Here is a 57277-nt window from a genome sequence, read left to right as displayed (position 1 = left end):
CGCGTTGTACCCGTAGGTGGTCGCCGAGATCGGGTTGGCCGTGTTGCTCTGCAGCGTGACCCGGTTGGTGGCCAGCCGGCCGGTGGCCTGGTCCCAGGTCTGCGCGGTCCGCAGCTGCTTGCTCGGTGTCCCGAGGGTGGTCTGCAGGACCTGGCCCTGCGGGCTGTAGGCGACGGTGGCGATGTACGGCCGGCTGGGCGTGCCCATCGCGACCAGCTTGCCCTGGAGGTTGTAGCCGTAGCCGACCGTCTCCGCGGGAAGGCCCGCCTCGGTGCCGAAGGTGGTCGACGCCAGCAGGCTGACCGTCTCGGTGTAGGAGGCCGTCGTGCTGTAGCTCCCGGCGAGGTTGCCCTCGACCGCGGGGATCACCGTGGTGGTGCCGGTCGGCTGGCCGACCGCGTTGTAGCCGTTGACCTTCTTGACGTAGGCGCTGCCGCTCTTGCCGCCCACGTAGCGGGTGGACGAGACCGGCATGCCCTTGCCGAGCGAGTCGTACGTCCACTCGGCGAGCGCCTTCGCCGGGTCGCCCGGCGTGTCACCGGTGTACTCCGCCGTCTTGCGGCCGAGTTCGTCGTAGCTGTACGACAGCACCTGGCCGCGGCCGTCCTTGACGGTCAGCACCCGGCCGAGCGGGTCGTAGGTGCTGCTGGAGCTGCCGCTGTCGGGGTCGGTCTGGGCCACCACCCGGCCCTGCACGTCGTAGGTGTAGGACCAGGTGTTGCCCACCGTGTCCTTGACCGTCTCGACCTGGCCGCGGGGGGTGTAGCCGAAGGTGGTGGTGATGTCTGCGGCCGCGGTACCCACCGGGCCGGCCGACCAGAGCTGGGTGTTGGCGCCGTCGTACATGACGGCCCGGCCGTCGCCCTGCACCTTGAGGTAGCCGCCGGTGTGCCCGCCGCTCGCGCTGGTCCAGAGCGTGGTCTTCCCGGTGGTGTCCAGCACCACGAGGCTGCCGTCGGCGAGCACGCTCGCGTACGCGCCGGGGTGGCCGGCGGTCCCGGAGGACCACAGGGACTTCCCGTCGACCAGCGCGGTCAGCACCAGGTTGCCGTCGGCCTGCATGGCCAGGCGGACACTGCGGGAGACCACCGAGGTCCCGGAGGCGATCACGCTGCCGCCGGCGAGCTTGCGGTCCGGCGTGGTGTCGCGCACCACGGTCGAGCTCCGCCGGCCGAGCGCGTCGGTGTACGCCGTGGTCGCCTTGCCGCCGGGCGGCGGCGTGACGTCCACCCGGTCCACGCCCCGGTAGGTCGTGGCGGTCTGCCAGAGCGTGCTCGCGAAGGACACCTGCTGGACCGTGACCGGCCGGCCCTGGCCGTCGTACGACGTCCGGGTCACCGCCGGGCCGGTCTTGTTGGTCTCCGCCCACATCGAGGTGCCCGGCGCGTTGGCCGCGTCGTAGTAGCTCGCGATGGCGGAGACGGTCCACCCGTGGGAGTCGTAGAAGGTCGAGGAGACCAGCCGGCCCACCGAGTTGTCCGCGGTGGTCGTCTGGGTCTGCCGCGCCTGCAGCGTCCCGTCGTAGAAGGTGACCTCGGTGCTGTAGGTGCCGTCCTCGCGCAGCGTCCTGGAGGTGACGGTGGACGGGTCCGGGCTGTCCCCGGCGCCGTGGACCGCGTACGCGAAGGTGCGGTCGGGCGACTGGGTCGCCTTGTTCCGCCCCGGCATCCACACCTTCACCCGGCGCCCGAGGGCGTCGTAGGCCGAGTCGGTGACCCGGCCGTTGACGTCGGCCGCGTGGGTGATCGAGCCGCGGCCCGGCGAGACGGTGCTGGTCGCCTTCCACTTCAGCGGGTTCTCGGTCGACACCGCGGTCGGCAGGAGCCCGGTGGCCGGCGTGTACGTGGTCGTGGTGGTCCGGCCGGCCGCGTCGGTGCTGTCGCTGACGCGCCCGTAGCGGTCGTACGCCATCGCGCCGAGCACCTGGAACTGCGGGTTGCCGGCCTTGTCGTAGCCGGTGACCGACTCGGTGGCGGTCACCAGGCCGAGCGAACCGGAGCGCTGGCCGAGCCGGCCCAGGGTGCCGGGGTTCGTGACCGTCCCGTCGCCGTCGTAGTAGACCCGCTTGTGGCTGAGCGTGGTGCCCTGCCCCGGCTTCGTGTCGCACGAGCCGGCGAGGCTGAGCGTCTCCTTCGGGTAGACCAGCATCATCGGGTTGGCCGACGGCGCGTCGGCGTAGGTCGTGACCGTACAGGTCCGCTGGGAGGGCACGGACAGGTCGCCCTGCTCGTCGGCCTTCCAGATCCGGCCGAGGTCGTCGAAGGTGGTGCCGCTGCGGGAGGTCCGCCAGGTGCGGTCGTCACTGAGCAGGCCGAGCGAACGGCTGCCGCTGGAGCGCACCCGGCGCGACGTCAGGTCGGGCAGCGTCGAGAGCTTGTCCGGCTTCGGGTCCTCCGAGGTCCACGCGGTGCGCCCGGCGGTCGCCACGACCACCGAGTCCGGCACGTCGGTCAGCGTCTTGGTGACGACAGTGCCGCCGGCCTTGGTGAAGCCCTGGCTCTCGAACGGGGTGCCGGCCAGCCAGGCGCTGTCGGTGATCTCCTCGCCGAGCGAGTTCGTCACCTTCGCGCTGCGCCGGGTGCCGTCCTTGCGGTAGTCGCCGTCCATGCCCTGGAGGTAGGAGACGGTGCTCTGGGTGGTCGCGTCCGGGGCGGCGCCCGTGGTGGTGATGACGGTCCGGTAGCCGCGGAACTCGTTCCACGTCCGGTGCTTGTCGTCGGTCAACTCGGAGTCGTCGCGGTGCCAGGCGGCACCGCCCGAGTAGCTGTAGTCGGTCACCTTGGCGGGCGAGCCGGCCTTGGTCCGGTCGCTGGAGGTGACCTTGGAGACCAGGGTCTTGTGGAACCAGTCCTCGATCGGCTCCACACCGCCCGGGGTGTTCCAGAACACCGGGTAGCAGGCCATGGTGTTGGAGTCGGCCGAGGCCGGCATGGTGTTCTTCTCGCGCGAGCACTCCGGCGCCCGGTAGGTGACCGCGACGGACTCGCCGGTCTCGGTCTGCACGCTGGAGATCCGCGGGTGGAACAGCGGCGGGGCGGCCGGGGTGAGGCCGTCGACCCGGTTGTCCGTCTCGATGCCGACGAACGTGACCGGGTCGAGGGAGATCGGGTCGTCGCCCCCGGCGGAGGTGTCCTTGCCCGTGTGGACGATCTCCGAGAGCCACATCACCGACTGCAGTGAGCCGCTGGACTTCGGGTCCTGGGTCTTGCCGGTGACCGGGTCGTAGGTGCCGCCGGCGTCCGAGAAGACCTGCTTCAGCTCGTAGCTGTCGACGTCCTGCCAGCCCGAGGAGGTCCGGACCTTGGTGTCGATGCCCTTCAGCCGGTACGTCTGCCAGAAGGTGGGACCGCTCTGCAGGCAGACGCCGTCGGTGTCGCCCTCCTCCCCGATCTTGGTCTTCCAGTCGGAGGGGCAGTTCAGGTCGTACGGGGTGTCCGGCCAGTTGGCGGCGGTGTCCGAGGAGAGGTTGCCGTCCTTGCAGACGCTGTCCGAGGTGGTGCAGCGCTGCGCCGTGCGGAAGACCACCTTGGCGGCCGGCTCACGGCCCGCCCGGGCGTCCGCCAGCTGGTAGCCGTAGGAGATCTGGGTGAGGTGGCCGCCCCGGGTGTACTGGGTGAGGGTGCCGCCCTTGTCGTCCTTGTCCTCGTCCGGGATCTGGCCGAAGCCCATGTTGTAGTAGTTCGACTCGGTCGACCAGTCGTAGCGCTGCACGTTGCCGTGCGGGTCGACCACGAAGTCCAGGTTGAACCGGTAGCCGACCGGCTTGTCGCACTGCGAGTCGTCGCCCTTGTCCGAACTGTGGCAGGGATCGTCCGACTTGGGGTGGTAGACCGGGATGCCCCAGGCGCTGCCGGTGGCGTCGTCCGTGCTGCCGCCGGGAGCGTGGTTGAGGCCGAGGTAGTAGGCGGTGCCGTCGGTCGTGGTGACCTTGAAGTACTCGCCCTGCCAGAGGCCGTTGGTGGCTCCGGTCAGCCGCTCGATCCTGGTGCCGTCGTCGGTCTGGAGGTGGTACGTCCCGTCCGAGTCCCGCAGCAGCTGGCCGTTGTGGGTGCCGAGCGAGATCGTGGCGTTCCAGCCGGCCCAGCAGGAGTCGCCCGAGTCCTCGATCCCCTGGTCCTTGCAGGTCTTGTACGAGCGCTCGATGAAGCCGGGGCTGTAGGACCAGCCGTCACCGACCCAGGACGACTGCGAGTTGCGCGCGGAGGTCTCGCCGTCCACCGACTGCGAGTCGTAGGCGAGTCCGACAGTCGGCGCCGCGCCACCCAGCGACGGGGGCGCGGTGATCGGGTACCGGTACGTGAACGCGCCCGAGGCGGACGCGGACCAGGCACCCGAGGCGGACAGCGACGTCGCGCCGTAGTCGCCCTGGGACCCGCCGCTGCTCGCCACGGCGGCCACCGCGACCCCGCCGGACCGGGCGGCCGCCAGCGCCGCCGGGGCGGCGAAGGCGCTGCCCGGCTTCGCCGCCCCGGCGGTGCCACCGGCCGCCGCGAGCACGACCGTACCGCTCAGCTTCCGGCCGACCGGGTCGTTGACCGCCTCGATCGGCGTGCGGGTGCGGCAGGCGGCGAGCTGCGGCGTGGTGAGCGCGCACGCGGGCATCGCCACCAGCTGCAGCCGGGAGGCCCAACCACCGCCGTACGCCTGCTCGATGCCGCCGTAGTCGAGGGAGACCGCGACGCTGCCGCTCTCCGCGCGGGCGTCGGCCCGGTCCAGGCCGACCAGCAGGCCGTCCACGCCGGCCCGCTTGGCCCGGCCCCGGTCGGCGAGGTCCACCCGGACCGAGGAGACGGCGCTGAGCGGGGCGACCGACGGCGCCAGGGACTTGGCCCGGGCACCGAGCGCGGCGGGGGCGGCGGGCGAGACCGAGACCGGCAGGCTGCCGGCCTTCGCCTTCCCGGCGGGCGCCGCCAGGCTGCGCACCTCGGGGGTGTTCCCCAGGTCGACGGTGGCGGTCGCGGCCGCCGGCCACTGCACGGGCTTCACCACGTGCGGGACCAACTCACGGGCACCGGGCGGGATCGCGGGGGCCGGGACGACCGCCCCCCGGCCGCTCACCGGGCTGCCCGGGACCTTCGCCTGGTCGGGGAGCGGGTCCGCGCCCCAGAGCTTGTCCGTGTACTGATAGCCGCCGACGACGTCGGCGACGGCGAGCGGGGTCGCCAACGAGAAGACGGCGGCCGCCGCTATCGCGACGGTCGCCCGTTCCATCCAGGCCCGTTTCCGGGCACCTCGAACTCCGCGCGGTCCTGCGCGCATGCGTATTCCCCCTGAAGGCACATCAGAGAGCCGGTGAACTGACGAATCACCAGCTGACGGCACGTTCGGCCGACGGGAACCGTATTGCCATGGCAGGGTCAGAGCAATACCCTTCCCCAGCAGTCACTCTGTCCCCTTCCGTCACACAGACCCCAAAGAGTCTTCACAGGCGGCGCCAGGGGTGAGTAAAGACCGCAATTCCGACACGTGGCGGGGGGCCACGGGGGTCCGTTCTGTGATGAGGAACACAACGGCGCCCGGGTTCGTCCGCCTCCGGTCCCTGAAAGGGCGATCCATGGGGGAGCACCTCCGCGTCCGGAGAAATCCGGCGCGCACACTGACACGCCGTCTGGCGCTGTCGGCGGCCGTCACCGGCCTGCTGCTCGGCAGTGCCGGACCGGCGCTCGCGGACGATCCGGCCACCGGATCCGCGAGCACGACGACGGGCCCGGCCGCCGACTCGCCGCTGGCGGCCGCCAAGGCCGAGGCCGCGCGCACCGGCCGGCCGGTGACCGTCGACAGCCTCACCACCGAGACGTCGCGGACCGTCGCCAACGCCGACGGCACCTTCACCGCCACCACCCACCTGCAGCCCGCCCGGGTGCGCGAGGACGGCCACTGGAGGGACGTCGACGCCACGCTGACCAGGAACGGCGACGGGACCCTCTCCCCCGCGGCCACCCCCTCCGCGCTGGCCCTCTCCGGCGGGGGCGACGGGCCACTGGCCACCCTCACCGACCCGGACGGGCGACGGCTCTCCTACACCCTCCCGTTCCCGCTCCCCGCTCCCGTGGTGAACGGCAGCACCGCGCGCTACGACGGCGTCCTGCCGGGCGTCGACCTCAAGGTCACCAGCACCGACCAGGGCGGTTTCCACGAGGTCCTGATCGTGCGCGACGCCGCCGCGGCCGCCAACCCCGCGCTCGCCTCGCTCAAGCTGACCACCTCCGTCGGCGGAGGCCTGTCGCTGACGGCCGACCAGGACGGCAGGGTCGCGGTCACCGCGCCCGACGGCAGCGCGGTCTTCCGTTCGCCGACCCCGCTGATGTGGGACTCGGCGACGACCGCCCCGGCCGGGGCCGCCGCGGACCCGGCCCCGGCCGCGAAGGCGGCGCCGAAGACCGCATCGCAAGCCGCGCCGCAAGCCGCACCGCAGGCGGAGGCCCCCGCGGACGGCGCCCCCGCCACGGCATCGACTCCCGAGGAACCGGGCAGCTCCGCCCAGGTCAAGCGGATCGCGGTGACCCATGCGGCCGACACCCTGACGCTGGTCCCCGACGCCGGCCTGCTCCGCGGCGCCGACACCGTCTGGCCGCTGTACATCGACCCGTACACCAGCCCGATCACCAGCAAGAAGAGCCACTTCGTCACCGTCAAGGAGGGCTGCGCGAGCCAGAGCCCGTACGACGACGCGCAGGACAACGGCGAGGGCGTCGGCTACCAGCGCTGGCAGGACTGCTTCGGCCTGAACCGCGCCTACTACGAGCTGAACATCGCCGGCCTCGACAAGAGGATGGTGATCTCCAAGTCGGTGGTCCACCTGACCTCGACCTACGGCGCCTCCTTCGACTGCGACAACGAGACCGGCGTCCGGCTCGCGACGGTGACCCCGATCAGCGGCTCCACCAGCTGGAACAACCAGCCGGACATCACCGGCGACGGCTACATCGGCGGCACCCAGCAGGTCAAGAGCTCCAACATCAGCCAGAAGTGCGGCAACCACGACGTCAACTTCGACGTGACCGGCCAGATCAGGAAGCTCTCCGGGGTCAAGGACAGCTGGACCTTCGGGCTCTGGGGCAACGAGTCCAAGTCGACGAGCAACAACGACTTCGTCCGCTTCGCCAACAACCCCTACCTGACCACGGTGTTCGACATCGCCCCGGAGACGCCGGACACCCTGGGCACCACCCCGGCCACCCGCGCCCCCGCGAGCAACGGCTGCGCCGGCGCGGCCGACGGCTGGATCGGGCAGTCCGGCCTGGCCGGGGACGCCTCCGACATCACCCTCAACGCCCACCTCACCACCGACATGAGCGGGGTCAACCTGCGCGCCCGGTACGAGGTCTGGGACACCAAGACGGCGGCCGCCGACGGCGGCTCGACCGACAAGGGCGCCCCGGTCAGCAGCTGGGTCAGCAACGGCGGCACCACCCGGGTCAACATCGGCTTCAAGGTCGCGGACGGCCACCAGTACGGGTGGCACGTCAAGGCCGAGGACGGCACCCTGGCGAGCGGCTGGACCGCCAACTGCTACTTCAAGACCGACCTGAGCGCGCCGAGCATCCCGTCCTTCACCGACTCCCCGGTCTTCCCGCCGCTCGGCGGCGACAAGGCGCCCACCGGCCACGCCGGTGACACCGGCGTCAAGATCACGGTGACCTCCAACGACCCGACGCCCACCGGCTGCACCCGCGGCAGCTGCGTCAGCAGCGGCATCGACCGCTTCGAGTACTCGCTGGACGCCAACATCCCGGCCAACGGCGCCGCGGCGGTCAACGCCGTTCCCACCACCGGCGGCAGCGCCACCGGCGACGTCCCGATCGTGCTGAGCGCCGCCCAGTGGGGCGCCCACACCCTGTTCGTCCGGGCCGTCGACAACGCCGGCAACACCCAGGGCACCGTCGGCCAGTACAGCTTCTTCGCGCCCTGGAACCCGGCCACCAAGGTGACCGCCGGCGACGCCGACGGCGACGCGGTGCCCGACCTGCTCGCCCCGACCACCGACGGCGACCTCGTCCTGGTCCGCGGCAACGCCGACCCGGCCGGACCGCCCGTCAGCGCCTCCGCCAAGGCCCAGAGCCCGGACGGCACGGGGTGGGACAACTACCTGGTCGCCCACCGGGGCACCGCCACCGGCACCAACGTCGACGACCTGTTCGCCTACTCCAGGGCGACCCACGAGCTGTACCTCTACCAGAACGACGCCGTGACCCCCGGCGGCGTCACCGGGCACTTCACGCTCACCCAGAACGTGATCCCGATCCGCAACTCCTCCTCCTGCCCGGCCAAGGGCTCGGACGGCACCTGGAAGAACGTCACCCAGCTGCTCGCCCCCGGCAAGCTCGCCCAGTTCGCCGACGCCCCCGACCTGGTCACCGTCGACAAGGGCGAACTCTGGTACTACCCGGGGACGTTCCAGGCCGGCTGCAACCTCGGGGCCGGCGTCCGGATCGGCACCGGCGACTGGTCCGGCACCACGCTGCTCGCCCCCGGCACCGTGGGCGGCGTGCCGACCCTGTGGGCCCGGGACAACGCCACCGGCGCGGTCAGCAGCTTCCCCCTGACCTTCGACGCCGGCCTGCCGACCACGAAGATCGCCGCGCCGACCCACGCCCCGCTGGTCTCCGGCGTGCTGGACACCGCCAACAAGAACCTCTGCCTGGACATCGCCGGCGGCAAGACCGTCAACGGCACCGCGGCCCAGATGTACACCTGCAACGGCACCGACGCGCAGCAGTTCGCGCTCGGCGCCGACGGCAGCATCCACGCGCTCGGCAAGTGCCTGGACGTGCAGAAGGGCGAGACCGCCAACAACACCCTCGTGCAGCTCTACCAGTGCAACAACACCGGCGCCCAGCAGTGGGCCCCCGGACCGTACCCCGGCACGCTGAAGAACCCGCAGTCCGGCCGCTGCCTGGCCGACCCGGCGAGCAACCGCAACCCGCGCACCCAGGTGATCATCTACGACTGCATGAACATCGCCGACCAGAAGTGGGCCGCCACCACCGGCAACGTGCTGCCCGCCGCGCAGAAGGTGCTGCCGCTCGGCGTCGGCGACCGCGACGCCCCGACCGTCGCCTCCCCGGGTGACGTGCAGGGCACCGGGTACCCGGCGCTCTACGCCGGCTCCCGTTCCGGCCGGCTGACCGAGTACCCCGGCGCGGCACCGGCCGGCGGCCTGGCCCAGTTCGGGAACCCGGTCGGCATCGGCAACGTCCGCCAGCCCTCGGCCTGGTGGAAGCTGGACGGCACCGCCGACAGCATCCGCCCGACCGGTGCGCTCACCCTCAACGGCGGCGCCGCCCTCGGCACCGACCCGGCCCGCGGCGGCGTCCTGAACCTGAACGGCTCCACCGCGTACGCGGCGGCCGCCGGTCCGGCGGTGGACACCAGCCGCAGCTACACGGTGTCCGCCTGGGTGCGGCTCACCAGCCTCACCGCCAACTCCACCTTCGTCTCGCAGTCCGGTACCAGCGCCAACGCCCTCCAGCTCTACTACTCCAGCGGCGCCCACGCGTTCGCCTTCGGCCACGCCCACGCCGACGACACCGCCGGCGCCTTCACCAGCGCCTACGGGCCCACCACCGGCGCCCTCGCCCCGAAGACCAACACCTGGTACCACCTGGTGGGCGTCTACGACGCGGACTCCGCCGACCTGCGCCTCTACGTCGACGGCTCGCTCGCGGGCACCGCCGAGTACGCGGGCACGGTCTGGAACGCGACCGGTCCGCTGCAGCTCGGCCGCCGCCTCTACATGGGCGCCTACGGCGAGTACGCCGCCGGCCAGATCGCCGACGTCCAGCTCTTCCCCGAGGCCCTCACCCCGATCGGCGTCTCCTCCCTCGACGGCAGGCGCCCCGTCCCCACCCAGCTGAGCTGAGGCATCCGCCCCTCCGGCGCCCGCGGCCCGTCCACCCCACCCGGGTGGACGGGCCGCGGGCTTCCGGGGCGTCTGGGGTGTCGGGGGTGTCGGGTATCGGGGTGCGGACCACCGGCGCCGACACCGACCGCGGCCGGTCAGCTCGCGCCGGCCGCCGCGCGCAGCGCCGCCAGGACGCGGTCGGTGTCGGTCGCGGTGGTGCGCCAGTTGCTGAAGGCGGCGCGGACCGCGGGCACCCCGTCGTACACCGTCGGAGTCAGGAACGCCTCCCCGGAGGCCGCGACGCGGCGCAGCAGGGCGTCGACGTCCTGCTGCGCGGGCCGCCCGGCGAGGGTGAAGCAGACCACGTTGAGGCGCACCGGCGCGAGCAGCCGGAAGGCCGGATCCCCGGCGAGGGACGCGCCCAGCCGGGCCGCCTCGGCGCAGTTGCGCTCCACGATCTCCTGGTGGCCCGCCCGGCCGTAGGCGGTGAGCGCGAACCAGGCCGGCAGGGCCCGCAGCCGCCTGGAGTTCTCCGGGGCCAGGTGCACCGGGTCCGGGTCGCCGGTCGGGGCGCCGAGGTACGGCGAGGCGTTGTGGAAGGCGGCCACCTGGAGGTCCCGGCGGCGGGTGAACTGCACGGCCGCGTCGTACGGGACGTTCAGCCACTTGTGCAGGTCCACGCAGACCGAGTCGGCCGCGTCCAGACCGTCGACCAGGTGCGCGTGGGCCGGCGAGAGCGCCGCGAAGGCGCCGAACGCGGCGTCGACGTGCAGCCAGAACGGGTACCGCTCGCGCAGCGCGGCGATCGCCCGCAGGTCGTCGAAGTCGACGGTGTTGACCGTGCCGGCGTTGGCGACCACCACGGCCGGACGCCCGTCCAGTGCCGCGAGTTCGTCGGCGAGCGCGGCCACGTCGACCGCCTCCCGCCCGTCCAGCGTCCGCACCTGCCGCAGGGCGCTCCGGCCGAGTCCGAGCACGGACAGCGCCTTCCCGATGCTCGAATGCGCGGCGCCGGACAGGACGTCGACCGGCCCGAGGGCGGCGAGGCCGTCCTGGGTGACGCTGACGCCGCGCCGCTCGCCCACCCACTCACGGGCGACGGCGAGGCCGACGAGGTTCGAGGTCGTCGCGCCGCTGACGAAGACGCCCGCGTGGGCCTCGCCGAGGCCGAAGAGGCCGCGGAGCCAGCCGATGGTCTCCTGTTCCAGGTCGGCCGCGGCCGAGCCGGTCCGGTTGCTGACGTTCTGGTCGAAGGCGGCCGTCAGCCAGTCGCCGGCGAGCGCGGCCGGGGTCGCCCCGCCCGTCACGAAGCCGAGGTAACGGGGGCCGGCGCTGCCGCTGAACCCCGGCTCCCAGCGCTGGACGAACAGCTTCAGCGCGCCGTCGGTGCCGCTCCCCTCGTCGGGCAGCGGCTCCACGGGCCCGGGCGCGCCGGGCGTCACCACCGGCCGGTCCGCGAGGCCCGCGAGCACGTGCGCGGCGCGATCGCCGACCGCGTCGAGGAGTTCGGGCAGTCGGGCGAGGTCTTCACCGAGGCGAGGATGCATGCGGACAGCCTAGGCTCGGGCCCGGCCGGGGCCAACGGCCCCCGGGGCGGGACGCGGCCCGCGGGCCGTGGGACGGCCGCGAGCTTCTGCCGGTGCCCCCGGCGAGGCCCGACTCCCCCGCCAGGGCGCGTACTTCAGGGGCGCCGTCACCTGCGGCTCTTCCCGCCGGTGAGCGGAGGCGTCCAGCGTCCCGGGGCCCTGCCCTCAGGGCTCACCGGCCGGGCCGACACGTCCAGCGGCGTCGCACCGGGTAGGGCGGGCGCCCGCCGCGACGCGGCGCCGGGCAGACGGTTTCCGAACTCGTCCGCGGTACAGGGGTTTGCCGCACGCGATCGGGGTCAGAAGTGCCGCGGGGCGTCGCGCCTCCCGATCGGGGCCATCCCCCCCGGACCGGTCGGGACCGCGCGCGACGCCCGTGCGGTTCCCAGGGTCCGCCGCCACCCCCCTCCCGGCGGCGGACCTGGGCCCGCTCCCCATCTCCGTCGTACGCCGGGCGTGACCCTTCGGGTCGGCGGCCGCCGACACCCCCGTGCCCCGTCGTACAGCTGAACCCGCCTCAGCGGCCCACCACGGCCGGGGCGGCGCCGTGAGGGCCTCGGCGGGAGCGGCCGGTTTCACCCATCCTCTACAGTCCTGTAGATTTTGGCTGGCAGCGGGCCGAACCGGCCCGGCCGGAGCGCGACCTGGTGGCGACACCGACGCGCCCGTGCCGACGCAGTGCCGATCGAGTGCTCCGGGGGAAGCGACCGTGGTCCCACCGCTCAGGCTCCGCCCGGAGGGCCGAGTCGGTGGCGGGCACATCCTGGCCCGTGGTGACGGTCGGCGCACGCGGATCGGCAGCCGGGACCACCACGGCCGTGACGGAGCGCGAACTCTGCGGCCGGCGTCGGCAGCGCGGGTGGGCCCCGCCGCCCGGGTGGCGGCGCCTCCCTGACGACGTGCCACCGCGCGCTGTCCGGACGCCCGCCTCTGACGGAGCGTGCCCAGGCCGAGAGCCGCGCCCGCAGGACACCATGGAAACAGCAGGAGGAACAGTGAAGTCGCGCATCATCGCGAGAGTCGTCCCCGCCCTCGTTCTGGCAGGCCTGATGCTGGGCTCGCCGGGCGTCGCCGCGGCCGCGCCGGCCGCGGTCCACGCGGCCGGGTCCGTCGCCCGGCCCGCGGAGTCCGGCATCGACCGGGCGGGGGCCGGAGCGGCGCCCGCCGTCGCGCAGCCGGTCGAGAACCGCTCGGCCCGGGCCGCCGCGCTCGCGGCCGACGACAAGAAGGAGAAGAAGAAGGGCGGCTTCTTCAAGAAGCTCGGCATAGCCGTCCTCGTCGTCATCCTGTTGATCGTGCTGTTCGCCGTCGGGCTCGTCGTCGCGATCGTCTTCGCGATCCGCGCCATCTTCCGGCGCCGCCGGGAGGCGTGAGCACCGGCCCGGGTGCCGGGGGCGGGGGGCCGTGCGGCCCCGGCCCGGGCCGGGACGAGTGCGCCGGGCCACCGCCGGCGGGCGGTGGCCCTCCCCCAATTGGTGCGCGCAGACGTCTTGGCAGAAGGAGGGGGCCTTCCCTACCGTCGAGTAACGCAATCGACCGACGCCCACCCCCCACTCTGCACGTCTGCGCGAAGGAGCGGCGATGTCCCCGCACGCGTTATCGTCCGACGCCCGCCCGTCCCGCCGGTCCCGGCCCGTCAGGGCCGCCGTGGGCGCCCTCTCGGCCGCCCTCGTCCTGCCCCTCGCCGCCGTCGCCCCGGCCGCCGCGACGGCCGGGCCGGCCCCCGGGCACGTGCGCGCCCTGCGCGAGGTGATGTTCGTCGGCAACAACTGGGACGGCACCGCGGACGTCATCCGCTCCACCGGTGACCTGGCCAGGATCGGTCGTGTCAACGTCGTCCCCGACAAGGACCAGCGGCTCACCGAGATCTACCTCAACCCCGTCAAACTCGCCTACTTCCTGGGCATCCGGCTGGGCCCGGGCGAGGGCCACGACCAGTTCGTCGACGACATGTACTCCACCCCGGACGGGTCCGCGGTGGTCGTCTCGCGCCCGAGCTTCGCCGACGTCGTCTCCATCGACCTCGCCACCGGGCGGATCAACTGGCGCTTTCCCGTGTCGGGCTACCGCTCGGACCACATGGCGCTCTCCCCGGACGGCACCCGCGTGGCGGTGTCCGCCTCCACCTCCAACACGGTCCATGTGCTGGACGTCCGCACCGGCGCGCAACTCGGCTCGTTCGCGACCGGGGACAAGCCCCACGAGAACCTCTTCACCGACGGCGGGCGGCGGATCTGGAACATGTCGATCGGCGAGGTCAACACCGCCCTCGACGCGCCGTGGCTGGACTGGACGAAGGGCGACCGCCGGATCACCGTGGTCGACGCCGACACGTTCGCGCCGGTCAGGGTCATCGACATGCGGGAGCGGCTGGACGCCGCCGGCCGCTCGGACCTCTCCGACGCGATCCGCCCGGCGGCGTTCACCCCGGACGGGTCGACGCTCTACTTCCAGGTGTCCTTCTTCAACGGCCTGGTCGAGTACGACGTCGCCGCCGACCGGATCACCCGGGTCAAGACCCTGCCGAAGAACCCCGCGACCAGCGAGGACCGCACCACCTGGGTCAACGACTCGCGCCACCACGGCCTGTCGATGAGCCCGGCCGGTGACAAGCTCTGTGTCGCCGGCACCATGGACGACTACGCGACCGTGGTCGACCGGGCCACGCTCCAGGAGGGCCCGCTGGTGCCCGCCTCGAAACCGTACTGGGCCACCGTGAGCGGCGACGGCACGGCCTGCGTGATCTCCGAGAGCGGCGCCGACCAGGTCACCGCGATCGACTTCGCGACCGGACAGAAGACCGTCTCCGTACCGGTCGGCGACCACCCGCAGCGCGTGCGCCTCGGCCACGTGCCGGCCGACTGGACCGGCCCCTCGGGGGCGTGACCCGGGCCCGGCCCGGCCGACCGGACGACCGGCCGTCCGGCCGGCCCCGCCGCCCGTTCGCCGCACGGACACTGCCGGGACGGGCGCGGTGGGGCGGCTACCGGGACAGCGCCCGGTCCGACGGGGTGCCGGTGTCCGCTCCCGGACCGGGGCGGCGCCGGACCAGCCGCAGCGCCACCGCGACGGCGCCCAGCAGGACGCAGGTGCCCAGGGCGGCGTGCAGGAGCAGCACGTCGAGCCGGTCCGCCGCCAGGTAGGCGCCGACGGCGAGCGCCACCAGGGCGCACACCCCGCGGTCGATGATCGACTCCAGGGACAGCAGGGTCGCCCGGTAGGGGGTCGGCGGGATGGCCGCGTTGATCAGGTAGCGCTGGACCGGGTAGGCGAGGCCGGTGGCGGCGGCGAACACGCACAGCCACGCGATGGTCGCCGCCGCACCGGACAGGGCGGTGGCGGCCAGCGATCCGGCCATCACGAGGCTCAGCACGGTCACGGCCGCGGTGTCCGAGAGCCTGGCCCGGATCCAGCCGGGCCGGGAGGAGCCCAGCGCCTCGGCCACCGTCATCGCGGAGAGCACCGCGCCGTGGTCGGCGACCGGGACGGCCCTGGCCAGCAGCAGCGGCTGGAACAGGTTGACCTGGCAGATCCGGGCCAGGGTGAAGATCGCCACGCCCTGGACCATCAGCGGTCCCAGGGCCCGGGAGGTCCGCAGCACCTTCCACGCCTGACGCACCGAGTCCAGGAACCCGCCGCCGGGCACGGCCGCGGCCGGCGCGCCGTTCCGGGCGCCCGTCCCGGCCGGCGGAGGCGCCGAGGGCGGCGGGGGCAGCGCCGGCAACGCGGCGGCGCAGGCCAGGGAGCCGAGGGTGCAGGCGGCGGTCAGCAGGTAGGGCGCCTGGTGGACCGTACTCATCAGCACGCCCACCAGCGGCCAGCAGGCGATCTTCGCCCACAGGCCGAGGGCCCGCGCGGTGCCCTCCGCCTGCACGTAGCGCTCTCCGGCGCCCTCGGCGTGCAGGTACTCGTAGAGGTAGGCGCTGGAGGCACCGGAGACCAGGGAGCGGGCGGCGGCGATCGCCAGGAAGTGCAGCAGGAAGCCGGTCGCGGAGGGCAGCGCCACCGGCACCAGGTTGGCGGCCGTCATCACCGCGGCCCCGAGCCGCAGGCAGGTCCGCTGCCCGATCCGGTCGGCGATGAAGCCGGTGGGGACCTCCAGCAGGCAGAAGGCGACGTAGTAGACGCTCTGGATGCCGAAGATCTGGCTGTCCGACAGGCCGGCCTGCCGCTGGTACTCGTAGAAGACCGGCATCCACCACAGCAGGTTGAACAGCAGTTGGAAGCCGTTGTTCAGGCGGACCACCCGGCGGACCCCGGGCGGGGCGGCGGGACCGCGCTTGACTCGGCCGAGCAGGGACACGGGCTTGCCTTCCTTCGCGTCGGGGAGGTGGTTCCGCGGCCGCTCAGCCGTTGTAAGGGCGCAGTTGCAGCAGGTGGACCCGGCCGCCGGGGGCCAGCAGCCACTCCACGTCGAGGGGTGCGGCGAAGGTGTAGTCCGCGGCGAAGTGGGACTGGAGCAGGCGTCCGGCCAGGGCGAGCCGGCCGAGGTGTGCCCGGGTCTCGGCGTCGAGGTCCTCGGCGGCGGCGCCGAGCGAGAGCGTCCGGCCGCCGCCCTCCACGGTGTTGTAGAGGTACTGCAGCGGCAGCGCGGTGCCGTCGACCACCGCCGAGGTCGAGCCGGGCGCGCAGTTGAGGTAGACGTTGCGGAAGTCCGCCCGGTTGGTGGGGTTGCAGGTGACCATCACTCCACCGAGCGGGGACGGCTCGTAGCGCTGGACGATCACTCCCATGAACGTGTCGTCCAGGGAGATGCCGGCCTCGTGGCGCAGCCGGACGCTGCGCGGCGACAGCAGCGAGGCCCACACCTGGCGGATCGCGTCGAGCAGGCCCGGCAGGTCGGTGACCTTGGTGTGCGACTCGTAGATGCCCGCGGCGGAGAAGCCCGGCAGGTCCTCGGCGTTGGAGGAGGAGCGCACCGCCAGCCGCCCGGCGCCGGCGAGGTGGCGCACCGCGTGCGCGTCCAGCGCCCGCACCAGGTCGTCGGGGACGGGGGTGGCCACGATGAGGTGCTGGAGCTGGACGCAGACCGAGTCGACCGCGTCCATCGCGCCGAGTTCGAGCGCCATCTTCAGCTTGCCGATGCTCTGCTGCACGGCCCGGGAGGAGTCCAGGAAGCGCTGCTGGACGGCGAACGGCACCGCGATCCCCTCGGGCGCGCTGACGTGCCGGGACAGGAAGTCCGCCGCCGCCTGGACGAGGTCGGCGTCCGCGGCCACCCCCAGCCGCCCGGCCAGGTGGCCCAGCAGGTCGGGTCGCGGCGCGCGGGGCACCGAGTAGTAGCCGGTCAGCCGGGCCGATCCGTGGCGCAGCACGTGGTGGAGTTCGCCCAGGTTGGCCGCCTTGGTGCCGTAGCCGCGGCGGTCCCCGGCGCGCAGCCGGGAGAGCGGCACGATCGGTACGTCCTCCACCCGGGGGGCGTCGATCCGGATGCGCTGGGTGTGCCAGACCGGCTGGGTGAGGTCGGCCGGCTCCTCGGCCCGCTCGATGGTGACGCCGTCAGCACTGACCTCGTAGCGGACCCAGCCGCCGTCCAGGTCGTCAGCGGCGATCCGGTCGAGGGCGCCGCGCACGATGGCGTTGGGTATCCCCCAGCCGGCGGCCAGCATGTTGGTGTGCGACAGCGGGGTGGTGGGCAGGGCGTTGACCAGGCCGGCCAGCCGGGGGATGTCGTCGGGGACGACCGGCATGGCCACGATGTCGTACCAGGTGAGGTCCGCCCGGGCGGCGCGGTACGCGTCCGCGTCGGCGAAGGCGCGCAGCCGGCCGGTGGCCGAGCCCAGAGTGAGCGGGACGAAGGGCCGCGCGGCGAGCAGCGCGTCCGAGCCGGTCCGGGGCAGGACGCTCTCGGGCACGGCCGCCAGAGCGTTCTCCTGCGCGTGGTTGGCCGGCTTCACCAGCAGGGCGAGGGACTGGTCGAGGTGCTCGCGGACGAAGCGGTGGAACTCGGTGAGCAGGTCGGCGCCCATGGTGTCGGCCTCGGTGGTCTCCAGGACCATGAACGGCTCGGTCGACCGGCTGGGCTGGTCGGCCTGGCTGGGCCGGTTCACCTGATCGCCGGCGTGCAGGGAGAGCACGCCGAGCAGGAAGCGCCGGTCCGGGTCCTGGTAGACGCTCCGGTTGAAGCCGTCGAGGTCGGCGTCGAGCTCCTCCAGGGTCAGGCCCTCGATCGTGGTGGCGATGTAGTCGACGTGGAACGGGTGCACGGCGCTGTCGAGGATGTGCCACAACGCCTTGTGCCGGTCGACGACGACCTTGACGTAGGGATGGCCGCCGAGCGTGCCGCAGAGCCGTTCGAAGAGCGGCATGGTGAGACGCGCGCCGATCACCGCACCGGTCTCGGTCCCGGTGTCCGTGTCGCTCTCCGTGCCGAGCATCGCGTCGGTCTCCGTGCCGAGCGGCGCGCCGTCCGGCGCCGCGTTCGTGGCCTCGTTCGGCGCCGCATTCGTGGCCTTGTTCGGCGCCGCGTTCGTGGCCTCGTTCGGCGCCGCGTTCGTGGCCTCGTTCGTCTGCGGGCCTTCGGCGCCCGCCGACGCGCCGGGGTGGGCGGTCACCGGCTCGCTCCGGTCGTCAGGTGGGCGGTCAGTGCCTTGGGCAACGCCTCGATGATCCGGGTGCAGTCCGCCACCAGGACGTCCGCCGACCTCGCGGTCAGGAAGCACAGGGCAGCCATGGTGTTGGCGCCCTCGGCCCGCTCGTACGCGGGCATCGGGGTGCCGGCGGGCAGGCTGCGTTCCCGGACCGGCTCGATCGTGGAGCCGGGGCTGAGCAGGTCCGTCCAGTCCACGGCGTCGAAGTCCCAGCGCGGCTGCTCGCTCCAGGGCTCGCCCGCGCGGTCGGCGGCGAGGATCACCAGCGAGCCGGCGGCCCCGGCGGCCCCGGCGGGCCCGGTGCCCCCGGCGCCGGTGAGCATGGCGGGCGGGTAGGCGACGGGCCGCCCGAGCAGTTCGCGCGTCAGCATGCCGATCATGTCGAGTCCGAAGACGGCCTCCACCTGCCGGGTCGTCATCACGCCCCCGAACCGGGCGGCGGTCTCGATCAGCCACATGTCCCGTCCGCCGGGGGCGAGTTTGATCTCGGTGTGGGTGGCGCAGGTGTCCAGACCGAGCGCGTCCACGGCGGCCCGGGAGGCCGCCTCGATCCGGCGCTGGAGGGGTTCGGACAGGTCCGCCGGAGCGATGCTCGCGCGCTCGGTGAAGGGCGGGACGGTCGGCAGCCGGCCGGTGAGGCACAGCGGGTGGTAGACGCCGCCGGCGACGATGCCCTCCACGCTGACGTAGTCGCCCCAGCCCGGATCGGCGAACCAGCCCCGGGTGCCGCCGGTGACGATCTCCTCCAGCAGGAAGTCGCTCACCCCCTCGTCGGCGGCGTGCAGTTCGGCGTATCCCTCCTCGGCGGAGGAGGCCATCACGGACCGGCCGAGCCGCCAGGCGCGGCCCGCCTCCCGGGCGTCGCGCACGGTGAGGTGCGCGGTCGATCCGGCGCTCCACGCGGCCTTCAGCAGCAGCGGCGGGGTCAGCCGTCGGAACGCCTCGTCGATGTCGGCGGCGCCGTGGATCTCGGCGAAGCCCGGGACGGGTACGCCGGCGTCACGCCAGATCCGCCGCATCAGGCGCTTGTCGCGGGCCGCCGCGACGTGCTCCCCCGGGCCGGCCAGCCCGAGCCGGCGGCAGGCGAGGGCCACGGCCACCACCGCGTACTCGGAGAACGTCAGCACGGCCTGCGCCGCGACGCGTTCGGCGTGGTCGGCGATCAGCTCGACCAGCGCCGTCCCGCCCGCGGGCGGCGCCTCGGTGACCGACGCGCAGGCCGGCCGCCAGGTGTCCGCCGTGACCTGCGGCAGTGGCGCGAGCGCCAGCAGATGGACCTCGCCGTGCGCCGCCATGCGCGGGACCGCGTACTCCAGGGGCGGACCGCCCCTCGCATGCACGAACAGGATGCTGCTCATCTCGCTCCTCGGGGTTGGGCGGACAGGGACGTTGCCTGTCGTGTCGGGTGCCCGGTGGCCGGCCCGTCCTCGGGCGCCCGGACCACGGCGGGGGCGCGGCACCCCGGTGCGGCGTGCACCGCACCGGAGGACGGATGCCCGGTTGTACCGTTGCCGACAGCAGCAGCTGACCGGCCGTCACGTGCTTTCGGCCTGACGTCGGCAGTGCATCTCCGCCTCGGGCCGGGCCTGTCTCTATCCTCAGCAGCCATGCTTGTCATGCACCAATCGGACTGGACCCCGACCGAGACTTTCCGCCACCCGGCACAGGCCACCGGCACCGGACCCGGTCGGCAGCCCGACCCCGCCCGGACACGCCCGCACGATCGGGGCCGCGCCCGCACCCGCCGGGCGCCGCACTCCGCTCCCCCGCGCCGACCATGACCGGCGAAGTCGCGAGCGGGCGGCACCGGAGAAGCGCCGGTACGCGGCGGCAGCGCCCGTTTGGGCCTCGGACCGCTGGGCCCGCCCCCGCCCGCCGTGGCCGCGGCAGAGCCAGGTGGCGGGCCGGTTCGACGCCCGGCCCGGGATCCTCCACCGGCATCGTGCGGGGCCGTCGGACGCCGGCCCCCACCAGCCCGTGCCGCCCGCCTCGCCGCAGCCGACGATGGCCGGAATCGTCTCCCGCCCGTGGTGGGTCGGGCACCGCTCGGCCCGGCGGCTGCCGGCCCGCCGTCCCGGGAAGGGCGTGGCGCTCCTCTCCGCGGGCGAGCGGCTCGACCTCCGCGCCACCCTCAGCAGGGCCGCCGGGACGCGCCCCCGCCGACCGCGCTGCTCCTCGGCCCGCCAGTACACGAAGCGGGGCGGGACCTCGCCCAGGTGACGACGGCAGCGATGGGCTCCCCTACGGGGTGGTCTCCGGGGGGATCACCCCGTCGCCGAGACCGTCAGTCGTCCAAGGGACGCTCGTGCATCCAGTCCAGGCAGCCCGGCATCAGAAAGCACGCGTAGAGGACCTGGAGGACCACCAGCAGCACGGCCGACCAGGACCCGAACATGAGCCCGACCAGCAGCGGGAGGGCACTGGGCAGCAGGGCGACGACGGCTCCCACCCCACCACCCCGGCCCGCTCTCGGCGCCACCGCCAGAAGGAGCACGAGGATGGGGAACGTCACCAGGCAAGCCACGATGGACAGCGGCCACACGTACGTCGCGAAGTCCGCCCGCGCGAACCCGTCCCGGCCCCGTCCTCCCGACGCCGACAGCCCCAGCACGACGAACACCAGAGCCGGTGGAACGAAACAGCAGGCGAGGTAACGCACCATCGCCTTTCCCACCCAGTGAAGCTCACACCTCCACTGCTCCGCCGACCGGCCGGTCGCCAGCCGGGCCAAGAGGATCAGTACGGCCACCCCCACGACCGCCTCCAAGAAGACGATGGTCCCGTGCTCGGCGGGCAACCACACGACCACCCCGACCGGCAACGCACCGAGCAGTACCACCGCAACGGCCACGAACACCGTCCGGACGGAAGCACTCCGCTGGCCCAATCACTCCACCCCCAGGATTGAACGCGTTCAAATCATCCGGGCGCCACTCTCCCACACCCTCCCGGCAACGACCCGAGCGTGGGTCGAGCGGCCCGGCCACCAAGGGGCCGGCGGGCGGTCGGGGGCGAGGACGACCCTTCTATCTCCGATCCACGTTGTTCCTAGAATGGCGGGGTGAACGACATCGATGCGATCGCACTGTTGCAGGATCCGGTGCGGCGACGCCTGTACGAGTACGTGGTGGCGCAGGGCCGCGAGGTCGGCCGCAACGAGGCCGCCGAGGCGGCCGGGGTGGCGCGCACTCTCGCCGCGCACCATCTGGACCGGCTGACCGAGGCCGGGCTGCTGGAGAGCGGCAGCCGTCGGCTGTCGGGCCGCTCGGGGCCGGGGGCGGGCCGTCCGGCCAAGGTGTACACGCGGGCGCCGGGCGAGCGCTCGGTGTCCCTGCCCGCCCGTGACTACCGGACCGTCGCCGAGCTGCTCGCGGAGGCCGCCGAGCAGGCCGGGCTGGATTCCGGGCTGTACGCGGCCGCGCGCCGCCGGGGGGAGGCGCTGCGCGGCTCGGCGGAACCCTGCGGCGGTCTCGCGGAGGCCATGGAGTTGCTGGCCGCGCGCGGGTACGAGCCGCGTCTGGACACCCTCGGGGAGGACCGGGGTGCCGAGGGCGACGACGCCGCCGACGGCGTCGAGGGGGCGACCGGGGCGGTGGCCGAAGCGGGGGTGGTCCGCATGCGCAACTGTCCCTTCCACGCGGTCTCCGAGCGCTTTCCGCCCCTCGTCTGCGGCATGAACCTGGCCCTCCTGGAAGGGCTGCTCGGAGTGGACGGCCCCGTCCGCGCCCGGATGGACGCGCGGCCCGGGGACTGCTGCGTGATCGTCGAGCCTTCTAAAACCAATACTGATTGACATAGAAAAGCGAGCCGTGCTGGGATGAGGCCATGACCTCCTCCACGCACGCCCTCCACCTGGCCCAGCTCAATGTCGCCACCCTCCGGCACCCCCTCGACGACCCCCGCACCGCGCCGTTCGTCGAGCTGCTCGAACCGATCAACACCGCCGCCGACGGTGCGCCAGGCTTCGTGTGGCGGCTCACCGAGGACGGCGAGGCCGACGCGACCGGACTGCGCCCGGCGGGCGAGAACGTCATCGTCAACCTGTCGGTGTGGGAGAGCCAGGAAGCCCTCTGGGACTTCACCTACCGCAGTGGCCACCTGGACGCGACACGACGGCGGCGCGAATGGTTCCACCGGCACGCCGAGGCACACCTGGTGCTCTGGTGGATCCCCGCCGGTCACCTCCCCACCGTCGGCGAGGCCTTGGCGCGACTGGCCGACCTGCGGGAGCACGGTCCGTCTCCCCGCGCCTTCACCTTCGCGTCCTCGTTCACGCCCACCGAGGCCGCCCCGCAGCCCGCGCCGTGACACCGGCTCCGCCCTCGACGGCGGTCGGCGGCCGGGCCACCCGGTCCGGGGCGCCGCCTGCCGGGTCAGTCAACGGCGGAGACGGTACCCGGCCCTGCGGGCAGTCGTGCGTCGACCTCGATCTCGATCTTCATCCGGGGGTCGGAGAGGCCGCATTCGAGCATCGTCGCGGCCGGTCGCACCGCCCCGAAGGTGCGGCGCAGGGCGGGCCAGCACGGCGGGAAGTCCTCGCGATCGGGCAGGAGGTACCTGACCCGGACGACGTCCGCGAAGGTGCAACCCGCCTGTGCCAGTGCCTCCGCGATGTTGCGCAGGCACTGCTCCGCCTGCTCCGCCACGTCGTCGGAGATGGTCATGGTCGGGTAGTCGAACCCGGTCGTCCCCGACACGTGCACCCGGTCGCCGTCCACCACCGCCCGGGCGTAGCCGATCTCCTCTTCGAAGGTGGAACCGCTCAGGATCGCGCGTCGCTCTGTCATGCGCCGAAAGCTAGGCAACCAGCGGGTGATATGTCCAATAGCACGGAAACCATCGTGTGATATCTCTGGCGGTATGGATCGCCCGGAACTCGGACTGCACCAACTCCACGCCTTCGCCGTGCTCGCCGAGGAACTCCACTTCGGACGCGCGGCGGAGCGGCTGGGCATCGCACAACCGCCGCTCAGCCAGCAGATCCGCCGTCTGGAGGCGAAGGTCGGGCACCCGCTGTTCACCCGGGCACCGGGCCGGGTCGCGCTCACCGCGGCAGGACAGGAGCTCCTGCCGGCCGCGCGGCACGCGCTCGACGAGGTCGCCGCCGCGCTGAGCGCGGCGCGGGCCGTCGCCGACGGCGAGGCCGGTCGCATCCGGATCGGCTTCTCCGGGTCACTCGCGCTGAGTGTCCTGCCGGGCCTGCTGCGCGCCTACCACGACCGGTACCCCGCGGTGGAGATGGAGATCCGGGAGATGACCACGGCGGTGCAGGTGACCGCCCTGCACGAGCAGGTGATCGACCTCGGGCTCCTGCGGGAGCCGCCGGACGAGCCGGGGCTGCTGAACGAGGTGATCCTGTCCGAGGAGTTCGTCGCCGTCCTGCCGCGGTCCCACCCCCTCGCGGCCCGACGCGTGGTCCCCGTCGAGGCGCTGGCGGGCGAGCCGTTCGTGCTGCTGCCCCGCAGCGCCGGACCGACAGTGCTCGACCGGATCCTCCACCTGTGCCGCGACGCGGGATTCGAGCCGCGCCTCGGACAGCAGGCGGTGGAGTGGCAGACGGTCTCCGCGCTAGTGGAGGCGGGGCTCGGCGTCTCGCTCGCCCCGGCGAGCATCCGCCGGATCCGGCTGAAAGGCGTCGCGTACCGCCGGATCGAGCCGAACACCACACGCACCACCGTCGCGATGACCTGGCGGCGCGACGACCGGAATCCCCTGGTCGCGCGGTTCCTGGAGGAAGCCCGTCGCGAACCCTGAACCCGTTCGGTGGGCAGGTGGCGGCACGCTCCGGCTGGGGGCCGGCGGGTGGTCGGGGCGGCCGGGCCGGGCACGGTCCGGCCGCCCCGGCGGGCGGCGCCGTACGAGCTCGGCGCCGCCGGGGTGCACGTGTCAGGAGTCGCTATGCCGCGCCGGTGATCCCGGGCGCGACGTACCGGCGGTGGAGCGGGGCGAAGGACACCTCCGGAGCCCCGCTGATCCCGGCCGTCGCGATCGCGGGGGTGAGGTGCTGGGCCATGAACGCCTCGAACGCCTCCCGGGACTCCCACACATCGGTCACGTGGAGACCCCGCGCGTCGAACCAGGCCACATGCAGCTGTCCCCCGGCCCCGGGGACCTGCTCCCAGTCCACGGCGTCCCGCACCGTGTCGTACTGCTCCGGCGTCGCGTCGGCCCAGAGCATCGACATCACCACGGCCATGACCACTCCTCCTTCATCGGCGTCCAGGTATCCACCCCGACCAGCCAACCCCCGGCCGCCACCACGCGCACGCCGTGACAGCCGACCGGACCAGCCGCCTCTCCGACCTCTCCGGCATCGACGGGAACGAGGCGGGCGACGGGGCGCGGCCGGAGCAACGAGCTACCGGCACAGCTAGGGGCTCGTGGTGACCTCCCGGCCGACGCCGCCGCTCAGCCGGAGTGCACCCGCCGCCGGGCGTGCTCCGCCCAGTCGACGATCTGGATCGCCGCGCCCGCGGCCTCCTCGCCCTGGCAGCGGGTGTGGTGGCGGCGGGCGATGCCGTCCAGATCGAGGTGGCGGCCGAAGGCGGGGTGTCCGGCGAGCCGCCGGGCGTGGGCCCACACCCGGGAGTGCTCGGCGATGCGATGCACGGCGGTGGCGTCCAGGTGCCAGCGGTGCACGGTGTCCAGCCGCACCAGGGTCACCCAGAGCTCCACGTCCGCGAGGGTCAGCTCCTCGCCCAGCAGGAACTCCCGGGTGGCCAGGCGGTGCTCGATCGCGGCCAGCCCGTCGAGCAGGCTCCGCAGGGCCGTCGCGCGCTCGGCCGCGGTGGCGTCGGCCCGGCCGGCGCGTTGGGCCGGGGCGTTGATGCTCCGCTCGCACAGCTCCCGGACCGCCTCGATCGCCGTGTCGAGGCCGCACGGGTGGAGGTCGGGGCCGGGGAACCGCCGGGCCAGGTCGGTGAGGATCTCGGTGGTGTCGGTGCTGACGATCCGTCCGCTCCAGCTGTCGCTGAGCACCGGCGCCACGGCCGGCCCGGGGTACTGGTGCGCGCTCGCCTCGTACAGCGGCCGCAGCGCCAGGTACCCGCCGGCGCCGTCGTCCGGCAGCGCCGGCAGCAGGGTCACCGGGAGGGTGTCGTCGAGGCCGAGCAGGCTGTGGGTGACGGCGATCTGCAGACAGTGCGGACAGGACAGCGTGAGGTGCAGCCGGTAGCGGTGCGGCACGGCGTAGTACCCGCTGCGGGCGTCGCGGCCGATCCGGCCGCGGAGGGAGGGGACGGCGGAGGAGGAGGCGTCGGACATGGGTCTCCCAGGGGTCGGGGGTGCGCGCACGCGCGTGCGACGCATCGGGTGCGGGAGGAGCGGGGGAGGGCGGAACTCGGGGCGGGCGAGTGCCCGGTGGGGAATCAGACGGCGAGGGCCGCCGGGCCGTGGGGAGCGGGCGCTCCTGCCAGGCTGCTGCAGACCCGCTGCAGGTCGATGTGGCGGCGGCACGTCAGCACCGGGCGCAGCCGGACAGCGTGGGCCACGCCATCGACGACCGGCTCCGCGTGCCTCACGGCTCTCCCACCCACGTTCGAGGATTCCTGCTCCGGAGTGTCATCCCGGATCCGCGCCGCGTCAAGGGCCCCGGCACCGGAGGACCGACCGTCCCGCATGGTGGGACGCGCGTCCCGCTCCGGCCGGACCGGCGCGCCCGCAGAAGACGGAGGCTCGTAGCGAACGCCGGTGCGCCGGCCGTGGGTTCACCCCCCGGGCCCCGGCGGGGCCGCCGAGGCGCGGTGCCCGGCCGGAGCCCCCTGACTTCACGTCAGGCGCGCCGCGGGGACGGCCGCGGCAGGGGTGTCTCAGTGCGCGGGCCGCCAGCCGAGCGCGGGGCCGAGGCCGGTGGCGATGTCGGTGAGGATCTGGACGTAGTCCTCGAAGTCGAAGGAGAACGGCAGTGCGAAGACGACCTCGTCGACCTCCCGGAACCCGGCGTGGGCGTAGAGCTGCTCGGCGATCTCGGCGGACGTGCCGATCAGGTCCGGGGCGAAGAGCATCCGCGCCGGTCCCTGCGGGGCAGTGGTGCGCGGAATCCGACTCCGCACGTACGCGCGGTACTTGGCGCGCTGCTGCGCCGAGGCCCCGTCGGTGGGGATGACGACCAGCCCCTGGGAGACCCGGGCGCTGGCACCGGCGGGGTGGTGGGCGCGGAAGGCGGCGATCTGCGAGCGCTGGATCTCGGCGAAGTCCTCCGACTCCTCGGCCCGCACCACGCTGCTGGTGAGCAGGCTCAGCCCCTGCTCGCCTGCCCACCGGGCCGAGCGCAGGCTCCCGCCGCCGTACCACAGGCGGTCCGCCAGACCGGGCGCGACGGGCTGGACGCGGTCGGAGTACACCTCGATGCCCTCGGTCCCGCTGAAGTCGGTGGCCCGCTCGCCGCGGACGAAGTCCAGCAGCCGGCGCACCCGTTCGTAGCTGAAGTCCTCGGCCTCGGCGGTGTCGGGGTAGAGCGCGGGGGCGATCCGGTCGTAGTGCCCGGGACGGCCCACGCTGACACCGGGGTTGAGCCTGCCGCCGGACAGGAGGTCGACGGTCGCCAGGTCCTCGGCCAGCCGCAGGGGGTTCTCCCACCCCAGCGGGATGACCGCCGTGCCCAGGTGGATGCGGCTGGTGCGCTGGGTGGCCGCGGCCAGCACCGCGACGGGTGAGGAGATCCCGTACTGCAGGTGCCGGTGGCGCAGCCAGGCGCTGTCGAATCCCAGGCGCTCGCCGAGTTCGACGAGCCGCAGCGTCGACTCGTGCCCGTGGCGGGGATCGGCCGGGTCGAACAGGCCGATGGTCAGGAATCCCAGCTTCCGAAGCGGTTGCGAGGGCGAGGGCACCGGTTCCTCCGTCCTCCGCGACGGGCCCGGTCGGAGCTGCGCGGTTCGACTGTCACGGCCCGGATTTCGATCACCGGACGTCGGCCCCACACTCACACAACGCCCGGCGGCGCTCAAGTGCTCCACCGGAAGCGCAATCCGGGGAAACACGCACGTGACGCGCCCGTCAAGGACCGCGCGGTCCGGGGGCGAGAGACGTCGCCCGGTCGGTTCCGCGTGGGCCGCCGCCCGCGCGCAGGGCGGCGGTCCGCCGCGGAACCGTCAACGCGTCAGAGGATCTGGATGTCCTTCACCTTCGGAGGGTTGTTGGGGAAGGTGATGTCGTGCCAGCGGTCGATCCGCACCGAGTCGCCGTTGGCGTCGTAGTAGATCAGGTCGTTGTTCCCGGTGGAGATGCGGTCGACCCACCAGTTGCCGAAGCTCGTCCTTCCGGCGTTCGCGTAGCAGTCGACGCTCTGGCGCCCGTCGAGGTGCGACCAGATCTTCAGGAAGTCCTCGCCACCGACGCACTCCACGTGGTTGATGGCGTAGGCGTTGCCGCTCGGCAGGGTGATGGTGAACGCGGTGGCCGTGGCGAGTGCCACGGCCAGGGAACGCGCGAGCCTCATCTTCTTCGAAAGCACGAGCTCTCCTTGCTGGGGGAAACCGACGCATGGTGCCCGGCCCCGTCGGCGGTGTCGCGCCCTGGCGGAGCGTTGAGGTCGCCGGGGCACGGAACCGACGGGAGATCGCCCCGGGCCCCGGCCGGGGCCCGGGCCGAGGGGGTCCGGGACAGCCAACATAGCGACCGCCGTTCCCCCGTCCGGCGGATACGTTCCGGACACGAAGGACCGGGGAGGAATTTCACCCGTTCGTGGAGAGCGGCTCCCACGAGGCCGGCCGAGGAGCCGGGATTTCCGGATCCGGAGCCAGTCGCGACGGCTCGGCACCCGGCGGCCGAACGGCCGGGGTCAGACCTCGCGCGCGGGCCCGGCGGCCGGCGGGGCCGCCGCTCGGATCCGGGCGGTGATGCCGGTCAGGATCAGGTCGACACCGGTGAGGAACTCCTCGCGGTCGTCGTGCTCGCGCATCTGGCCGGCGACGGTGCGGACGAACGCGAACTCGTCGGGGTCGAGCTCCGCCCAGGCGGTGGAGGTGGCGGCCAGGAAGGCGGTCCGGCTCGTCGGCGGGCGGTGGGTGGCGGCCGCGACGGCGTTGGCGGCGTTCTGGTTGCTCACCCCGAGGATGTAGTGCAGCAGGGCGGACGCCGAGCCGAACAGCTCGGGTTCGGGGACGCCGAGGGCCTGGACCTGGCGGCCGAGGCCTTCCATCAGGCGCAGCAGCGGCGACGGCGAGAAGGGCCGGGCGAGCTGGGCGCCGGCCCAGGGGTGGGCGTCGATCGCGTCGAAGACGCCCAGCGCCAGGGAGCGGACGGCCTGCTGCGGCGTGCTGCCGGGGGCGGCGGCGGTGAGGGCGCCGGTGAGGACGGCGGCGGTGGCCGCGCCGAGGAGCTCGTCCTTGTTCGCGATGTGCCAGTAGATCGCGCCGGGGCCGGTGGCGAGCTGCTGCGCCAGGGCGCGGAAGGTGAGACCGCCCTCGCCGGAACGGTCGAGGAGTTCGACGGCCGTCTCGACGATGCGCTCGCGGGAGAGCCGCTCCTCCCGCCGCTCGGCGCGGCGCGCGCTGGTTGCCATGCCTCCATCCTGGCACACCTGGAACACCGTTCCAGCTTGACAGGACTGGAACGGTGTTCCAGTCTGGCCCTGGAACGACGTTCCACCGTTCGGCCGGGCGGAGACCGCCCGCGAGCAGAGAGGGCACCGCCATGACCACCGCACCGACCGTGCCAAACGCGCCCGGCACTCCCGGCACTCCCGTCACGATCATCGGCGCCGGGCTCGGCGGGCTGGTGCTCGCCCGCGTCCTGCACGTCCACGGCATCTCCGCGACGGTCTACGAGGCCGAGCCCTCCCCGCAGGCCCGGACGCAGGGCGGCCAGCTCGACATCCACGAGCACGACGGGCAGCGCGCACTGGCGGCGGCGGGCCTCACCGAGGAGTTCCGCGCGATCATCCACGAGGGCGGCGAGGCCTCCCGGGTGCTCGACCGGCACGGCACGGTGCTGCTGGACGAGCCCGACGACGGCACCGGCCGGCGCCCCGAGGTGCTCCGCGGCGACCTCCGCCGGATCCTGGTCGAATCGCTGCCCGAAGGGACGGTCGTCTGGGGGCGGAAGGTCGCCGGGGCCCGGCCCCTCGGCGGCGGCCGGCACGAGGTGGCGTTCACGGACGGGTCGGCCGTGACCACCGGACTGCTCGTCGGCGCCGACGGCGCCTGGTCCCGGATCCGGCCCCTGCTCTCCGCTGCGGAGCCGGAGTACCTCGGCACGTGCTTCGTCGAGACCTACCTCTACGACGCCGACGAGCGGCACCCGGCGGCGGCCGCGGCGGTCGGCGCCGGGTCGATGTTCGCGCTCGCCCCCGGGCAGGGGATCTCCGCCCACCGGGAGGCCGAGGGAGTGCTGCACACCTACGTCCAGCTGACCCGCCCCGCCGACTGGATCGCCGGGATCGACTTCGCCGACGCCGACGCGGCCAGGGCCGCGGTGGCCGCGGAGTTCGAGGGGTGGGCCCCCCAGCTCACCGCGCTGATCACCGAGGGCGAGAGCGCACCCGTCGGGCGCGCCCTGCACACACTGCCGGTCGGTCACCGCTGGGACCGCGTGCCCGGGGTGACGCTGCTCGGCGACGCCGCACACCTGGCGCCCCCGGCAGGCGAGGGCGCCAACCTCGCGATGCTCGACGGCGCCGAGCTCGGGCGGGCGATCGCCGCGCACCCCGGCGACACCGAAGCGGCCCTCGCCGCGTACGAGGCGGAGCTGTTCCCCCGCAGCGCGAGCGCCGCGACGCGTGCGTCCGCGATCCTGGACCTCTGCATCGGCGACCGGGCACCGTACGGGCTGGTCGAGTTCTTCACCGGCGGCGGACCGGTGGGGTGAGCCGCCGGTCCGGCCGGAATCTCCTGCCGAACAACGTGGTCGAAGAGCTTCCCATCCCGTTCCGCTGCGGCGATGTCCGTCGCTGTCGGACGCAATCCCCGGTCATCGATCAGTTACAGCGTCCCCTCCGCAGCTGACCACCGAGCGCCGCCGGTCCCGTCGGCTCACCGTGTCGGTGTGGCGGGACGCCCGGTCGCCGGCGCGTTGGAGGCCTGAAGGGTGCCGGCCCCCCGACGTGAGCGCCCGGCCGGTGCCGCCACCGGCGGCGCCGGCGTCACGCCGGGTGGATGAGGCGGCTGTCGTAGGCGAAGATCACGGCCTGGACCCGGTCGCGGAGTTCGAGCTTCTGCAGGATCCGCCCCAGATGGGACTTCACCGTCCCCTCCGCGAGGTACAGGGTGGCCGCGATCTCGCTGTTGGACAGGCCGCGGCCCACCTGGACGAGCACCTCGCGTTCACGGGCGCTGAGCCGGCTCAGCCGGTCGTCGCCGTCGGTGCCGCCGCCGGGGATGTGCGGGCGGAAGTTCTCCAGCAGGCGGCGGGTGACCCGCGGGGACACCACCGCGTCGCCCGCGGCGACGTTGCGTATCGCGGTGAGCAGTTCCTCGGACCTGGTGTTCTTCAGCAGGAAGCCCGAGGCTCCGGCGTTGAGTCCGGCGAAGGCGTATTCGTCCAGGTCGAAGGTGGTGAGGATGAGCACTCTGCTCTGCGGGGCGATCTCGACGAGCTGCCGGGTCGCCTCGATCCCGTCCGTCCCGGGCATCCGGACGTCCATCAGGACGACGTCGGGGCGCAGCTCCCGGGCGAGGCGCACGGCCTCGGCTCCGTCGGCGGCTTCGCCGACCGGTGCCATGTCGGGCTGGGCCTCCAGGACGGTGGCGAAGGCCATCCGGAGCAGGGCTTCGTCGTCGGCGATCAGGATGCGGATGGTCATGCGGACGACGCTCCGCCGCTGCCGAGGAGGAGGCGGGTACGGACTCCCCAGCCGCCCTCCGGGAGAGGTCCGGCCTGCAGCGCGCCCCCGTAGGCGGCCGAGCGCTCGCGCATGCCGGGGATGCCGTGGCCGGACGGTGCGGCGGCGGGCCGTGGCCGGTGGGGGCCACTGTCGGTGATGTCCACGGTGACGGCCCCGGTCGAGCACCGGATCCGGACCGTCGCGCGGGTGCCGGCGGGGGTGTGCTTCAGAGTGTTGGTCAAGGCTTCCTGTACCAGGCGGTAGACGGTGAGTTGCGCGGTGGCGGGGATGTGGGTGTAGCCGCCGTGGACCTCCAGGCCGGTCGGCAGCCCGGCGGCGCACATCTGGTCGGCGAGCGCCTCCAGTTGGGCGATGCCGGGCAGCGGGTGGCGCTCCGCGTCCGGCTCGTCGGTCCGCAGGATGCCGAGCGAGCGCCGCATGTCGGTCAGGGCCTGTCGGCCGGTCTCGGAGATCTGGAGCATCGCGGCGGTGGCCTTGTCGGGCGACCGGTGCTGCGCGTAGACGGCGGCGTCGGTGAGCGCGACCATGACGGACAGGTTGTGGGTGACGATGTCGTGCATCTCCCGGGTGATGCGTGTCCTCTCCTCGGCGACGGCCAGGCGCGCCTGCTGGTCCTGTTGCTGTCTCAGGCGGTCGGCCCGTTCCTCCAGGGCCGCGAGGTAGGCGCGCGTGGTCCGCACGTTCACACCGAGCACGGCGGCGGCGACGACCATCGCGGTGACCGCGACGAAGGGGGTCAGGAACGCGCCGTGCGGCGCCCAGCGCAGGCAGGCCAGCAGGGCGCCGGCCTCGACGAGGGCACCGGCGACGAGCGTCCCGCGGCGGCCCGAGTTGGCGGCCGCCGTGTAGAGCGCCACCAGCAGGGCCACGTCGGCGGGCAGTTGGATGCCCATCAGCCACTGGACGAAGGCCGCGGCCGTCACGGCGGCGAACACCGTGAGCGGGGCCCGGCGCCGCCACAGCAGGGGCAGCGCGAGGGCGGCGGTGAGGGCCACGGCCGCCGGGAACTCGTGCGACCCGTCCGTGGTCACGATGTTGAGCAGCAGGAGCGCCGGCAACAGCGAGTCCCAGACCAGGGGTGGCAGCCGGACGCCCCGGCGCCAGGCGGCGGGTACCGGTCGCGCCGCCCGCCCGGTGGCCGGGTCGGCGTACCGCGCCGGCCGCAGGGCCGTACGCGCCCACCGCCCCCGGTCGCGGCGGCGCACCGGGTGGGTGGCGCCGGGTTCCGCGGCCGCCTCGGTCATCGCACGTCCCTGTCGATCCAGCACCGGCGTGGCCCCGGCCGGGGCCACGTCCGCGTACCACCCGCAGCCGAGGCGGGTACGGGAAACGTCCGCCTCGCGCCGCACGGCAGGTACCGCGGCCCTGTTCACGGTAGGTCACGGGCCCCGCGACGCACATGAGTCCAGCGACTGATCGGCACCGGGCCGCATACGACCGCAGGAGGAGCCGCGCCACCTCCCGTGGTCGCAGGCCGGCCGCTGGTCCGGCGCAGTCGGTTGCCACCGCGGTCGTACGGGGCCCGCTCCGAACGACGACCGCGGTCGTACCCGGCGACGACCCGGGATCGATGTGGCGGCGCAGGCCCGGCGCCGACGATGGGCGGGTGACCGAGATCATCACGGGGCTGTCCATGTCCCCCCTGGAAATAGTTGTCCTGCTGGGCGCCGTCGCACTGGTGGTGGCGCGCTGGCTGCCCCCCGCCGCCCGCCCGCGCGTCACGATCGCGGCCGGGGCGGTCGAGGTGCTGTCCGCGATCCTGCTGGCCGTGGCGGGAGTCCGCTGGCAGATGCTGCCGGTACTGGCGGGCGCCGCCTTCGCGTTGCCGTTCGCCGTCCTTCCCCTGCGGCGACGCCGTACCGGCCGACCCGCGTGGCGGGCCCGCTGGTGGCTGGCGCTGCCCGGATCACTGGCCTGCGCCGGCCTGATCGCCACCGGCCCGGCGGCCGCCTGGGCCTTCCCCGTACCCGTCTTCCCCGAGCCGTCGGGCGACTTCGCGGTCGGCACCCGGGTGGTGCAGTGGACCGACCCGCTGCGCCCCGAGACCTTCACCGCCGACCCGGACGACCGGCGCACCGTCGTGGTCCAGCTCTGGTACCCCGCGCAGCGGAGCCCCTCGGGCACGCGGCGGGCCCAGTACCTCGGACGCACGGAGCAGGAGGCGCGTACCGTCTCCGACGCCCTCGCCCAGGGGGTCGGCCTGCCGGGATTCCTGGTCGACGGGGTTCCGCGCGCCCGCTCCCGCTCGATCTTCGACGCCCCGGTGGACGGTGGCGGGGGCCGGTTCCCCGTCGTGCTGTTCTCTCCCGGGTCGGGCGGGGTGCGCACCCAGAACACCGCCTGGGCGGAGGAGCTGGCCAGCCACGGGTACGTGGTCGCCGCCCTCGACCACCCGTACGACTCCGCCGCCGTCGTCCTCGCCGACGGCCGGACGATCACCACCGAGACCGCCTCCAGCGGCGACCCGGACGAGGACGAGAAGCTCGCGGCCGGGTGGACCGCGATCCGGGCCGCCGACCTCGGCTTCGTCCTCACCCAGTTGGACGGTCTGGACCGCGGTGCGATCGCCGACCCGCTGAACGGACGCCTGGACACCGGCCGGGTCGCGGTGGCCGGCCACTCCATGGGTGGGGCAGCGGCGCTGCAGGCGGCCCGGCAGGACCGCCGGTTCGACGCCGTCATCGACCTGGACGGCTTCCCCCACGGCCCGACCACGCCGTCCCTCGTCCAGCCGGTGCTCGCGCTCACCCAGGCCATCACCCCGGCGACCGACGCCCGCTACCTGCCCCGCCTCACCGAGGCGCTCGGGTCCAGTACCGCGACGAGCTACCGGCTCACCGTCCCCGGCGCCGCGCACCTCACCTTCATGGACGGCCCCCTCTATCTGCCGCCCGTGCCCTCGATCGTCGGCACCCTGGGCCGCGTCGAGAGCCCGCGCGTCGTCGCCGCGGCCACCCGCGCCTTCCTGGACGCCGTCCTGCGAGGCGCACCCGGCGACCAGGCCGGCGACCTGGCCGCCGTCCTCCCGGCGTACGGCGAGCTCAGCGTCCACCGCCCCGGATAGCCGCCGCCGACGAACCGCTGAGCAGCGTTGGCCGGGGGAGCCGGGCGAGCGTGGTGAGCTCGTGCGGGGTCGGTGCCGTCCGCGGACGGCACCGACCCCGCACCGGTGGGTGGCGCGGGTCGTAGACTCCCTGCGTGGCGGGCGGCTTCCGCGCCGGTGAGGTCGAGGCCTCGGGTGGTCTCTCGCCGTCCCGCCCTACTCAGGATCCCCCGGGGGTGGACGCCATGGCCGCGGCAACGACGATCGTGAACGCCAAGGTGTTCGACGGCACGAGGTCGCGGGACTGGACTTCGGTCCGGTTCGCCGACGGGCTGATCACCGAGTGCTCGGCGGCCCCGGCCGCCCGGGACGGCGACGACGTGGTCGACGCGGGTGGCGCAACGGTGTTCCCCGGACTGATCGACGCGCACGTGCACCTCGTCCCCGGCGCCCTCGCACAGTCGTTGACGTTCGGCGTCACCACCGTTCTCGACATGTTCAGCAAGCCCGACCTGGTGGCGCGGGCCAAGGAGCAGGCCGGTTCCCGTCCGGACGTGGCCGATGTGCGTTCCTCGGGTGTCGGTGCCACGGCGCCCGACGGACACCCGTCGCTGATGTACGCCCCGTTCCCGACCCTGACCGCCGCCGACCAGGCCGAGCGGTTCGTCGCGGAGCGGATCGCGGCGGGTTCGGACTATCTGAAGATCATCTCCGGCACCGGCGGTCTCTGGCCGTCGTTGGACTCCGGGACCGTCACCGCGCTGGTCACCGCCGCGCATGCCCGCGGCCTGCTCGTCGTCGCCCATGTGAGCTCGGTGGCCGGTGTCGAGGAGGTGGTGGCCGCCGGTGTCGACGTGCTGGCCCACGTCCCCGTGAACGCCGAGCTGGGCGAGGCTCTGGTCGGACGCATGGCCGAGGCCGGGATCGCGGTCGGTCCGACGCTCGCCACCATCGAGAACACCCTCGGTGAACCGGGTGGCGCGGCCGTGGCGGGCGACGCGCGGCTCGCCGGGCCGCTCGGCGAAGCCTGGACACGGCGGTTGACCTCGGCCGCCCCGGACCGGCGCGGCCGGGCGATGCCGCCCTACTCCCGGGCCGAAGAGAACGTACGGCGGCTGGCCGACGCGGGGATCACGCTGCTGGCGGGCACCGACGCCCCGAACCCGGGAACCGTGTTCGGGGCGAGCCTGCACCGGGAGCTGGAGCTCCTGGTCCGGTGCGGCATCGGCCCGGCGCGGGCCCTGGCCGCCGCCACGGCCGAGCCGGCCCGGGTCTTCGGCCTCGCCGACCGGGGACGCATCGCGGCCGGGCGGCGCGCGGATCTGGTCCTGGTGTCCGGTGACCCGTTGACGGACATCACCGCGACCCGCGCGATCGAACGGATCTGGCGCGGGGGCACGGCCTGTGACCGACGCACCTTCGTCGCGAGCCCCGCCGAGGCCGAGCAGCTCGACGCCTTCGACGCCCAGGTCGCCAGGGCGGTGGCGGCCGTGCGCGAACGCCGGTCCCCCTTCACCCCGAGGAGGGCCCGCTGACCGCGAGCCGGCACCACACGCGGTACCCGGCCGCTCCGACCGGCGCAGCCTGGGCCTGGCAGGGTGTCAGCCGGGACCGCTCCCGGGCGCCGCTCTCGCGGCGGCCCTGATCTCCTCGGTCGACAGTCCGGCCTGTTCGCAGAGCGTGGCGAGGTCGAAGTAGATCCGCTCGCCCGCCATCCGACCGTCCTTGAACGGCGCGACGTTGGCGAACGGCACCACGAACGACCCGCCACCCGGCGGGACACCGAGCCAGGGGCCGCCGCTCGTGCCGCGCAGCTCGCCCCAGACGACGATCACGTCGTCGCCGAAGGTCATGCCCTGGTCGACGGGCACGATGTCGGGGAAGGCGGTGAAGAAGGCCGCGTAAGCGGCACGGGTGGCCGCCTTCCCCTCGACCCGGCGGCCGAGGGCCACCGTCTCGAAGAAGCAGTCGTCGGTGAAGGTCGCGAGCACGGCATCGAAGTCGCGCGCTCTCTCGGCTTCGCGGTGGACCTCGAAGAGGTGCAGCATCTCGTCACGTTGCATGCCAACGTTCTCCCGTCGGCCGGGCCCCGCCCAACGCAAGCGGCCCGTTCATCAGCCGTTCGGCCCCCGGCGTCACGCGACGGACCGGCGGGCGCCGCCCGAGCCCGTCGAGTTCTCCCCGGTGGACGCGGTCCGCGGCGACATCCCGCCGGACACCCGCCGGGGCCGACGTCGGGGGACGGTCCCGGCCCTGTCACACGCGCGCAGCAGGGCGTGCCCGGTCCGGGCCTGCGGGCTTTTCTCCCACGTGACGCGCGGCGGCGAACACCGGTGTCCCCGACACCGCCTCGTTCGCACTCCATGCCGGCCAGGAGATTCACCCGACCCGTCCGTCTCGGACCGGCGTGGCCACGGTGCGGTCCAGGAGTGGGAGCAGCCGGTCCCAGTGGCGCTCCAGCCCGGACGGGCTGAAGGCGTCGGTGTCGGCCATGGTGAAGCCGTGGAGGGTGCCGGGGTAGATCTCGGAGGTGTGGTCGACACCCGCGGCGTCCAGGGCCCGGTTGAGCTCGGCGAGTGCCTCGGGTGTCATGTCGCCCTCGGCATGGCCGAGGTGGACCTGGGCGGTGAGCCTGGAGAAGAGGCCGGGCCCGTCGGCGCCCACGGGGCCGTGGAACGCGGCGACGGCGGCCACCCGGCCGGGGTGGGCCGCGGCGGTGCGCATCGCCAGGAGACCGCCGATGCAGTAGCCGGTCACCGCGACCGGACCGTCGCCGACCTCGGGCCGGGCGGTCAGGAATCCGAGGTAGGCCTCGGCGTCGCTCAGGGCGCGCTCGGCGGTGTGCGCCTCGATCAAGGGCATCAGCTGGGCGAAGACCGCGGGCCGGGCCTGCGCTCCGATGTGCGCGGGAAGGTCGAGCACGGGTGTCGGGCCGTGCCGGTAGAAGACGTTGGGGACCAGCACGTAGTATCCGTGCCCGGCCAGTTCGAGGGCCAGCTCCCGCAGCACGGGCCGGATGCCGAAGCCGTCGGCGTACATCAGCACCCCGGGGTGCCGCTCGCCGTCGTCGGGGAAGGCGGCGAACGCGTCCGCCTCGCCGTCCGGGGTGGGAATCCGCAGCGTCTCGATGGGCATGAACTCTCCTGTCGTGGTTGATGTGTCGAACCCGTGGTCCACACGACAAGGGGCGGAGCCCGGGCGGCGGCGCCGGGTGCGGGCCGAGAACCCGAGCGCCGCGACGCGCCGGGCGGGCCGGTCCTCGGCCGGCCGGGCCCTCGCTCGAACAGCGGGCCCGTACCGGCCCGTTCGGCGCTCAGGAGAGCACCGGGTCGCCGATCCGTGTGTGGCGCGAGGCCGTCCCGGTAGTCATGGTCACGAAGCGTAGTCCACCGGACCGGGCCGCCGCCGGGACGGCATGCCGACTTGGCGGTTGGCAAGGATGATCTCGGCCAACGGCGCGGGGGGCGACCTGGCGGCATCCGGCCCGCCGCCGCTCGACCGGGCCGGACGGGATCCGGACACCCACCGCGATCAGGGCCGCCCGGCCCCGGCGGCGGTGCTCTCGGGTGTCCAGGTGTATTCCATCTGGCGGGCGGTGCGGCGGGCGAGCCGTTCGCCGAAGAGCCGGCCCACGAGGTGCAGGCTGGCGTCGATCCCCGCGCTGATCCCGGCGGAGGTGACGATGTCGCCGTCGTCGACCCACCGGACGTCGGTGCGCACCCGGATGCCGGGCCAACGCCGGGCCAGTTCCTCCTGGTCCTCCCAGTGGGTCGTGGCCGGGCGGCCGTCCAGCGCTCCGGTGGCGGCGAGCAGGAAGGCCCCGGTGCAGATGCTGAACGTCAGCGCGGAGGTCTCCCGGCGCCGGGCCAGCCAGTCGATCACCTCCCGGTCCGCCTCGACCGCCGTGGTGACACCGCCGGGGATCACCAGCACGTCGAAGGGCGGATCCTCGTCCAGGGTGTGATCCGCCAGGATCCCGAGCCCGCCGCGCGCACGGACCGGGCGGTCGCCGGCCGCGACCGTCACCACGCGCAGCAGGGGCCTGTCGTCGGCGGTGCGGGCCAGCCGGCCGGCGGTGCTGAAGACCTCGAAGGGGCCGCCCACGTCGAGGACCTCGACCTCGTCGAAGAGGAGCATTCCGAAGGTGAGCGGTGCGGTGCTGTCGATTGGCATGCCACCAGGTTCGGGCCTCGCGGGCCTCGCCGGGCAGTGTCGGAAATGACGCGTGCCGCTAGGATTCCGCCATGCGTAGCCACCGGATCGCCTGCCTGGCCTTCGACGGCATGGCCCCGTTCGAACTCTCCACGGTCGCCGAGGTGTTCGCGGTCCCCCGGCCGGAGCTGGCGGTGGACTGGTGGTACCGGTTCGAGCTGTGCGCCGAGACCCCCGGACCGCACCGGGTCGTCGGGGGCTTCGACATCGTGGTGCACCACGGGCTGGACCGCCTCCGGTACGCCGACACCGTCATCGTCCCGGGGGTCGCGGACGTGCGCCGTGAGGTCGCCCCGGCCGTGCTGGATGCGCTGCGGGACGCGCACGCGCGAGGAGCGCGCGTGGTGTCCATCTGCAGCGGCGCCTTCGCCCTGGCCGCCGCCGGCCTGCTGGACGGGAAGGAGGCGACCACGCACTGGCGGCACGCGCGGCTGCTCCAGGAACGTCATCCGGCGGTGGCGGTCGACGCGTCGGTGCTCTACGTCGACCACGGGTCGGTCGTCACCGCCGCCGGAACCGCCGCCGGCATCGACGTCTGCCTGCACCTCGTCCGCACCGACCACGGCGCCGACGTCGCCGCCCGGGTGGCCCGCCGCATGGTCGTGGCCGTACACCGCGAGGGCGGCCAGGCCCAGTTCGCGGAGCATCCGGTGGGCAGGGCGCCGTCCGACGATCCGGTCGACACCGCCATGCGGTTCGCGCGGGACAACCTGCACCGGCGCCTCGCCGTCGAGGAACTGGCCGGGCTCGCGCACCTGTCGGTCCGGCAGTTCGAACGCCGCTTCGTCGACGCGGCCGGTCTGCCGCCGGGGCGCTGGATCACCCGGGAGCGGATCCGGGCCGGCGCCGTCCTGCTGGAGTCCGCGGACCAGCCGATCGAGGGGGTGGCCGCCCGGGTGGGACTGACCGTCGCGGGCTTTCGCCACCACTTCCGGGAGACGATGGGCGTCAGCCCCGCCGTGTACCGGCGCCAGTTCCGGCGCTGACCGGCAGGGTCGACGCCTCCGGGCGTCACGTGGTCCTGACGGTTCCGGCCCGGCGACTCGCCGGGTGGCCGGTCCAGGTCCGGCAGCCCGGCCGCGCCGGCGAAGCGAAGTCGCCGAAGAGAGGTCGCCGGAGCGAAGTCGCCGGAGAGAGCGCGGCGAACGCCCGGGTGATCAGGCGGCCGCCGCAGGTCAGGACCGCGCGGCGGCACGCACGGAGCCGGTCAGATCTGCCGGTCCGGGTCGGAGAAGGTCAGGCCGCCGACGCCGAGCGGGCGCCGCACCGGGGCGGGCTCGTCGACGGTCTCGGTGGGCGGCTGGCGGAAGTCGGCGCCCTGCTCGACCGGCAGCGGTCGGCGGCCGCCGGACTGGGCGGGCACGGCGGAGGCATCGGCGACGGGCTCGGAGAACGCGGGCAGCCCGAGGCTGCGACGGTCAGGGGTCATGATCCCAGTCTCGCAGCAGAGCGGCGTGAACCAAAGCACGATCGACGTGACGAAGATCCGGCCCCGCCGGCGGCACGGACCTCCGGCCCGCTTCGTCGGGCCCGCTACCAGAGGGTGGCCGGTCCGGTGAGGACCCAGCCGGTGTCGGCGGGCCTGACCCAGAAGCCCAGGGCCAGCCCGATCCTCCGGCCGCGGCAGGTGAGCTCCACGTAGAGGTGGCTGCCGGTGGGCCCCCAACTGAAGTCGGCGAGGTCGAGGTCGCCCAGCCAGGACAGGTCCCGCTCCCACGCGTCGGCCGCGGGGCCGCGCCCCGCCCCGGCCTCCTCGGCGCCGGTTTCGCGAGCGCCCGCCCACAGGGACGTGAGCACGTGCCGGACCGGCGCGTGCTCGACGAGCTGTTCGGCCTCGGAGATCCTTCCGGACCGCAGCAGGCCGAAGTAGCGGCGGACGACGGCTTCGACATCGGTCTCGGCGGGGAGCTCCGTCCAGGTCTTCACCATCAGGATCGTAGACGCCCTCCGGCGCCGGTCCGCGCCGGGCGGCCGACCGGGGCACCGGCGGGCTCGTACGCGGGCCGCTGTCCCGGTCCCGGGGGGGGTGACCGGAACCCCGGCCGTCATCCGCCGTGGCCGAGCGCCGCCCCCACGTCCGCGGCCCCGCCGGGGGCCCGGCCGGCTGGGGAACTATCGGGCCGACTCGTCTAGCATCGGTGGTATGGCAGAGCGAGAATTCGCGCTCACCGCGCCGCAGCTCCTCATCGAGACCGACAGTGACTCGCAGGTGATGAGCCCGGGGCACAGCTATGCCGTCGGGCGTGACCCCACCAGCGATGTCGTGCTCACCGACCCGAGGGTGTCCTGGCACCACGCCGTCCTGCACGTCGACGACGGCCACTGGATGCTCGACGACGCCGGCTCCACCAACGGCACCTTCTGCCAGGGCCACCGCGTCCAGCACCTGGACGTCGGCCCCGGGTACATCCTGCGGTTCGGCAACGCCTCCGACGGCCCCTGTTGCACCCTGAGCGCCCTGCACAGGCCGACCGTGGTCAGGGACCCGCAACCCTCCGCGCTGACCGCCATCACCGGCCTGGACCGGCCGCCGACCAGCGTCCGCCGGCTGCCCGCCAAGGTGATCCGGATCGGCCGGGCGCCCGACAACGACCTGGTGCTCGGTGACCTGTCCGTCTCCCGGCACCACGCCGAACTGCGCGCCCATTCCGACGGCCGGTACGAGATCGCCGACCTGGACAGCCACAACGGCACCTACCTCAACGGCCTGCCGATCCGGCAGGCCCTGGTCGGTCCCGCCGACATCGTCGGCATCGGCCATTCCGCCTTCTGCCTGGTCGGCGACCAGTTGCAGGAGTTCGTCGACACCGGCGACATCGACCTCGACGTCGAAGGCCTCACCGTCGAGGTGGGCGACGGCCGCGTCCTGCTCGACAAGGTCTCCTTCCCGGTCGGCCAGCACTGCCTGCTCGCCGTCGCCGGTCCGAGCGGCGCCGGCAAGTCCACCCTGCTCAACGCGCTCACCGGCCTGCGTCCCGCCGACCGCGGCACCGTGCGCTACGACGGCCGCGACCTGTACCACGACTACGCGGAACTTCGGCACCGCATCGGCCTCGTGCCGCAGGACGACATCCTGCACACCCAGCTGACCGTCCGCCGGGCCCTCGGCTACGCCGGTGAGCTGCGCTTCCCCGGCGACACCGCCCCCGCCGAACGCTCCGCCCGGGTCGAGGAGGTGATCACCGAACTCGGTCTGACCAAACGCGCCGACCAGGTGATCTCCACCCTCTCCGGCGGCCAGCGCAAACGGGTCAGCGTCGCCCTCGAACTGCTCACCAAGCCGTCCCTGCTCTTCCTCGACGAGCCCACCAGCGGCCTCGACCCGGGCATGGACCGTTCGGTGATGCAGATGCTGCGCGGCCTGGCCGACGACGGGCACACCATCGTCGTGGTCACCCACAGCGTGCTCAGCCTCGACCTGTGCGACCGCCTGCTGCTGCTCGCCCCCGGCGGGCGCCTCGCCTGGTACGGGCCGCCCGGCGAGACCCTCGACCACTTCGGGTTCAAACACTGGTCCGAGGCCTTCGAGGCGTTCGAGAACGAGACCGACCGCGACTGGGCGGGCCAGTACCGCGCCTCGCCGCCGTACAAGCGCTACATCGCGGGCGCGACCGCACGACCGCCCCAGCCCGGGCAGCCCGGACAGGCCGGGCAGCCCGGCGGCGCCGCTCCGGCGGCCGCCGTGGTGCCGCCCCTGCCCAAGCCCAAGCCGCGCGGCTGGAGCAAGCAGGTCTCCACCCTGGTACGGCGGTACGCCACCGCGCTCTCCGCCGACCGCACCTTCCTCGCCGTCATGATCGCTCTGCCGTTCGTCATGGGCGCCCTGACCCGGGCCCTGGCCGGCAGCCGCCTCGACGACTCCACCGCCCTCAACACCCTGCTCATCCTCTGCGTCAGCGGCGTACTGATCGGCGCCGCCAACGCGGTGCGCGAACTGGTCAAGGAACGCAGTATCTACCAACGCGAGAGAGCCGTCGGCCTGTCCAGATCCGCGTACCTCTGCTCGAAGATCGTGGTGCTCGGAACCATCACCGTCGTCCAGTCGGTGGTCCTCACCATGGTCGCCCTGGCGGGGGTGCAGCTCGGACCACCGGGCACCGAGGGCGTCCTGCTGCCCCCGCTGCTCGAAATCACCCTCGCCGTCGCCCTGCTCTCGGTGACCGCGATGATGCTGGGCCTGGTGATCTCGGCGCTGGTGAAGAAGGAGGAGGTGACCATGCCGCTGCTGGTGCTGGTCGCCATCGTCCAGGTCGTCTTCTGCGGCGCGCTGCTCCAGCTGAACGGCGCGCCGGTGCTCAACCAGCTCTCCTGGCTGGTCCCCTCCCGCTGGGCCTTCGCCGCGATGGCCGCCACCCTCGACCTCGGCGCGGCCTTCCCGGCCACCTTCAGCGACGACCCGCTCTTCACCCACTCCGTCGGCACCCTGCTGCTCGACCTGGGCATGATGGTCGTCCTCTCGGTGCTCTGCGGGGTGCTGGTCAGCCGACTGCTGCGCCGCCACGAACCCGCCATCATGCGCGGGTAGCGAAAGCCGCGCCGGGCGCCGTGCCGCCCACGACGAGGGCCGTCCCCGCTGCCCGGCGGGGACGACCTGCGGACCGCCGACTCCACTGGACACCACGGAACAGTTCGGGATACATGGTGGCCGGTACCTATTCCGAGCGAACATTCCCTATGTATCCGGCCCACGAAAGGGTGGGGGCGGCCGGGTCCCGCAGCCGGCGCGGTGGCCGGGCGGGCCGTTCTCGTCGGGCCACCTGCGGTGACCTCCCCGGCGAGGTGGCAGGATGCGTGGCATGGACATTCGCCGCAGGAACAACGTGAGATTCGCCGGCCCCGCCGACGGGCCGGCGGTCGTGCTGGCGCACGGGTTCGGCTGCGACCAGAACATGTGGCGCCTGATCGTGCCGGCCCTGGCAGAGCGGTACCGGGTGGTGCTGTTCGACTACGTCGGCTCCGGTGAGTCCGACCTCTCGACCTGGAGCGAGGAGCGGTACTCCTCGCTCCGGGGCTACGCGCAGGACGTGGTGGAGGTGTGCGAGGAGCTGGACCTGCACGACGCGGTCTTCGTCGGGCACTCGGTCAGCGCGATGGTGGGGGTCCTGGCCGCCCAGGCGGCGCCGCAGCGGATCGGCGCGCTGGTGATGGTGGCCCCCTCACCGTGCTACATCGACGGGGAGGACTACCGGGGCGGCTTCAGCACGGAGGACATCGAGGAACTGCTGACCTCCCTGGAGTCGAACTACCTGGGCTGGTCCTCCGCCATGGCACCGGTGATCATGGGAAACCCGGAGCGGCCGGAGCTGGGGCAGGAGCTGACGAACAGCTTCTGCGCCACGGACCCGGACATCGCCCGGGTCTTCGCCCGGACCACCTTCCTCACCGACAGCCGCGGGGACCTCGCGAGCGTCCGGGTGCCGACCCTGGTCCTGGAGTGCTCCCAGGACGTGATCGCCCCACGCGAGGTCGGCGCGTACGTGCGGTCCGCGATCCCCTCCTCCCGCCTGGTCACCCTGGACGCCACCGGACACTGCCCGCAGCTGAGCGCGCCCGAGGCCACCGCCGAAGCGATCCTGGCCTTCCTGGAGGAGCGCCGGTGATGACCCGCCCCGGTGACGGACCGGAGCGGGCGGGAGCCGGCGATCAGGCCGCGACGACGGCCGCGTTCAGCGCTCTCCTGGAGGACAGCGCCGAGGACCTGTACGAGTCCGCGCCCTGCGGCTACCTGTCGACGCTGATGGACGGCACCATCGCCAAGATCAACACCACCCTGCTCGACTGGCTCGGCCTCGAACGCGCGGAGGTGGTGGGCCGGATGCGCTTCGCCGACCTCCTGACCGTCGGCGGAAAGCTGTACCACGAGACGCACTTCGCGCCGCTGCTGCAGATGCAGGGCGAACTGCACGGCATCGCGCTGGAGATGAGGACCGCGGCCAGGGGCCGCCTGCCGGTGCTGGTGTCCTCCGTGGTCAAGCGCGGCACCGGCGGGAAGCCGCTGCTGATCCGCAGCACCGTCTTCGACGCGTCCGACCGCCGCGCCTACGAGGCCGAACTCCTGCACCGCCGCCAGGACGCCGAGCGGGCCCGCGCCGAGGCGGAGCGGGCCCGGGCGGAGGCCGAGCGGGCCCGCGCCGAGGCGGAACGGGCCCAGGCGGAGGCCGAGCGGGCCGGCGCCGAGGCCGAGCGCGCACGGGCGCAGGCCGAAGCCGCCCTGCGGCAGGCCGAGGCCGACCGGCAGCGGTTGGCCGAGGCCCTCACCGTCCTGCAGAAGTCCCTCGTCCCCTCGTCATTGCCCGCCGTACCGGGGCTGGAGGCCGCCGCCTACTACCACACCGCCTCCCCCGACCGGCTCGGCGGCGACTTCTACGACCTGTTCCCCCTCGACGACGGCCGCTGGGCGTTCTTCCTCGGTGACGTGTGCGGCAAGGGGCCCCAGGCCGCCTCCCTCACCTCGCTCACCCGCTACACCCTGCGCGCCGCGGCCCTGCACGACCCCGAACCCGTCATGGCACTGACCACCCTCAACGCCGTCCTGCACGAGCACTACGCCGCCGCGGGCGACCCGCGCTACTGCACCGCCGTCTTCGGCGTCGTCGAACCCGCCGACGACGACGGCCGCGTCGGCGTGCGCATCGCCTCCGGCGGCCACCCCCCTGCCCTCGTCCTGCGCGCCGACGGCAGCACCGAGTACCTCCCCACCCCGGGCGGCCTGCTCATCGGTATCCTGCCCGACGCCCCGTTCACCACCGCCCGCACCACCCTGGCGCCCGGCGAGACGATCCTCCTCTACACCGACGGCCTCACCGAGGCCCGCACCGGCCCGACCCGGGAAAGCCTCTTCGGCGACGACGCCCTGCTCGCGTTCGCCGCCGACCACGCCCCCGCCCCACCCGACGAGACGATCAGCGCCCTCACCGCACTGCTGAAGAGCTTCGGCGACGGCCTGGACGACGACACCGCTCTGCTCGCCCTCGGCGTCCCCGCCACCGACTCCCCCATCCGCCCGACGACGAACCCACGGCGATGAACCCACTGAACATCACCCACCGCGACGCGCCCACCGGCCCCGCTCTGCAGGTCGTCGGCGACCTCGACTACGAACACGCTCCCACCCTGCGCGCACGCGTGGAGTACCTCGCGCTGCGCCCCGGCCAGTGCCTGGTCATCGACCTGTCCGGCGTGGAGTTCTGCGACTCCAGCGGCATCACCGCCCTTCTCGCCGCCCGCCGCCACACCCAGGCCGCCGGTGCCGAGCTGACCCTGACCGCGGTGCCCGAGAACACCCTGCGCATCCTCGCGATCACGGGCCTCACCCAGATCTTCACCATCGTGTGAGGACGGGGCACCGGGCGGGCGCGGCCGACCGCCCCGGGGCCGACGACAGGCTCCGGAGCGAGCGGCTGTCAGGCGGAACCACCCCGGCGGGAGGGCCTGGCATGCCTCGGCCTGCGGATCCGGTCGTCCCGGACCACCGCCGCCCGTGGCCGCCGGTGGTGGTGCGCCGGGGACGGAGCCGTGGCGGCCAGGATCGCCGCCAGCACCAGCGGGCCGAGCAACAGCACGAGGTTCACGGTCATGTGCGCCTCCCAGGGGTTCCGGAACGGACACCGGCCGTCTGCCCCACACCTCCGGGCCCATGCCAGCCGGCTCAGACTCCCCGCTGCCGTCCGTGCGCGGCGCGCCGGGCCGCCGTCACTGCTGGAACGGACTCGGCTCCCAGGCGTGCCCGCCGATCGGGTAGACGAACAGCGGCCGGCCCTTCACCGCGCTGGTGCGAAACGGCGTGCCGTGGCCCAGGTCGACCGGGACCGTCCCCTTCCGGTCGCCGCTCGACCACTCCAGTTCGAGGTACCAGCTCACCTCGTGCGAGGTGGTCTCGGCGGAGACCTCGATGACCTCCGGGTCGTTCTCGCTCACCTTGACCGGCAGACCGGTGCTGCCCTCGGTCACCACCGCCCGCGGGCGGGCCGCGTCCAGATCGAGGTCGTAGGAGTGGACGTCGACTCCGCTGCCGCAGCCCTCGCCCATGGAGTAGGCGTTCCAGGCGAGGGGAGGCCCGATCCGGACGACCCGGACGTTGAGCTTCGAGAGCACCACGGTGTCCTTGCCGGTGCCCTGCACGACGACCTCGATCGACTGGTAGTGACCGGGAACCGCGCCGACCTGGGAGACCCAGCCCGCCACGTCCGGCAGCTCGGGCGGGCGGGGGACCTCGGACGGCGGGCGGTCCACCACGTACTGGTCGCAGGCGCTGTCCCAGCCGGACGGCCGGACCGAGACCGTGAACGGGGGGCTCGTGTCCGCCCCGCCGGTCGGCCCCGGCGAGCCCGGACCCGCTCCGGCGGACGGGGAGGCAGGGGCGGAGGCGGAGGCGGAGACCGGGGCCGGGGCGGAGACCGGGGCCGAGGCGGAGACCGGGGCCGAGGCGGACGGCGAGTCGTCAGCGCTCGGGGCCGGGGAGCCCGCGGACGACTCCAGCCCCGTGGCGACGGCCCCGACGGCGGCCAGCACCGCGGTGACCGTCACCGCGGCCAGGATTCCCCGCCGGCGGACCCGCCTGAGCCGCTGCGCGGCCCCGGGAACCGGGTCCGGTCCGACGCGGTCGGCGACCACCGGCCCCACCTCGACGGCACCTCCCGGGTCCGGAGCCTCCGGCGTCACCGAGACCATCGGAGCCTCCGGCGTCGCGGAGATCACCGGTGCCACCGGAGCGACCGAGGTCGCCGCTTCCGTCCGAGTCCCCGCCGGATCGGCCGGTCCGGACCCCGGTGACGTCCTGCTCCCGCGCGCCGCGTGGACGATGACCCACAGTCGGTACAGCTCGACGAGTTCCTCCGGCGTCGCCCTGCACAGCCGCGCGAGGAGGTCCAGCGGGGCGAACTCCGTCGGCACCACGTCGCCGGTGCAGTAACGGTGGAGCGTCGAGGTGCTCAGATGCAGCCTCTTCGCCAGCGCCCCGTAGCTGAGCCCCGAGCGGCTCTTCAGCTCCCCGAGCAGCCGGGCGAGCTCGTCCCGCTCCCCCATCTCCCCCAACCCCTCCGCCACCGTTCCTCCGCCCCGCTCTTCCCTGTCCGCAGTGCTCGCGCCGTACGGTCTCCGGCCGCTTCCGGCGGTCGGACTCGGCGCTGTGGCGCCCCGCCGCGGCCGGATCACCGTGAAGCGATCTTCGGAAGAGAAGCACGCCGCTCACCGTCCCACGGTTCCCGAGGCCGGTCTCGCCGTTGCGCCGTCCCGTGGACGCGTCCCAGGAAGGTTACGTCCTCCCAGCTCAAAGCCGGTAAAGCCGTCCCCGCGTCCCAGATCGCCCGGCTGCCGTTGCGGCTGGGACGAAGCGGCCGAGAAGCTTCCGGCGAACACCGAAGAGGAGCACAAGTGAGCACTGTTCAGGCACCCCGGACCGCGATACGCCCCGGCGACCGTTTCAACCGCGGCGCGGTGGCGCTGACGATGGGCGGCATCCTGCTGCTGACCGCGGCCTGCGGCGACGACGGGGGCAAGGGCGACGAGGCCCCCCGGGCAGCGGGCACCGCCGCCGCCGACGGGCCGGCGGCCACGGCCACGGCCCTGCCCAAGACCTCGGCCGCCGTGCTGGACGTCGCGCCGAAGGACGGCGCCCGGGGCGTCGCACCGGACGCGCTCCAGGTGTCCGTCTCCCACGGCAGGCTCATCAGCGTCGACGTGACCGACAAGAACGGCACGCCCGTCCCCGGCTCGATCAGTGCGGACGGCACCGGCTGGAAGCCCGCCGCCGCACTCGCCCCCGGCACCGCGTACACGGTGAACGCCCAGGCACTGGACGCCGACGGCCTCGCGGCCGCCTCCACGAGCACCTTCACCACCCGCACGCCCGACAAGCAGGTCTCCACCAACGACAACATCGCCGACGGCCAGACCTACGGCGTGGGCATGATCGTCAAGGTGGAGTTCAGCAAGAAGATCACGAACAAGGACGCCGTCGCCAAGGGCATCACCTTCGAGACCGACAACGGCACCGAGGTGAAGGGGCACTGGTTCGGCGACGACCGGCTGGACTTCCGCCCCGCCGACTACTGGAAGCCCGGTACCAAGGTGACGATCCACTACCGGCTGAAGAACGTCGAGGTCTCGCCCGGCGTCTACGGCGACGTGGACAAGGACGAACCGTTCACCGTCGGCCGCTCCCAGGTCTCCACGGCCGACTCGGCCGCCCACACATTGACGACCGTCCGGGACGGCAGGAGCACCACCGTGCCCGCCACGCTCGGCGACGACAAGCACCCCTCGTGGGGCGGCACCATGGTGATCATGTCCAAGGAGAAGGTCACCCACATGAACTCCCGGACGGTCGGCCTCGGCGACGAGTACGACATCCCCGCCGCCCCGCACGCGATGCGGCTCACCAGCAGCGGCACCTACCTCCACGGCAACTACTGGTACAAGGGCGACCCGTTCGGCAAGGCGAACACCAGCCACGGCTGCGTCTCGCTCAAGGACGTGGAGGGCGGCAGCGACACCTCCGTCGCGGGGGCGTTCTTCAACAACTCCCTGATCGGCGACGTGGTCACGGTCGTGAACACCAAGGAGAAGACCGTGGCGCCCGACAACGGACTGGGCGGCTGGAACCTCCCCTGGGCGAAATGGTAAACCCCGGCGGCCGTTTCATCCCCCCAGGGAAATGCGTGCGCTCTCGTCACACCCAGGGCCGCGGGCACCGCCCCGGGTGTGACGCCCTCCTCCGGTGCGGAGCGAGCGCCACACCCGGGCCCGGTCAGCCCGGGAGGGTGGCGCGCAGGCGCTTCCTGTCCGGCTTGCCCACGGGGGTGAGCGGGATCTCGGGCACCAGGTGCAGGGCCTCCGGGGCGTAGATGCGGCCCTGGCGGGCGGTGACGAAGGCCCGGATCTCGTCCAGCTCCGGGCGGTGTCCCGGGGCGGGGACGACCACGGCGTGGACGTGTTCGGCCTGCTGGGCGTCGCGCAGGCCGAGGACGACGCACTCGGCGACGGCCGGGTGGGTGAGGAGCAGGTCCTCCAGCTCGGAGGGGTAGACGTGCCCGCCGACCACGATGATCTTGTCGGTGAGGCGGTCGGCCAGGTAGAGGAAGCCGTCCTGGTCGAGGTGGCCGATGTCGCCGGTGTTCAGCCAGCCCTCGCGCAGCACCTCGGCGGTGAGGTCGGGCCGCTTCCAGTACCCCGCCATGAGGGTGCGCGAGCGGACGTGGATCTCGCCCAGCTCACCGGCCGGCAGCTCGGTGCCGTCGCCGGAGCGGATCGCCACCTCGACGCCCGGGAGGGGGCGGCCGACGGAGAGCCGGCCGCCGTGCCCGACCCGGTCGTGCTCGTGCGGGCCGAGGGCGGCGATGTTCTGCGCCTCCGACATCCCGTAGCCGCTCGCCAGGATCGGCCCGAACACCTTGATCGCCTCGCGGACCCGGGTCGGTGAGGCGACGCAGCCGCCGTACAGGATCCGCTCCAGGCTGGACAGGTCGGTGCCGGTGATCGCCGGGTGGTCCAGCAGCCGGTAGAGCAGCGGAGGCAGGACCCACAGATCGGTGATGCGTTCGCGCTCGACGGCGGCCAGCACCTCCCCGGGGTCGAAGGAGCGCTGCAGGAACACCGAACCGCCGTGGTACAGCGTCAGATCGGCCAGCACGCCCGCGAGATGGGCCAGCGAGGTGGCCGCCAGGAGGCGGCGCTTGTCACCCTGCGGGCCGAACGGGACGTCGAAGACCCTGCGGTAGGGGCCGTGCAGACTGAGGATGCCCTTCGGGATGCCCGTGGTACCACCGGTGTGCCGGATGCCCAGGTCGTCGTCCGGGCCGACCCGCACGGCCGGGGGCTCGGCGGGCCGGCGGGCGGCGGCGGCGATCACGTCCTCACCGATCACGTCCCCCCCGACCGCCCCCGGGCCGGGGCCCAGGGTCAGCACGGTCGGTACGTCGACCAGGGCGAGCAACTCAGGTGCGGTCGCGTACCGTTCGGCATCCACGAGGAGGACGGCGGTGTCGACGCTCGTGACGATCTCGGCGAGCACCGGGGCGCTCATGCCGTCGTACAGGTTGACCAGCCGGGCGCCGGCGAGTCCGGCGGCGTAACGGGCGCTGAGCGCCTCGGGTGTGTTGCCGGTGAGCAGCGAGACGGTAGAGCCCCGGATGACGCCCCGGGCGAGGAGTTCCTGGGCCAGGCGGTAGGTGGCGTCGACCAGTTCGCCCGCGGTGACCGTGGCACCGTCGGCGGTGGTGACGGCCGGCCGATCGGGGTCGCGGGCGAGGGACCGGAGGATCAGCGCGGGGGCGCTGACGAACTCCGCGTCGTACATGGCCACTTCTTCTTTGTAGTTTGCAACCATATCGACAGGCTAACCCCAACCCGGCTGCCGCGATGCCGATTCGGGGACGGGGCGCACACCGGCCGGGCTCCACTCCGGCCGGGCGAACCCGTCCCATCCGCCGGACAAGTGTTGGGCAAGGCGCGGTAAAGGCTGTGCGCAGCTCCTTGAGGGATCCGACGGCCCGTCAGTAACGTCATGGCCACTTCAGCAGATGGTGGGTCCGCCGACATCCCGCACGCATGTCACGGCCCCGACGGTGAGAGGCGCTCCCTCAGACTCAGGGCACCCCGGCCCAGTACAGCGCGCCGCACCAGCCGGCCCGCGGCCGACCGCCGGGGCGGGCCCGCACATGCCGAGTACCGTCAGCACGGGCCCGAGCCCGTACCGGCGCGCACCCCCGCCGGCACCGGCCGCGCCCTCGCCCCACGGAGGGTCGACCTTTGCGCCACCACTCCCCCCGCAGCCCGCGTCCGTCGCGGCCGCGCGGACTCCTCGCCGTCCTGTCCGCGCTCGCCGTGGCGGCCACCGGCCTGCTCGCCGTCGCCCCACCCGGCGCAGCGGCCGCCACCTCCGACGCGTCCGGATCGCCCTCCTCCGGGTGGACGGCCACCGGCACCGGCGACAGCTGTACCGGCATCCAGCTGCTCGGCAATCCCGGCTTCGAGACCGGCAGTACCGCGCCCTGGACCACGACCGCCGGCGTCATCGACAATGCCGGTCGGGAGCCCGCCCACAGCGGCGGCTGGAAGGCCTGGCTCGGCGGCTACGGCTCGTCCCACACCGACACGCTGTCCCAGTCGGTCGCCCTCGCGGCCGGCTGCCGTGCCACCCTCGCCTTCTACCTGCACATCGGCACCGCCGAGTCCGGGGCGACCGCGTACGACAGGCTGACGGTGTCGGCCGACGGCACCACGCTGGCCGCCTTCAGCAACCTCGACGCCGCTCCCGGCTACACCCTGCGCGGTTACGACCTGTCCGCGTTCGCCGGTCGGACCGTGACGATCACGTTCACCGGTACCGAGGACCCTTCGCTCCAGACCACCTTCACCGTGGACGACACCCTCGTCCGCACCTCCTGACAGCCGCCGGGTGGGCTGCGGCGCCCGGTCGCGGCCCAGCCGACCGTCCGCGCCCGGCGCGGCGGGCGGGCCGCGGGACTCGGCCGGGCCGCGCTCTCACCTGCCGTATTCGCTCCATCACCCTCGGCGGCGGCTTGCTTCATGAGTCGAATGATCGACTGAGAAGATGCTGCGGAATCCTTCGGAATCAGCGAGCTCTGGCGTACCTTCAAGGAAGCAGAGGCCAATCGAACAGTTTGTTCGTCCACTTGTTGAACTCAAGGCCGAGGCGGTCAGAGGAGGGTTCCATGGTCAGCAGTACCGGCGACGGCCCGGTCCGCGGCGGGAGGCCCACGGCGAGGTCCGGCCGGACGACGGGGCGGATGTGGATCCGCACGTACCGGGTGGACGCCGACGGGCGACCGCTGGACGCCGTCGAGCGGCGGGAGGAGTACGCGCCCGTGGCCCCGGTGCCGCTCGCCAAGAGCACCTGGCCGCCCTGCGCGTGCCCCCGGCACAGCGCTTCGCGGTCCGCCTAGCTCCCCGGGGCCGCCGGCGACGCCGGCGACGGCCGCCGGGCAGGCCGGCGACCGCCGCTCACGAGGTGCGCCCACAGCGGCAGGCCTCCGGCCCTGTGTCGGGTTCCGCGAGATCCCTTTCCGGCTCGGGCGCGGCTCAGTACTCGTTCTTGATGACGAAGTACGATCCGCGGATCGTCCCGGCGAGCTTCGACTTCTGGCGGGCGAACTTGAACCGCTGGGCGAGCTCCTCCGGAACGTCCATCCCGTCCGAGAGCTTGAACCCGACCGCTCGCTTCCTGGCGTCGTCGACGGTGTACATCACGTTGACCGACAGTCCGCTCTCGTAGAAGACGTAGGCCATCCGGATGTCCTCGACCTGGAAGGACGTGGCCTCCAGGGGCCTGGACGCGATGACGATCTCGCGTTCCTCCCGCAGGATCCGGTGCACCCAGTCGACGACCTCCGCGGCCTGGTCCGCGGGTTCCACGGTGAAGACGTGGTCGTACTTGTTCTTGAAGTAGCGGGCCTCGTTCGCCCGCAGGCCGGCGAGTGCGTCCGCGACGGGCGACGACTCCAGACCGACGGTCGATACGGTGCCGAAGTCCACGGCGTAGGTCATGGCGGATTCCTTCCCAGGGCACGGGCGGACGGCAGGGGCTTGGGGCAGTCCGCGCGAAGGGCGAGGTCACGCCCCCGAAGCGGCGCGGAACGGCTCGACCGGCGGGCGTGCCGTGCACTGGTTTCGCGCGCGGCTCCGGCGACGGAGGCGGGTCCTCGGCGGGCGCCGTCCGTGGCTCCGCCCCGCACCGCTTCACCGGCGCCGATCGTACTGGTCCGGAATGCTGCGGCCCCGGAGCGACCGACCGGCGTGTCCAGCGTGCGGCTAAGCACCGTTGATGCCGATGCCGCCGGAGTCGCGGGCCGGGATCCGCCCCGGGCCGCCGGGCGCCGAAGCGGACCGTGCGCCGACGACGGCCCCCGGCGCGGGGAGCAGGACGCCGGCCGGATCGTGGCGGGGCGGTGTCGAACTCGGTCGGCCGACGGGGTTTGCCCGACGTGATCGGGGTCAGAAGAGCGTCAGGGCGTCGCGCCTCCCGACCGGGCCATCCCCCCGGGTCGGTCGGGGTCAGCGCGCGACGCCCGTGCGGTTCCCAGGACCGTCGCCATCCCCCCGGTGGCGGCCCTGGGTCCGCCCTGCCCGGCTGACATGCGCCGGGCGTGGCCGGGGCGGCACAGCCCCCCCGGCCACCGATCGCCGACGCGGACGGCCGACGGCCTCTCAGGTGGCAGTGGGGTTCCCGGGTGGGCCCAAGGTCCGGCGGACGGCGTCGCGCAGCCAGTGGTGGGCCCGGTCGGCCGCGTGGCGCGGGTGCCACGCCATGCCGATCGTCACGGGCGGCAGTGCCAGCGGGATGTCCAGCAGGCGCAGTCCGAGGGCGAGCGCGTCGTCGGTGAGGGGCGAGGGCGCGGCACCGGGGAGTGCGGCCGGTACGAGGCAGACGACGTCACTGCGGGCGGCGAGGGTCATGGCGGCCAGGTGGCTGGGGAGGACGACGCCGACCCGCCGCTGGAGGTCCTGCTCGGCGAGGGCGGTGTCGAGGGGGCCGGTGAACCGGCCCCGGCGGCTGACCGCGACGTGCGGGGCGGCGGCGAGCCGAGCCGCGGTCAGGGGTCCTTCGGTCAGCGGATGGCCGGGCCGGACGGCCGCGACCATTCGCAGGCCCACCAGTTCCTCGACCCTGGTCTCGGGGTCCACATGGTCGATGGACCCCACCTCCAGGTCGATCCGGCCGTCGCGAAGGGCCGGGCCGGCCTCCAACTCCTCGGCCAGGAGCCGGAACGAGACTCCCGGCGCCTCCCGCTCGGCCAGGCGCAGCAGCCCGGGGGCCAGGGCCGCGCCGACCAGGTCGGCCGCCTGGAGGGTGAAGGTGGTGCGCAGGGTGGCGGGGTCGACGCCGGTCCCGGGGCTGAGCAGGACTCCGAGGCGCTGCACCACGGCCGCGGCCTCCTCGCGCAGGGCCTGGGCGCGCGGGGTGGGGACCATGGTCTGGCCGGCCCGGACCAGCAGCGGATCCTGCAGCGTGCGGCGCAGACGGGCCAGCGTGCGGCTCATGGCGGCGGGCGAGGTGTGCAGCCGGGCGGCGGCGCGGGTCACGCTGTGCTCGGCCAGCAGGGCGTCCAACGCGACGGCGAGATTGGCGTCGAGGACCGGATCCGGGCTGCTCACCAGCATCATTCCATTTCAGTCAATGATTGCGTGCCGAAGTTCCCATTGTGGCAGCACTGGAGTCCTCAGCAGGATGGGGGCCTACCGACCGGCACGAACCACGAGGTTTTTCATGATCGTCATTACCGCTCCCACCGGCAACATCGGCCGTCCGCTGCTGGCCCGGCTCCTGGAGTCCGCCCCCGCCGCGGGCGAGGAACTGCGCGTCGTGGTGCGCGACCCCGCCCGGCTTCCGGACGCGGCGCGCGGACGCGTGGAGGTGATCGCCGGCTCGCACGGGGACGCCGAGGTCGTCGACCGGGCCTTCCGGGGCGCGGACGCCGTCTTCTGGCTCGCCCCGCCGGACGCCTCCCTGACCCCGTACGACGCCTACAGCGGCTTCAGCGGACCCGCCGTGCGGGCGCTCGCCGAGCACGGCGTCGGCCATGTGGTGGGCGTCTCGGCGCTCGGCCGCGGCACCCCGCTCGCCGACCGGGCCGGCCTGGTCACCGCCTCGCTCGCGCTGGACGACCTCATCGCCCACAGCGGTGTCGCCTACCGGGCCCTGGCCAACCCGTCCTTCTTCGAGAACCTGCTGGAGGAGGCCGACTCGATCCGCGAGACCGGCGTCTTCACCGACGTCGTCGACGCCGACCGCAAGGCCCCGTTGGTCGCCGCCGCCGACATCGCGGCCGTCGCCGCCGGTCTGCTGCTGGACCGCTCGTGGACCGGCAACGGCAGCGTGCCCGTCCTCGGGCCGCAGGACCTGTCCCCCAACGACCTGGCCCGCATCATGACCGAGCAGTTCGGCCGCCCGGTCCGCTACGAGCGCCAGGCCTTCGACGACCTGTACACCACCCTCGTCCACTACGGCCTCAACGAGGCGTTCGTCCGGGGCATCGTCGACATGAAGCGGGCCAAGGACCAGGGCCTGGACGCCGGTGTCGTCCGTACTCCGGACACCGCCTCCCCCACCGGCTTCGAGCAGTGGTGCGCCCGGACCCTCAAGCCCGCCGTCCTCTCCTGAGGCCCCGCCGGCCTCTCCCGAGACCCCACCGTCCGCCGCCGGGACACCCGGTGGCGCGACGTACCGAGACCACCTGCCGCTCTGGAGGCACCCCGATGTCCGCTGAAGTCACCGAACCGCCGGTCACGGCGTTCATGCTCGTCAAGACCACCCCCGAGTGGCTCGCGCTGACCGTCCCGCAACGCGTCGAGGCCTTCACCACCCAGGTCCTGCCCGCGATCGAGGCCAGGACCACCGGTGTCCGGTCGCGCTTCTACGACACGGAGTTCTACTCCGCGCGCGTCACCGACGTCTGGGTGTGGGAGGCCGACAGCCACCACGCCTACCAGCTGCTCATCGACGCACTGCGTGAAACCCCGTTCTGGGACCGCTACTTCGAGGTCGTCGACCTTCTCGTCGGCACCGAGAACGGCTACGCCCGCACCTACGGCCTGGAGCCCGTCGCCACCATCGCCACCTGACGGACCGGCCCCCTCGCGCCGCCCTCCGGCCATCACCGGCCGTCACCGGCCGGAGGGCGGCGCGGCCGCGTCCCCGGGCCTGAGGCCGCTACCCACACACCCGCCCCGGCCCACGCCCCCGACAGGGGTGTGGGCCGGGGCGCGGTCACCGCGGCCGGGCGCCGACCCGGGACGAGCCGCCCACCGGGCGGCGGCGCCACCGGGCCGCGACAGCGAGCGGATCACGCGCCCGCGCGGCCCGCCACGGGTGTCAGGTACGACGGACGGCCCGGCGGCCGGCGCCGACGCTCGTACGGCGACGCCGGGGGGTGAGCGCGTGGGTGAGCGTCAGCACGAGGACGGCGGCCTCGCAGACGAGCGCGGCCGGCCCGAACCGGCCCTGCCACTCGATGATGCCGACCGCCACCCGCACGGGGACCATGGTGTCGAACAGCAGGTAGCCGGCGAACGCGGCCGCGGCCGGCACGACGCCGGCGATCCACGTCCACGGCGTGCCGCGCACGCCGAGCGGGACGGCGAGGAGCAGGCACAGGGCGCTGAGGCCGGCGACCACCGAGACGTCCGGGTTCTGGCCCCAGAGGGCGGCCACCAGCGGCACATGGAGTGCACCCGTCATCACCAGGGCCGCGGCGGCGGGCCACCGGAGCGGCGGGCGCTCCTCGCGGGGCCGTGCCCTCGACAGCACCCGCGCCGGCGGCAGAGCGGCGGCGTCGGGCACGGCCTGCTCCGTGGCGGCCGCCAGGGGTTCCGTGTCGTCACCGCTCGTCGAGGGCCCGGCCGGCCGGTCCGCGACCGGGGCGGGCCGGAGCAGCTGGACGAGGTGGGCGACATCGGCCACCGGGCGCAGCGACGCGGCCGCGTGCAGGGCCGCCTGGATGCCGCTGTCGGCTTCGGCCGCGAGCAGGGCGGTGAGGTGGGCGACGTCGCCCGTGGGTCTGGTGAGGACGGCGGCGCGCAGGATCTGGTCGGCGCCGGTGCTGTCGCGGGGTCTCAGGAGGATCAGGAGGCGGACCAGGTCCTCGACCGGGCGGGCGGCGACCGCTCCGTGGAGGACCGGGGCCAGGGTCGGTGTGTGGGCCGGGTTCAGGTGGCAGAGCAGATCGGCGACTTCCTCCACCGGGCGGCTGGCCGCGGCGCTCATCATCGCCGCCGCGAGGTCGCCGCCGAGCGGGACGGGGGACGGCTGGTTCACCCGCAGGGGAACGGGGGTGAGGTCGGGGGCTGCGGTGTCGGGTACGGAACCCGACCCCGAGACAGGCAGGGTTATGGTCAGGGGGCGGGACATCGAGGTCTCCTGGATCGGGGGAACGGGCCGGCGCCGGGCCGGGCCGGCGAAGGAAGCAAACGGATCTGCCCGGTTCAAGCCTGGCCCGCGTTACGCCGACTGCCACTCCAGGCGATCATTCGGGCGACGCCCGAGCCGCACCGGTGCGGCGGGCCGGCGTTCCCCTCCCCGGTGAGCTGTCCCAGCACGGCCGCCTGCCGCGGCGACCACCCTTTCGGGGAGGACCTTGGTCCGGACACACGGCGGCGGGGGGGCCCCCCCCCGGGGGCGCCCCCCCCCCCGGCCCCCGCGGGGGGGGGGGCGCGGCCACCGCGCTACCCGCGGCCGGCCGCCCCCGCGCCAGGACCCACACGGCC

General features: G+C 73.7%; 45 protein-coding genes (1 of these 45 only partly in view). 19 read left to right on the top strand and 26 right to left on the bottom strand.

What is annotated here, in order from left to right:
- A protein-coding gene (locus ACIF6L_RS13810; RefSeq protein WP_396488991.1) for an RHS repeat-associated core domain-containing protein crosses the window boundary here: on the bottom strand, nt 1-5211 show its 5' portion. It extends 2043 nt beyond the left edge of the window; the window shows 5211 of its 7254 coding nt (coding positions 1-5211); it begins with the start codon at nt 5209-5211; its stop codon lies off the left edge, out of view.
- 343 nt (nt 5212-5554) lie between these two features.
- Between ACIF6L_RS13810 and ACIF6L_RS13805 the strand changes: the two genes are divergently transcribed.
- Complete coding sequence (locus ACIF6L_RS13805) at nt 5555-9862, top strand: LamG-like jellyroll fold domain-containing protein (protein WP_396488993.1); 4308 nt, start codon at nt 5555-5557, stop codon at nt 9860-9862.
- A 137-nt stretch (nt 9863-9999) separates the two neighbouring features.
- On the opposite strand, the gene ACIF6L_RS13800 is transcribed toward ACIF6L_RS13805, so the two are convergent.
- A complete protein-coding gene (locus tag ACIF6L_RS13800) occupies nt 10000-11391 on the bottom strand; it encodes a pyridoxal phosphate-dependent decarboxylase family protein (protein ID WP_396488995.1) in 1392 nt (463 codons plus the stop codon).
- Nucleotides 11392-12425: 1034 nt separating this feature from the next.
- Here ACIF6L_RS13800 and ACIF6L_RS13795 point away from each other — a divergent pair.
- Nucleotides 12426-12803 carry a hypothetical protein gene (locus ACIF6L_RS13795; RefSeq protein WP_359812394.1) on the top strand — a complete coding sequence of 126 codons (378 nt, stop codon included), beginning with the start codon at nt 12426-12428 and terminating at the stop codon, nt 12801-12803.
- A gap of 274 nt (nt 12804-13077) precedes the next feature.
- Nucleotides 13078-14316, top strand: a complete 1239-nt coding sequence (locus ACIF6L_RS13790; protein ID WP_396488997.1) for a YncE family protein — start codon at nt 13078-13080, stop codon at nt 14314-14316.
- Nucleotides 14317-14413: 97 nt separating this feature from the next.
- On the opposite strand, the gene ACIF6L_RS13785 is transcribed toward ACIF6L_RS13790, so the two are convergent.
- The 4 genes from ACIF6L_RS13785 to ACIF6L_RS13770 form a co-directional block, all read right to left on the bottom strand.
- Nucleotides 14414-15733, bottom strand: a complete 1320-nt coding sequence (locus ACIF6L_RS13785) for an MFS transporter (protein ID WP_396488998.1) — start codon at nt 15731-15733, stop codon at nt 14414-14416.
- 43 nt (nt 15734-15776) lie between these two features.
- On the bottom strand, nt 15777-17984 hold the full coding sequence (locus ACIF6L_RS13780) for a PEP/pyruvate-binding domain-containing protein (protein ID WP_396489000.1): 2208 nt from the start codon (nt 17982-17984) through the stop codon (nt 15777-15779).
- Nucleotides 17981-19378 (bottom strand): acetyl-CoA carboxylase biotin carboxylase subunit family protein, encoded by a 1398-nt coding sequence (locus tag ACIF6L_RS13775; RefSeq protein WP_396489002.1) that lies wholly within the window; start codon nt 19376-19378, stop codon nt 17981-17983. Before ACIF6L_RS13775 ends, ACIF6L_RS13780 begins: the two co-directional genes overlap by 4 nt.
- Nucleotides 19379-20304: 926 nt before the next feature.
- Nucleotides 20305-20877 carry a hypothetical protein gene (locus tag ACIF6L_RS13770; protein ID WP_396489003.1) on the bottom strand — a complete coding sequence of 191 codons (573 nt, stop codon included), beginning with the start codon at nt 20875-20877 and terminating at the stop codon, nt 20305-20307.
- A 204-nt stretch (nt 20878-21081) separates the two neighbouring features.
- Here ACIF6L_RS13770 and ACIF6L_RS13765 point away from each other — a divergent pair, with 204 nt between their 5' ends.
- Both ACIF6L_RS13765 and ACIF6L_RS13760 read left to right on the top strand, forming a co-directional pair.
- Nucleotides 21082-21813, top strand: coding sequence for a helix-turn-helix transcriptional regulator (locus ACIF6L_RS13765; RefSeq protein ID WP_396489005.1), 732 nt, complete (start codon nt 21082-21084; stop codon nt 21811-21813).
- A 32-nt stretch (nt 21814-21845) separates the two neighbouring features.
- Nucleotides 21846-22328, top strand: a complete 483-nt coding sequence (locus ACIF6L_RS13760; protein WP_352297006.1) for a DUF3291 domain-containing protein — start codon at nt 21846-21848, stop codon at nt 22326-22328.
- Between the two features lie 65 nt (nt 22329-22393).
- Here the strand turns inward: ACIF6L_RS13760 and ACIF6L_RS13755 are convergent, their stop codons facing one another.
- Nucleotides 22394-22807: a RidA family protein gene (locus ACIF6L_RS13755; RefSeq protein WP_396489007.1), complete on the bottom strand. Its 414-nt coding sequence runs from the start codon at nt 22805-22807 to the stop codon at nt 22394-22396.
- Nucleotides 22808-22880: 73 nt separating this feature from the next.
- Here ACIF6L_RS13755 and ACIF6L_RS13750 point away from each other — a divergent pair, with 73 nt between their 5' ends.
- The gene (locus ACIF6L_RS13750; protein ID WP_396489008.1) at nt 22881-23774 is read left to right on the top strand and encodes a LysR family transcriptional regulator; all 894 of its coding nucleotides are present in this window, start codon (nt 22881-22883) and stop codon (nt 23772-23774) included.
- 142 nt (nt 23775-23916) lie between these two features.
- Here the strand turns inward: ACIF6L_RS13750 and ACIF6L_RS13745 are convergent, their stop codons facing one another.
- The 6 genes from ACIF6L_RS13745 to ACIF6L_RS13720 all read right to left on the bottom strand — a co-directional run bounded on the left by ACIF6L_RS13745 (nt 23917) and on the right by ACIF6L_RS13720 (nt 28521).
- Nucleotides 23917-24216 carry a hypothetical protein gene (locus tag ACIF6L_RS13745; RefSeq protein WP_396489009.1) on the bottom strand — a complete coding sequence of 100 codons (300 nt, stop codon included), beginning with the start codon at nt 24214-24216 and terminating at the stop codon, nt 23917-23919.
- 212 nt (nt 24217-24428) lie between these two features.
- The gene (locus ACIF6L_RS13740; protein WP_359806800.1) at nt 24429-25283 is read right to left on the bottom strand and encodes a glutathione S-transferase C-terminal domain-containing protein; all 855 of its coding nucleotides are present in this window, start codon (nt 25281-25283) and stop codon (nt 24429-24431) included.
- A 104-nt stretch (nt 25284-25387) separates the two neighbouring features.
- Nucleotides 25388-25510 carry a hypothetical protein gene (locus ACIF6L_RS13735; protein WP_329485210.1) on the bottom strand — a complete coding sequence of 41 codons (123 nt, stop codon included), beginning with the start codon at nt 25508-25510 and terminating at the stop codon, nt 25388-25390.
- A 318-nt stretch (nt 25511-25828) separates the two neighbouring features.
- Nucleotides 25829-26848 (bottom strand): LLM class flavin-dependent oxidoreductase, encoded by a 1020-nt coding sequence (locus ACIF6L_RS13730; RefSeq protein ID WP_329485211.1) that lies wholly within the window; start codon nt 26846-26848, stop codon nt 25829-25831.
- Between the two features lie 269 nt (nt 26849-27117).
- Complete coding sequence (locus ACIF6L_RS13725) at nt 27118-27456, bottom strand: beta/gamma crystallin domain-containing protein (protein ID WP_380391752.1); 339 nt, start codon at nt 27454-27456, stop codon at nt 27118-27120.
- Between the two features lie 342 nt (nt 27457-27798).
- A complete protein-coding gene (locus ACIF6L_RS13720; protein ID WP_396489012.1) occupies nt 27799-28521 on the bottom strand; it encodes a TetR/AcrR family transcriptional regulator in 723 nt (240 codons plus the stop codon).
- A gap of 131 nt (nt 28522-28652) precedes the next feature.
- Here ACIF6L_RS13720 and ACIF6L_RS13715 point away from each other — a divergent pair, with 131 nt between their 5' ends.
- Nucleotides 28653-29825 carry an FAD-dependent oxidoreductase gene (locus ACIF6L_RS13715; RefSeq protein ID WP_396489014.1) on the top strand — a complete coding sequence of 391 codons (1173 nt, stop codon included), beginning with the start codon at nt 28653-28655 and terminating at the stop codon, nt 29823-29825.
- 274 nt (nt 29826-30099) lie between these two features.
- On the opposite strand, the gene ACIF6L_RS13710 is transcribed toward ACIF6L_RS13715, so the two are convergent.
- A complete protein-coding gene (locus tag ACIF6L_RS13710; RefSeq protein ID WP_396489016.1) occupies nt 30100-30759 on the bottom strand; it encodes a response regulator in 660 nt (219 codons plus the stop codon).
- Nucleotides 30756-32045, bottom strand: a complete 1290-nt coding sequence (locus ACIF6L_RS13705; protein ID WP_396489018.1) for a sensor histidine kinase — start codon at nt 32043-32045, stop codon at nt 30756-30758. Before ACIF6L_RS13705 ends, ACIF6L_RS13710 begins: the two co-directional genes overlap by 4 nt.
- 326 nt (nt 32046-32371) lie before the next feature.
- Here ACIF6L_RS13705 and ACIF6L_RS13700 point away from each other — a divergent pair, with 326 nt between their 5' ends.
- Together ACIF6L_RS13700 and ACIF6L_RS13695 are read left to right on the top strand one after the other, a co-directional pair.
- On the top strand, nt 32372-33865 hold the full coding sequence (locus ACIF6L_RS13700) for an alpha/beta hydrolase family protein (protein WP_396489020.1): 1494 nt from the start codon (nt 32372-32374) through the stop codon (nt 33863-33865).
- A gap of 224 nt (nt 33866-34089) precedes the next feature.
- The gene (locus tag ACIF6L_RS13695) at nt 34090-35379 is read left to right on the top strand and encodes an amidohydrolase family protein (protein WP_396489022.1); all 1290 of its coding nucleotides are present in this window, start codon (nt 34090-34092) and stop codon (nt 35377-35379) included.
- A 66-nt stretch (nt 35380-35445) separates the two neighbouring features.
- Here the strand turns inward: ACIF6L_RS13695 and ACIF6L_RS13690 are convergent, their stop codons facing one another.
- The 3 genes from ACIF6L_RS13690 to ACIF6L_RS13680 form a co-directional block, all read right to left on the bottom strand.
- Nucleotides 35446-35907, bottom strand: a complete 462-nt coding sequence (locus tag ACIF6L_RS13690) for an ester cyclase (protein ID WP_329485222.1) — start codon at nt 35905-35907, stop codon at nt 35446-35448.
- A gap of 316 nt (nt 35908-36223) precedes the next feature.
- On the bottom strand, nt 36224-36979 hold the full coding sequence (locus tag ACIF6L_RS13685) for a dienelactone hydrolase family protein (RefSeq protein WP_396489025.1): 756 nt from the start codon (nt 36977-36979) through the stop codon (nt 36224-36226).
- Nucleotides 36980-37375: 396 nt separating this feature from the next.
- Entirely contained in the window at nt 37376-38017 is a 642-nt protein-coding gene (locus ACIF6L_RS13680; RefSeq protein WP_396489026.1) for a DJ-1/PfpI family protein, read from the bottom strand.
- Nucleotides 38018-38088: 71 nt separating this feature from the next.
- On the opposite strand from ACIF6L_RS13680, the gene ACIF6L_RS13675 reads away from it, so the two are divergent.
- Nucleotides 38089-39042: a DJ-1/PfpI family protein gene (locus ACIF6L_RS13675; RefSeq protein WP_396489027.1), complete on the top strand. Its 954-nt coding sequence runs from the start codon at nt 38089-38091 to the stop codon at nt 39040-39042.
- Between the two features lie 221 nt (nt 39043-39263).
- Here ACIF6L_RS13675 and ACIF6L_RS13670 read toward each other — a convergent pair whose 3' ends face one another.
- Nucleotides 39264-39485, bottom strand: coding sequence for a hypothetical protein (locus ACIF6L_RS13670; RefSeq protein ID WP_359806770.1), 222 nt, complete (start codon nt 39483-39485; stop codon nt 39264-39266).
- A gap of 104 nt (nt 39486-39589) precedes the next feature.
- On the bottom strand, nt 39590-39982 hold the full coding sequence (locus tag ACIF6L_RS13665; RefSeq protein ID WP_396489029.1) for a hypothetical protein: 393 nt from the start codon (nt 39980-39982) through the stop codon (nt 39590-39592).
- A 217-nt stretch (nt 39983-40199) separates the two neighbouring features.
- On the opposite strand from ACIF6L_RS13665, the gene ACIF6L_RS13660 reads away from it, so the two are divergent.
- The 4 genes from ACIF6L_RS13660 (at nt 40200) to ACIF6L_RS13645 (ending at nt 45391) form a co-directional block, all read left to right on the top strand.
- The gene (locus tag ACIF6L_RS13660) at nt 40200-42581 is read left to right on the top strand and encodes an FHA domain-containing protein (RefSeq protein ID WP_396489030.1); all 2382 of its coding nucleotides are present in this window, start codon (nt 40200-40202) and stop codon (nt 42579-42581) included.
- A 271-nt stretch (nt 42582-42852) separates the two neighbouring features.
- On the top strand, nt 42853-43656 hold the full coding sequence (locus ACIF6L_RS13655; protein ID WP_396489032.1) for an alpha/beta fold hydrolase: 804 nt from the start codon (nt 42853-42855) through the stop codon (nt 43654-43656).
- Complete coding sequence (locus tag ACIF6L_RS13650; protein ID WP_396489034.1) at nt 43656-45083, top strand: PP2C family protein-serine/threonine phosphatase; 1428 nt, start codon at nt 43656-43658, stop codon at nt 45081-45083. The genes ACIF6L_RS13655 and ACIF6L_RS13650 overlap by 1 nt, the downstream gene beginning before the upstream one ends.
- Nucleotides 45080-45391 (top strand): STAS domain-containing protein, encoded by a 312-nt coding sequence (locus tag ACIF6L_RS13645; RefSeq protein WP_329485233.1) that lies wholly within the window; start codon nt 45080-45082, stop codon nt 45389-45391. The genes ACIF6L_RS13650 and ACIF6L_RS13645 overlap by 4 nt, the downstream gene beginning before the upstream one ends.
- A gap of 68 nt (nt 45392-45459) precedes the next feature.
- Here the strand turns inward: ACIF6L_RS13645 and ACIF6L_RS13640 are convergent, their stop codons facing one another.
- Complete coding sequence (locus ACIF6L_RS13640; RefSeq protein ID WP_329485234.1) at nt 45460-45633, bottom strand: hypothetical protein; 174 nt, start codon at nt 45631-45633, stop codon at nt 45460-45462.
- A 115-nt stretch (nt 45634-45748) separates the two neighbouring features.
- Nucleotides 45749-47080: a helix-turn-helix domain-containing protein gene (locus ACIF6L_RS13635; RefSeq protein WP_396489036.1), complete on the bottom strand. Its 1332-nt coding sequence runs from the start codon at nt 47078-47080 to the stop codon at nt 45749-45751.
- 348 nt (nt 47081-47428) lie between these two features.
- Here ACIF6L_RS13635 and ACIF6L_RS13630 point away from each other — a divergent pair, with 348 nt between their 5' ends.
- The gene (locus tag ACIF6L_RS13630) at nt 47429-48679 is read left to right on the top strand and encodes an Ig-like domain-containing protein (RefSeq protein WP_396489038.1); all 1251 of its coding nucleotides are present in this window, start codon (nt 47429-47431) and stop codon (nt 48677-48679) included.
- Between the two features lie 124 nt (nt 48680-48803).
- Here the strand turns inward: ACIF6L_RS13630 and ACIF6L_RS13625 are convergent, their stop codons facing one another.
- Nucleotides 48804-50381, bottom strand: coding sequence for an AMP-binding protein (locus tag ACIF6L_RS13625; protein WP_396489040.1), 1578 nt, complete (start codon nt 50379-50381; stop codon nt 48804-48806).
- Between the two features lie 422 nt (nt 50382-50803).
- Between ACIF6L_RS13625 and ACIF6L_RS13620 the strand changes: the two genes are divergently transcribed.
- Both ACIF6L_RS13620 and ACIF6L_RS13615 read left to right on the top strand, forming a co-directional pair.
- Entirely contained in the window at nt 50804-51442 is a 639-nt protein-coding gene (locus ACIF6L_RS13620) for a hypothetical protein (RefSeq protein WP_396489042.1), read from the top strand.
- A gap of 287 nt (nt 51443-51729) precedes the next feature.
- Nucleotides 51730-51960 (top strand): hypothetical protein, encoded by a 231-nt coding sequence (locus ACIF6L_RS13615; protein ID WP_329485239.1) that lies wholly within the window; start codon nt 51730-51732, stop codon nt 51958-51960.
- A 136-nt stretch (nt 51961-52096) separates the two neighbouring features.
- On the opposite strand, the gene ACIF6L_RS13610 is transcribed toward ACIF6L_RS13615, so the two are convergent.
- Both ACIF6L_RS13610 and ACIF6L_RS13605 read right to left on the bottom strand, forming a co-directional pair.
- Nucleotides 52097-52561 carry a phage tail protein gene (locus ACIF6L_RS13610; RefSeq protein ID WP_352298337.1) on the bottom strand — a complete coding sequence of 155 codons (465 nt, stop codon included), beginning with the start codon at nt 52559-52561 and terminating at the stop codon, nt 52097-52099.
- A 660-nt stretch (nt 52562-53221) separates the two neighbouring features.
- The gene (locus ACIF6L_RS13605; RefSeq protein WP_396489044.1) at nt 53222-54178 is read right to left on the bottom strand and encodes a LysR family transcriptional regulator; all 957 of its coding nucleotides are present in this window, start codon (nt 54176-54178) and stop codon (nt 53222-53224) included.
- A gap of 103 nt (nt 54179-54281) precedes the next feature.
- Between ACIF6L_RS13605 and ACIF6L_RS13600 the strand changes: the two genes are divergently transcribed.
- Nucleotides 54282-55175, top strand: a complete 894-nt coding sequence (locus ACIF6L_RS13600; RefSeq protein WP_396489046.1) for an NAD(P)H-binding protein — start codon at nt 54282-54284, stop codon at nt 55173-55175.
- 95 nt (nt 55176-55270) lie between these two features.
- Nucleotides 55271-55636 (top strand): darcynin family protein, encoded by a 366-nt coding sequence (locus ACIF6L_RS13595; RefSeq protein ID WP_329485244.1) that lies wholly within the window; start codon nt 55271-55273, stop codon nt 55634-55636.
- A 250-nt stretch (nt 55637-55886) separates the two neighbouring features.
- Here ACIF6L_RS13595 and ACIF6L_RS13590 read toward each other — a convergent pair whose 3' ends face one another.
- Nucleotides 55887-56921 (bottom strand): hypothetical protein, encoded by a 1035-nt coding sequence (locus tag ACIF6L_RS13590; protein ID WP_396489048.1) that lies wholly within the window; start codon nt 56919-56921, stop codon nt 55887-55889.
- Nucleotides 56922-57277 lie beyond the last annotated feature (356 nt).

It is taken from the genome of Kitasatospora sp. NPDC086009, from assembly GCF_044540385.1.
GTDB lineage: Bacteria > Actinomycetota > Actinomycetes > Streptomycetales > Streptomycetaceae > Kitasatospora.
This window is presented reverse-complemented; position numbering and strand designations above follow the sequence as displayed.

Excerpts from the sequence above, each read along its gene's own strand:
- ACIF6L_RS13805 (WP_396488993.1), top strand. The coding sequence starts at position 5,555 with ATGGGGGAGCACCTCCGCGTCCGGAGAAATCCGGCGCGCACACTGACA.
- ACIF6L_RS13800 (WP_396488995.1), bottom strand. The coding sequence starts at position 11,391 with ATGCATCCTCGCCTCGGTGAAGACCTCGCCCGACTGCCCGAACTCCTC.
- ACIF6L_RS13775 (WP_396489002.1), bottom strand. The coding sequence starts at position 19,378 with ATGAGCAGCATCCTGTTCGTGCATGCGAGGGGCGGTCCGCCCCTGGAG.
- ACIF6L_RS13760 (WP_352297006.1), top strand. The coding sequence starts at position 21,846 with ATGACCTCCTCCACGCACGCCCTCCACCTGGCCCAGCTCAATGTCGCC.
- ACIF6L_RS13755 (WP_396489007.1), bottom strand. The coding sequence starts at position 22,807 with ATGACAGAGCGACGCGCGATCCTGAGCGGTTCCACCTTCGAAGAGGAG.
- ACIF6L_RS13750 (WP_396489008.1), top strand. The coding sequence starts at position 22,881 with ATGGATCGCCCGGAACTCGGACTGCACCAACTCCACGCCTTCGCCGTG.
- ACIF6L_RS13745 (WP_396489009.1), bottom strand. The coding sequence starts at position 24,216 with ATGGCCGTGGTGATGTCGATGCTCTGGGCCGACGCGACGCCGGAGCAG.
- ACIF6L_RS13740 (WP_359806800.1), bottom strand. The coding sequence starts at position 25,283 with ATGTCCGACGCCTCCTCCTCCGCCGTCCCCTCCCTCCGCGGCCGGATC.
- ACIF6L_RS13725 (WP_380391752.1), bottom strand. The coding sequence starts at position 27,456 with ATGAGGCTCGCGCGTTCCCTGGCCGTGGCACTCGCCACGGCCACCGCG.
- ACIF6L_RS13720 (WP_396489012.1), bottom strand. The coding sequence starts at position 28,521 with ATGGCAACCAGCGCGCGCCGCGCCGAGCGGCGGGAGGAGCGGCTCTCC.
- ACIF6L_RS13715 (WP_396489014.1), top strand. The coding sequence starts at position 28,653 with ATGACCACCGCACCGACCGTGCCAAACGCGCCCGGCACTCCCGGCACT.
- ACIF6L_RS13710 (WP_396489016.1), bottom strand. The coding sequence starts at position 30,759 with ATGACCATCCGCATCCTGATCGCCGACGACGAAGCCCTGCTCCGGATG.
- ACIF6L_RS13705 (WP_396489018.1), bottom strand. The coding sequence starts at position 32,045 with ATGACCGAGGCGGCCGCGGAACCCGGCGCCACCCACCCGGTGCGCCGC.
- ACIF6L_RS13700 (WP_396489020.1), top strand. The coding sequence starts at position 32,372 with ATGTGGCGGCGCAGGCCCGGCGCCGACGATGGGCGGGTGACCGAGATC.
- ACIF6L_RS13695 (WP_396489022.1), top strand. The coding sequence starts at position 34,090 with ATGGCCGCGGCAACGACGATCGTGAACGCCAAGGTGTTCGACGGCACG.
- ACIF6L_RS13690 (WP_329485222.1), bottom strand. The coding sequence starts at position 35,907 with ATGCAACGTGACGAGATGCTGCACCTCTTCGAGGTCCACCGCGAAGCC.
- ACIF6L_RS13685 (WP_396489025.1), bottom strand. The coding sequence starts at position 36,979 with ATGCCCATCGAGACGCTGCGGATTCCCACCCCGGACGGCGAGGCGGAC.
- ACIF6L_RS13680 (WP_396489026.1), bottom strand. The coding sequence starts at position 38,017 with ATGCCAATCGACAGCACCGCACCGCTCACCTTCGGAATGCTCCTCTTC.
- ACIF6L_RS13675 (WP_396489027.1), top strand. The coding sequence starts at position 38,089 with ATGCGTAGCCACCGGATCGCCTGCCTGGCCTTCGACGGCATGGCCCCG.
- ACIF6L_RS13670 (WP_359806770.1), bottom strand. The coding sequence starts at position 39,485 with ATGACCCCTGACCGTCGCAGCCTCGGGCTGCCCGCGTTCTCCGAGCCC.
- ACIF6L_RS13660 (WP_396489030.1), top strand. The coding sequence starts at position 40,200 with ATGGCAGAGCGAGAATTCGCGCTCACCGCGCCGCAGCTCCTCATCGAG.
- ACIF6L_RS13655 (WP_396489032.1), top strand. The coding sequence starts at position 42,853 with ATGGACATTCGCCGCAGGAACAACGTGAGATTCGCCGGCCCCGCCGAC.
- ACIF6L_RS13650 (WP_396489034.1), top strand. The coding sequence starts at position 43,656 with ATGACCCGCCCCGGTGACGGACCGGAGCGGGCGGGAGCCGGCGATCAG.
- ACIF6L_RS13645 (WP_329485233.1), top strand. The coding sequence starts at position 45,080 with ATGAACCCACTGAACATCACCCACCGCGACGCGCCCACCGGCCCCGCT.
- ACIF6L_RS13640 (WP_329485234.1), bottom strand. The coding sequence starts at position 45,633 with ATGACCGTGAACCTCGTGCTGTTGCTCGGCCCGCTGGTGCTGGCGGCG.
- ACIF6L_RS13635 (WP_396489036.1), bottom strand. The coding sequence starts at position 47,080 with ATGGGGGAGCGGGACGAGCTCGCCCGGCTGCTCGGGGAGCTGAAGAGC.
- ACIF6L_RS13625 (WP_396489040.1), bottom strand. The coding sequence starts at position 50,381 with ATGGTTGCAAACTACAAAGAAGAAGTGGCCATGTACGACGCGGAGTTC.
- ACIF6L_RS13615 (WP_329485239.1), top strand. The coding sequence starts at position 51,730 with ATGGTCAGCAGTACCGGCGACGGCCCGGTCCGCGGCGGGAGGCCCACG.
- ACIF6L_RS13610 (WP_352298337.1), bottom strand. The coding sequence starts at position 52,561 with ATGACCTACGCCGTGGACTTCGGCACCGTATCGACCGTCGGTCTGGAG.
- ACIF6L_RS13605 (WP_396489044.1), bottom strand. The coding sequence starts at position 54,178 with ATGATGCTGGTGAGCAGCCCGGATCCGGTCCTCGACGCCAATCTCGCC.
- ACIF6L_RS13600 (WP_396489046.1), top strand. The coding sequence starts at position 54,282 with ATGATCGTCATTACCGCTCCCACCGGCAACATCGGCCGTCCGCTGCTG.
- ACIF6L_RS13595 (WP_329485244.1), top strand. The coding sequence starts at position 55,271 with ATGTCCGCTGAAGTCACCGAACCGCCGGTCACGGCGTTCATGCTCGTC.
- ACIF6L_RS13590 (WP_396489048.1), bottom strand. The coding sequence starts at position 56,921 with ATGTCCCGCCCCCTGACCATAACCCTGCCTGTCTCGGGGTCGGGTTCC.